The following is a 50,045-nucleotide window of genomic DNA, read 5'->3' on the forward strand; positions in this document are numbered from 1 at the left end:
CGACATAGTCGTCCATAAATACGCTGACCCTGGCTTTGATATCCTCTGCACCGACATCCCCGTAGGACACACAGGCATACAGGCATACCACTGCCCTTAAAACCAGCGTCCTAAAAAACAGGAAAAAATTACGTACTATCATGATCTTGGCCTATGCTCTATTGTAGTAGAGGCTAAACTGTTTCTATTGAGTGCCTATTGCCTGTTAAGGCTGAAACCGGGCTCTCAATAGGGGTAGTACTCCCCGTTGTTATCTGGCTATAGCTATAGATAATTTGTTGGATATATCGATAGCCCACTATGTTCACCTGGAAAACCAACGTTTCACCGCGATGATGCTCGAAACAGGATCGTCGAAAAACTGTCGGTGGATGCGTATTTAGTGATTCATTGCAATAACTGTGCCCTTTGAGCCATTGACTGCATTGGGTTTCAAATTAGTAGTCAATTCTCAGGAGAATGGTATGGCAGGTGTAATGGAGAGCGTTAACCAGCGCACCCAGCTGGTGGGCCAAAACCGGCTGGAACTCTTGTTATTCAAGCTTGCAGGTGGCCAGGTTTACGGTATTAATGTGTTCAAGGTGAAGGAAGTTTTACAGTGCCCCAAACTCACCATGATGCCTCAATGTAATCCCGTGGTCAGGGGGATTGCCCATATCCGCGGCGGTACACTGTCGATTATGGATATGAGCCTGGCGACGGGTCAGGCCAGGTTGGAAGATATCGATAATTGTTTTGTCATTATCACTGAGTACAACACCGCCACCCAGGGCTTTTTGGTGCGAGGCGTTGAGCGCATTATCAATATGAACTGGGAAGATATTCACCCGCCACCCAAAGGTTCAGGCAAAGAGCATTACCTCACCGCAGTGACTGAGGTGGATGGCAAACTGGTAGAGATTATTGATGTAGAAAAAATCCTGTCGGAAGTGTCACCCATGGAAGAGGAAATTTCTGAGGAAATTCTCGAGGAAGAGGTCACCCAGTCAGCGCAATCAAAGCATGTATTAATTGTGGACGACTCGGCGATAGCACGTAAGCAGATCAAGCGCTGTGTTGAAACCGTAGGTGTTGAAACTACCTTGCTTAATGATGGCAGGCAGGCTCTGGATCATTTGTTGGAAATTACCGAGTCGGGGGAGAGTGCGGCGGAAAAATACCTGGTAATGATTTCCGATATCGAGATGCCTGAGATGGATGGTTATACGCTGACAGCTGCAGTAAGGAACGACCCTCGATTGGCTGACCTGCATGTGGTGTTGCATACTTCGCTCAGTGGCGTATTTAATCAGGCGATGGTGAAGAAGGTTGGGGCGGATAACTTCCTGGCTAAATTCAACCCGGACCAGCTGGCCACCATGGTGACAGATAGAATAAAAGCCGCCGATGGTGCAAGCTGATAACCTGTCAGTAATATACCGTTAAAATTAAAAGTTTGCCGCTGTTAACAACAGCGGCATTGAGTAGTTGTAGTATTTTCGGAGTTTTCTATGTTACTAGCGTTTGGCCGTCGTATGTCTGCCTTATTCGAGGTTGCCAATGGTTGCTAGTTCACCTGTTGATTATCAAGTGTTTCGGGATTTCCTTGAGGATGCCTGCGGTATTTTGCTGGGTGAAAACAAGCAGTATTTAGTTTCCAGCCGTTTAAATGCGTTAATGGTCGAGCACAATATTGAAACCTTACGTGAGCTGGTTAAGCGTATAAGTCAGATCACTAATCGCAAACTTAAAGAGGCGGTCATTGATGCCATGACCACCAATGAAACCTTATGGTTTCGCGATAGCCACCCCTTTGACATCTTTAAAAATAAATTGTTGCCTGAGTTTCAGCAAGGGCGCAATGGCTCTATGCGGGTTTGGTGTGCCGCCTGTTCTTCAGGTCAGGAACCCTATTCGCTGGCTATGATGACAGAAGAGTATCGCAGTTCCAAAATGGGAAGTTTAAAGAGCCCCGTTGAAATAGTGGCTACCGACTTATCCGCTTCCATGTTGGAGCAATGTAAGCGGGGTGAATATGACAGCCTGTCCCTGGGGCGTGGTTTAAGTCAGGATCGCCTTAAGCGTTTCTTTGATAAAGCCGATGGCGATGTCTGGAGGGTGAAGCCAGAGTTGCGTAAGCCTATTCGTTTTCAAGCCCGAAACCTGATGGACAGTTTTTCCACCATGGGTAAATTCGATGTGGTGTTCTGCCGCAACGTACTGATTTATTTTTCTGCCGAGCTGAAGCTGGATATTTTACGCCGTATTCATACCAGCTTACGCCCCGGTGGCTACTTGATTCTCGGTGCCTCTGAAGGTTTATCCGGGGTAAAAGAGTATTACGAAATGGTGCAGTGCCATCCCGGTATTATCTACCGCGCGATATAACCCCATAACCGTCATTCCCGCGAAGGCGGGAATCCAGTGATCTGGATGCAGTCTGGGTTCCCGCCTTCGCGGGAATGACGTTGCTTCGTGGTTATTGCCGCCCCTTGCCACATCCCCTTAAAAAGCGGAAACCGCTTGCCGTTATCTTCCCGACCAAAAAATTAACTCCTTAACTATCAACAGCTTATAACTCTGGCATACCCCTTGCTATAACTTAGCTGAGATTCTAATTAATCCGTTTCAGGTTAGGTAAAGATGGCAATCAGTTTTGACAGTGCATTAGGTATTCATGAAAAGGCCCTGCATGTTCGCGCCAAGCGAGCAGAAGTATTGGCCAATAACCTGACCCATGCCAACACGCCCGGATTTAAAGCCCGTGATATTGATTTTAAAAGCATCCTTAGAGGCCAGATGAGTGCCAGTAGCACCAACATGGCTGCGACCAATAGCCGCCACTTTGGTGCCGGCGCCAGCGATATGGTTAATCCTGAGTTGCTATATCGTACGCCACTACAGCCTTCGCTGGATGGCAATACCGTTGAAGAGCAGGTTGAGATGAGCCGCTTTGCTCAAAATACCATGGATTTTCAAGCCAGTTTCCAATTTCTAAATGGCAAGTTCAAAGGGTTGAGAAATGCCATTAAAGGAGATGTTTAATGTCACTGAATAGTGTTTTCGATATTGCTGGCATGGGAATGTCAGCACAAAGTATTCGGCTGAACACCACGGCCAGTAACCTGGCCAATGCGCAGGCCGCAGACAGTAATGCCAGCCAGGTATACCGCGCTCGCCACCCGGTTTTTGAAACCATGCGCCGGGATATGATCAACAACGATTATATGTCGATGAACCCCATGGCCAGTGATTCGGCAATGGGTGTGCGTGTCAGTGGCATTGTCGAGTCCGATGAGCCGTTGGAGCGCAGGTATGAGCCCAACCACTTAAAAGCCGACAAAGATGGCTATGTGTATTACCCCAACGTCAATATGGTGGAAGAGATGGCAGATATGATTTCTGCGTCGCGCTCTTTCCAGATCAATGTTGAAGTGATGAACTCCGCTAAAACCATGATGCAGAGAGTGTTAACGCTGGGGCAGTAAGCTTGCCCAGAGTAATAAATTTTTAAACCTTATTTGATGTAGACAAAAACGGATCATAACGATGACAGACTCAATTAGCACCGGCCTACTTAGCGATATTTCCGTCCGTGAAAAGTATGGCTCCACTACCGTCGGCAAAGAAAAACAAGAGCTGGGGCAAGATGTTTTTCTTGAGTTGATGGTGACGCAAATGCAAAACCAAAACCCACTGGACCCGCAGGAAAACAGCGAATTTGTTGCGCAGCTGGCGCAGTTCAGTTCGGTTGAAGGTCTGGATAAATTAAACAATACGATGAATGACTTCGTCGGTTCGTTCCAGTCGAATCAGGCGCTACAGGCATCGGCCATGGTGGGGCGTTTCGTCAAAGTTGATTCTGAGACTTCCTATCTGGGTAATGACGGCTTAATCGCCGGTACCATTGATTTAACCCAGAGTACCAATGATCTAAAAGTTAAAGTTTTTAACTCGGACGGAGAACAAGTAGCCGAAGAAATGATGGGTAAAAATACCGCGGGTGAAATACCCTTTGCCTGGGACGGTGCTGATGGCGCAGGCAATCAATTACCAGCCGGTTTTTACACCTTTGAAGTAACGGCCAACTACGGTGGTAATCCAGTTCGATTAAATACCGCATTAAGCCATAACGTGGATAGCGTGAGTGTTGGGGCCAATGGCACCATCAGCTTAAATATTGCCGGTGCTGGCACTAAATCCATGTCAGAAATCAGAGAAATTTTGTAGCTTGCCGCCAACGGGTGGCAGGCTGAATTTATTACATAGCTAAAAAAAAAGGGGTAACACCATGACTTTTAATACCGCACTCAGTGGACTCCGTGCCGCTAACACGGATTTGGAAGTAACCGGTAATAATATTGCTAACGCTAGTACTACAGGTTTTAAACGCTCCCGTGCAGAGTTTGGTGATGTATATGCCAACTCTCTAGTGGGTAGTGGTAATAATAGCGCCGGTAGTGGTGTGTTGGTTAACGCGATTGCGCAGCAATTTGACCAGGGTAATGTGTCTTTTACTGACAACAGCCTGGATTTAGCCATTAACGGTACAGGCTTTTTTATTCTGTCGGATACGTCGGGTGCCACAACCTTTACTCGTGCAGGTTACTTTGGTTTGGATGAGTCTGGTTATATCACCAACAACGGTGGCTCTCGTTTGCAGGGCTTTTTGCCTACCGGGTCTGGTACAGGTGTTGGTGGTACCCCGGATGATTTACAAGTGCAGGTGGGTGATTTGCCACCGGCGGCGACAGAGCAAGTGGATTTATTATTTAACCTGGATGCCCGGGGCTCTACTCCTATCGTGTCTCCGTTTGATCCAAATGATGCCGATACATTTAACAGCTCAACCTCTCTGACAATCTTTGATAGTCGCGGTCAGTCGCATGTGCTTTCAACCTACTATGTAAAGTCTCCCTCCGATAATGTTTGGAATATGTATAGCTATATTCCCGATGAAAATGGTACTTTGCAAAATGTACTGGGTACTGGTGCCATTGATGCAACCGATGTGGCTGATGCCGCTGCCGCCAATGTTAATGCCCAGGCAGCGGCGATATTTATGACGACTTTGCAGGGCAGCGCACAAGACGCCGTAGCTAGTATTGCCGGTGGTGAAGATACTATTCTGTCTACAATTATGATAGATACAAGAGCCGTCCTGGTTAATGCCAGGGACACTGCAACCACCACCAATTCTTCTGCTGAATTTCAGGCCGCTATTGATTCCCTTGATAACGCCGCAGCACAAGCTTCGGGTGCTGCTTATGGATTACCAGTCAGCACCAGCGAGGCGCAGGATATATTAGACATTCTTAATGCCACTACAATTGCGCTGTCCGCGACAGCTGTATCCACAGCGGACTCGATCAATACAGCCACAGTTGCTGGCTTTAATGTACCGTATTTCGAATTGTCTTTTGATACAGGCGGTACCTTGCAAAGCTCGGACCCGGCAGTATTAAATATCGATAACTGGAACCCGGAGGGCGCTAACCAATCATCCTCCGATGGTTCAACAGCCACAACGTCCGATTTCCTGGTGGACATTGGTGCCTCTACCCAGTTCGGTAGTGACTTTGCTGTAGCCAACGTTGATCAGGATGGTTTTGCCACGGGCCAGCTAAGTGGTCTGGAAATCAATAGTACCGGTGAAGTTTTTGCCCGTTACACTAATGGCGAAGCGCTGATATTGGGACAGGTCGCTATGGCATCCTTCGCCAATGAACAGGGCTTAAGCCCGCAGGGTGATACCTCTTGGGCCCAGTCTTTTGAATCCGGTGAGCCGGTATTCGGCGCGCCACTAACCAGCACACTGGGTGCCATTCAATCTGGCGCATTGGAAGAATCCAATGTGGATTTATCCGAAGAACTGGTACGTTTGATTATTGCCCAGCGTAACTTTCAGGCCAATGCGAAAACCATCGAAACGGCTGATACTGTGACTCAGGCCATTATCAATATTCGATAATGCCGTGGCCCAGTAGATAGCCAAAGCCGCGACAGGATTCGCGGCTTTTTTTTATTTCCCCCAAACTTGGCACCCATCTTGCAATTTCTCTATTAAACAGAAAAAGCCTTTAAAAATAGGCTTTTACAGCCAAAAGCGGCAAACAAATTCCACCCCTATTGCCATGCGGCAAGGGTGATTAAAGCGGAGAAAAGTATGGACAAGGCGGTGTATATAGCAATGGCCAGTGGCCAGAATATTATGTCTGCCCAGGCAATACGCGCTAACAATCTGGCCAATGCCAATACCAACGGCTTTCAGGCGGACTTTGCCCAGGCCCGTTCCATGGGGGTGTATTACGGTGAAGGTCTAAGTACCCGTGCTTACTCTCGTGCAGAGAGTCCGGGTACGGATTTTCAGCGTGGCTCACTTAATGAAACAGGACGCGATTTGGATATGGCCGTAGAGGGAGATGGTTGGATTGCGGTAAGGGCGCCTGATGGTACTGAAGCTTTTACCCGTGCGGGTTCATTAAAACTCGACCCCAATGGCCAGTTATTAACCGGTAACAACCTGCCGGTACTTGGTAATGGTGGCCCCATTGCGTTGCCTCCCTCCGATAAGGTAACCCTGGGTGCCGATGGCACGATTACGATCCAGCCCGCAGGTCAGTCAGTAGAAGTGTTAGCTACGGTTGACCGTATCAAACTGGTTAAGCCGGAGTACGCAGAACTGGTCAAAGGTAAAGATGGCCTGATCCGTCGTCGCGATGGGCAAGAGCAAGCACCTGACGCTTCAATTCGTCTTCAGTCCGGTTTTCTTGAAACCAGTAATGTAAATGCGGTGGATGAATTGACCAGCATTATGGCGTTGGCAAGACAGTTTGAAGTCAACGTCAAGATGATGAAAATGATCGAAGAAAATTCCAGTGCTGCTGCCCAGGTATTGCGCGCACAGTAGGTATTAAATAATTAAACATTGAATAATTAAACAATGAATAATTAAACAATGAAAAAGTCTAACAGAGGTTAGTTATGAATCAGTCATTATGGATTAGTAAAACCGGATTAAGTGCCCAAGACACGCGCCTGGCGACCATATCTAATAACCTGGCCAATGCAGCAACGGTAGGTTTTAAGCGCGACGATGTCGTATTTGAAGATTTGCTGTATCAAATTCGTCGCCAGCCTGGTGCCCAGTCTTCTCAAAATACTCAATTGCCATCGGGTTTACAGGTTGGTACTGGTGTGCGCGTTATCGGCACACAAAAGGAATTTTCTGCAGGCAGCATGCAAATAACTGACAAGCCCTTGGATATGGCCATTGTCGGTAGAGGCTTTTTTGAAATACTGCTACCGGACGGCAGCGCGGCTTATACCCGTAATGGCCAATTCCAGATTAATGCTGATGGCGCTATTGTAACGGCCCGTGGTTTGGAATTGCAGCCGAGTATTACCGTACCAGAAGACGCACAAACTATTTCTATCAGCTCTGACGGTATTGTTGAGGCGTCTATTGCTGGCCAGCCAAGCCCCCAGACCTTAGGCACCTTAACAGTCACTAATTTTGTTAACCCAACTGGTTTACAGGCGATTGGTTCTAACCTGTTTACTGAAACGGCGGCTAGCGGTACACCGAATACTGGCCTTCCTGGTAATCAGGGGTTGGGCAGCATAGAGCAGGGTTCTTTGGAAAATTCCAATGTGGATGTAGTAGAAGAGCTGGTGAGTATGATTACTACCCAGCGAACTTACGAGATGAATTCAAAAGTGATCTCGACAGCTGATCAAATGCTGCAATACATCTCACAGAACCTGTAATTATACGAAACAGCATAGGTATCGAATGATGAGCGTTTTATTTCGACAGTTTTGTTTTACAGGCTTAGCCCTATTGCTTTCGGCTTGCACCATTGGGCCGGAGCCATTACCTGATGATCCCGCTTATGCGCCGGTGATTCCTGCCATCACTGAAATACCACAGCCTAACCGTGGCGGTATTTATCGTCCGGACTTTTCCGTGGCGCTGTTTGAAGACCGCCGCGCTAATCGGGTAGGGGATATTATTTCCGTTATTCTGAGCGAGAGAACCCAGTCGAGTAAAACGGCCGATACAGAAATCACCAAAGAAAGTGCAACCTCATTTGATGCCGGTACGGTATTAGGGGTGGCACCTTCCCTGGGAGATTACAACTTGCAGACAGAGATAAACCAGGACCGTGAATTAATTGGTGAGTCTTCAAGTGATCAAAGCAACAGCTTAAGCGGCAGCATTGCTGTTACCGTTTCAGAAATATTACCTAACGGTTTAATGGTAGTGCGTGGTGAAAAATGGATGACGTTTAATCGCGGAGAAGAATTTATACGTATTCGCGGTTTGATTCGTCCCGAAGATGTGCAGCCAGATAACACGATTCTCTCTACCCGCCTGGCAGATGCAAGAATTACCTATAGCGGTACTGGCGACCTGGCCGATTCCAACAAGCAGGGTTGGGGTTCACGTTTCTTTAATAGCGAATACTGGCCGTTTTAAACTATTTTGGGTGTAAAGATGATGTTATCTAAATTGCGTAATCATAAAAGTCCGTTGGCCAAAAGTTTGATAGCCATTGTGCTTATGTGGACAACAGTACTGTCAGTACAGGCTGAGCGTTTAAAAGATATTGCAGATATTGCCGGTGTGCGTGACAACCCGCTTATAGGCTATGGCCTGGTTGTCGGTTTGGACGGCACCGGTGACCAGACAACCCAGACACCTTTCACCACCCAGTCCTTCCGTTCCATGTTACAGCAGTTGGGTATACAGCTACCTGAAGGCGAATCTTTCCAGCTAAAAAATGTAGCCGCGGTGACTGTTCATGCCACATTACCTCCTTTTGCCAAGCCCGGACAAACTATTGATGTGCAGGTTTCATCAATAGGTAATTCGAAAAGTTTACGTGGCGGCAGCTTATTGTTATCACCCTTAAAAGGTGCTGACGGCCAGGTTTATGCTATTGCGCAAGGTGAGTTAGTTGTTGGTGGTTTTGGTGCAGAGGGTGCCGATGGTTCCAGTGTAACAGTGAATATTCCCAGTGCGGGGCGTATTCCTAATGGCGCTATTGTGGAACGAATGATAGCCAATAGTTTTTCCAGTGGTACGCACCTAACGTTTAACTTAAACCGCGCTGACTTTACTACTGCTCGTCGGGTTGCCGAGAGCATTAATGAGTTGTTAGGCCCTGATATTGCCCGTGCTTCTGATGCGGCTTCTATTCATGTTACGGCCCCCAGAGATCCTAACCAGCGCGTGTCATTTATGTCACTACTGGAAAACGTTGAGGTCAACCCAGGTAAAGCCCCGGCAAGAATTATTATCAATTCACGTACTGGCACCATCGTAGTCGGCGAGCATGTTCGAGTGCGGGCCGGAGCGGTTACCCACGGTAGCTTAACCGTGACAATTACCAGCACCCCACAGATAAGTCAGCCGAATGCTTTTGCTGGCGGCCAAACTGTCGTAGTACCACAGTCAGAAGTGAGCGTGTCTGAGGAGACCCGCCGTATGTTTGCCTTTGAAGCAACCACCACACTTGATGAACTGGTTAGAGCCGTTAACGAAGTCGGTGCAGCTCCCGGTGATTTAATGGCAATTTTAGAAGCATTAAAACAAGCCGGCGCCCTACAAGCTGACCTGATTGTAATCTAGCGAATAGTTGACGAATAGTTGACGAGTAGTTGAAATGATTAACACAACCACCACAAATGCCAACGTCGGCGCGGATTCATACACCGACCTGGCCAACCTGAATTCTATCACCGCATTAGGTCGTAAGGATAAAGACCAGGCGCTGGAAAAAATTGCCGAGCAATTTGAATCCATGATGGTGCGGATGATGATGAAGAGCATGCGTTCTGCCAATAGTGTTTTTGCTGAAGGAAATTTTCTATCCAGCAAAGAAGGCGATATGTACCAGGATATGTTTGACGACCAAATGGCTTTATCCCTTTCCCAAGGTAGAGGTATGGGTATTGCCGAAGTGATGGTACGTCAACTTAAACAACGCTATGGCAATGAAGAAAAATCAACAGCAGCGGGTAGCGTTCAGGAGTATCTGGATAAGCGTAATAACTATACCGGGTTTATTCCCGGAGTTGAGTCTGCCAAAGCTGCCGTCAACCAAACGGCTGGGCAGTTAGCGGCTAAACCTAAATCTATGGCAATGGAGTTTGATGGCAGCAGCCAGTCCTTTATTCAGCAGGTCTATGCCATGGCTAAGCAAGCCGCTGAAAAATTAGGTATTCAACCCGAAGCGTTGATTGCCCAGGCTGGTCTTGAAACCGGTTGGGGTAAAAAAATCACCAGCATCGGTGATAAGAGCAGCTTTAACCTGTTCAATATTAAAGCCGACAAGCGTTGGCAGGGTGATAGCGTCACAGTGCAAACCCTGGAAGTGCGTCAAGGGATACCGACGAAAGAATACGCTACCTTTAGATCTTATGAATCACCAAAACAAAGCTTTGATGATTATGTAGCGTTTATTAACAGTAGCCCCCGCTATGAAAAAGCGCTGCAGGCGGATGATTCTGAATCATATATTCGCGCATTGGAAGAAGCCGGTTATGCGACTGACCCACAGTACAGCGAAAAGATTTTGCGCATACTCAATAGTTCAGAAATGAAGAGCGCAGTAAATAATGCGATGAATAGCCAGCCCGTAGCTATGGCTAGTCATTAAGGATTTTTATCCAGGTAAAATGTTATGTCATTATTAGGTATAGGAATTAGCGGTCTTGATATTAGCCAAACCTCATTGCGGGTAACGGGTAATAATATTGCTAATGCAGGTCTTCCCAGTTACAGCCGCCAGCGGGTTGAAGTGGCAACATTGCCCGAGCAATTGCGGGGTCCGGGTTTTGTCGGGGCTGGTGCTATTGTTAGTGATATCTCCCGCGTAGTAGATCAGTTTTTAATAAATCAAATTCAACTGGATACTGCCAGCTTTAATAATCTCAATATTTTTGCTACCAATATTGAGCAGTTAGACACTTTATTAGCGGATGATTTTAGTGGGCTTGGCCCCGCTATCGGTAATTTTTTCGCAGCGATTGAAGCTAGCGCTCAAGACCCTACTTCTGAACCTGCCAGGCAGGTTGTAGTCAGTGAGGCGGATAGTCTTGCGCAGCGGATCAACACTTTGAGTTCGCGGGTACTGCAACAGGCAGCCTCAGTTAATGATCAAATCACGTCATTGGCAACCCAGGTTTCGACGTTAGCCTCGGGTATTGCCGCACTTAATCTGTCTATCGAAGATCAAATCGCGCGCGGCGCGGGCGCCGAGCCCAATCAATTACTCGATCAACGTGATGAGTTATTGCGGGAACTGTCTGAGTTAGTCTCGGTAACCACGGTAAATAATGGTAATTCATTAAGTGTTTTTATCGGTAATGGCTTGCCGTTGGTGGTAGGGGCGAATGCGGCTCAGTTAGCTACTGAAGTCAGTCGTAGAGAAAGTGGCAATGTAGAAATTACCTTTGCGGATCAAAACGGCGTCAGCCAGGTAATTACAGATTTCGTATCCGGCGGTAAGCTGGGGGGCTTGGTAGAGTTTCGCGATGAAACAACGGTGGAAGTGATTAACTCACTGGGTCGTTTAGCAATAGGTATGGCGGAAGTACTGAATACCCAAAACTCCCTTGGCGTAGATCTTGACGGTAACCTGGGTGGTAATATTTTTCGCGGCATCAATGATGGCGATATTCCCGGTCAACGAGTGATCGTAGACCCCAATAACTCGGCACCTGACAGCCAGTCCATGGTGGTAAATGTCACTGATGTCAGCGAGTTAACCACCAGTGATTATATCCTGATTGTGACTGATCTCGATGGCGACACTACCGCCGACTACCAGGTGATTCGCAACAGTGATGGGGCTGAGGTGTATAGCGCCAGCGGTACCGGTACCGGAGAAGTCATTAACTTTGGCGATGGGTTTGAAATCGATATCGATGCCGCAACACCGGCCAACCTTGCCGTTGGCGACCGCTTTTATATTCGTCCTACCCGTTTCGGTGGTTTGGATATGGCGGTAGAAATTTCCCGTGTACAGGAACTTGCCTATGGTGTACCCATTGTCACCGATGCCAAAATCGGTAACACCGGCCAGGGTTTAATTTCTTCCGGCGAAATATTGGAGTTGGTGGATGACACCGCATTTAATTTTGGCCCGCCGGCGACATTGCCATTAACCAATTCCGTCTATTCATCCGCCGGCATGTTGGCCGGTGAGATATTAATCAGATTTACCACTCCCACAGACTATACTGTTTATGCAAATTCGGATGCGACGGCACCGGAAATTTTATTTTCCGGCACGATTATTCCGGGGCAGGCTAATAATCTGTTTGATAGTAATTCAGGTGATGCCAACTATATTGGTTTTCAGGCTGAGATTAATGGCTTCCCCGACGCTGGCGATGAATTTACCTTTAATTTTAATGCCAATGGTTCCTCCGATAACCGCAATGCTGTTGCTTTGGGGCAGGTGCGAACCAACAATATTCTCGATGGGGGTTCCACCAATTTTGAGAATGCTTACGGTAGTTTGATTGAAGAAATAGGAACAAAAACTGCTCAGTCCCAGATCAGTCGGGATGCGGCTCAATCATTATTATTTCAGTCCCAGGCTAACAGGGATTCCATGTCGGGGGTTAACCTGGACGAAGAGGCGGCCAACCTGATTAAGTTTGAACAGGCTTACAATGCCTCGGCACAAATCATTACTATTGCCCGGCAAATTTTCGATACCCTGTTGGGTATTCTGCGTTAATTAATAGACAAAGGCATTAACGATGGCAATTCGTTTTTCGTTTTTACAAGGGTTCAATCAAAGTGTGCAGGGCATTTTGCGTGTCCAGCAGCAGACCTATGAAACACAGCAACAGGTATCTTCCGGTCGTCGTATTGTTAGCCCCTCGGACGATCCGGTGGCCTCTGCGCGCATTATTCAAGTGAATCAGGAGCTGTCACAGGTCGGCCAGTATATTGATAATGCCGACTCCGTTGAGAATAGACTTAACCTGGCTGAAAACCAGGTCCAACAGGTTTCGACATTGCTATTTCGTATCCGTGAATTAACGATACAGGCAGGGGGGTTGGCCCTGACCCAGGGCGACCGCCAGGGTCTGGCGGCTGAGCTGGATACAAGACTGGATGAACTGTTTGATCTGGCTAATACACGGGATGTTAATGGTGAATATATTTTTGCGGGTTATCAGGGCGCGGTACAACCCTTTGTAAAAACCCAGGCCGGTGAATATATCTACCAGGGTGATGATGGACAACGGCTGGTGCAAATTGCCAGCTCTACGCAAATCCCTATCAGCGATAGTGGAAAGTCTATATTTATGGATATCCAATCGGCGAATAAGCTGATCGCAACCAGTGACGAGAGTAGCAATACCGGTAGTGCAACAGTTACGTCTTCCGATATTGATAGTGCGATTGACCCCGCCGATGGCCTGAACAATTATGAGCGCAATGCCTACCCGGATGATTATATTGTGGTCTATGACAGTGTTGCCGGCGGTTATAATATTTACGATCGAGCTGACCTGTTAGATAACGGTACCCTGGATACTGTGCTTAATACTGAAGGTATTATTCTGGATACGGGCAGCCCGATGACCATTGATGCCAATGCCATCGATTCCACGCCCGCAAGCCCTGATACAACGAATCTTGGTTGGTCTATCACACTATCAGGTACACCCGCTGATGGTGACCGTTTCTATGTAAATTCCACTGAAAAACAGGGACTATTAGATACAGTTGCTAAACTGTCCGAAGGACTAAAAAACTTAACGGATTCAGCAGCGGATGAGTTGATTCTGGATGATTTATTGGCAGATACACTGAATAACCTTACCTCGGCCGAAGACAATATGTCGAAAATCAAGGCTCAGATCGGTGCCAGGCAAAATACTCTGGACAGCGTTCGCTCGTTGCATGAGGGGGTTAAGCTTGTTAATGAGGAAGTACTATCGGAATTGCGCGATCTGGATTATGCTGAAGCCTTAAGTCGTTTAAGTCTTGAGACTTTTACTTTGGAGGCTGCACAGCAGAGCTTTGCCAAAATCAGTAATTTGTCATTGTTTAATTTTCTTCGTTAATCTATAGGTCGACTTAATAGGTCGACTTAATAGGTTGACTTAATAGGTTGACTCATTATTGCTCGCAAACCTTTGCTTATCGTTACATTCACAGATTAGGGACTATGCCAGCACCAGCCTATAAGAAAATACACGATGCTTATCAGCAAGGTAATGTGAGTTTAGCCAAAAAGCTGATCAAAAAATCTCTGCGAGACAATCCAGCGCCCGATGAAAAATTAAAGCTTGCTATTATCGGCTTCGGCAATGGGCAGTTTGAGATGGCGATGCCACTGTTTAAGCAGGCGGTCACAGAAAATCCCTCCCTGGCCAGTGAGGTGGGCGGATTTATTGAATACCCCTCATTGCAAGATCATTTCGATATTCGCGTTAATATTCTCGAGTTGGCTTTATCAGCCCAGCCCTCTAACCATGAGCTGGAAATAGCACTGGCATTAACCTATGAGTTAAATGAAGATTTCGAAACGGCGGAAAAATACTATTTAAGCGCCCTGGAACAGGCAAGCAACAAAGCTCGTGCCTTACAGGGTTTAACCAATATTTATTATAATCTTAACCGCTTTCACGATGCGGTGGCCTGTGGTCTGCTGGCAATAGAGGCCGACCCCAACAATGCGGGTGCCTACTACAATACCGCGCTGTCACAGCTAGGCCTGATGCGTTACCAGCTTGCGGTAGATTATCTTAAGCAAACGCTGGCCATAAAACCTGATCACTACGGTGCCAATGTTAATCTGGCACACTTGATGTTAAAGCTGGGTTTTTTTACTGCCGGCTGGTTACATAATGAGTGGCGCTGGTCAAAGCCTGATAATCTGGTGAAGCTTGAGCTACCTATTCCTGAGTGGAAAGGTGAAAACTTAAACGGGAAGACATTACTTTTATGGGCCGATCAGGGCTTTGGTGACCAGGTCATGTACGCTGGTTTATTTCAGCGACTTATTGATCAAGGTTGTCTGCTGAGTGTAGTAGGCGATGCACGGCTGAAAAACTTAATGAGTAATAGTCTGCCGTTGCAGGGTTTCTATAGTTATAACACTTCGGGCCAGAATATTGAGATCCCTGCCGTATTTGATTACCAACTATCGCAGGGCAGTCTGCCGCGGTATTTAATTCATGGTTTTGATGATTTCGGTGCGGGTGAGGCCTATCTTAAAGCTGATCCCAGCCTGGTTGATGTCTACCGGAAAAAATTACGCGAAGCCTATCCCAATAAAACATTAGTGGCTATTGGCTGGCGTGGTGGCGTTCGCCATACGCGCAAAAGCGCAAGAACTATTGGTTTGGATTTATGGCAGCCGCTGTTTAAAAGGGATGATATCGCTATCATTAATCTTCAGTATGATAGCGATCAGGATGAGCGTGACTTTATTCAGGCCAATGGTGGCTTTACGCCGGCATTCGATCTAAAAAATGATATGGACGATTTGGCCGCCTTTCTTGGTGCTATTGACCTATTTATATCTGCAGATAATTCTACGGTACACCTTGCCGGTGCGCTCGGTGTGGATGTGGTCAATATTGTGCCTTTTGCTGCTGAATGGCGCTGGTTTCTCGAGGCAGATAAGACCTACTGGTACCAGAGCATGCGTTTGATCAGGCAGCAACAGCCCGGTGAATGGCGTGACTGTTTAGCTTCTGCAGTGAAGTTATTGGCATAGGTTGTTTTTATGATACAGAAAAAAAGAGTCTTAATTCCCGGGCTTACTGATTATCCACCGGTGAAAGGTGGGGAGTTTGTCAGTTACCGTTTCGACCCCAGTGATTTATTAGCGCTTGATAGTGATAAGTTGCAATCTATTATTTCCCTGGGTGAAAGCAGTCAATGTGACTATGTAGTGATGTCTGATGCCATTAGCTTCGATATGGAATTAATAGCACGGTCGCTGATTGAAAAATCAGGCTTTGATGCTTTATGGGGATTGCAGTATTTACATAGCAATGGCCATATTGACCTGGCATTTCCGCAGGCGTTTTATGCGCAAGGTGGTGCCGAGATGGCTGTGTTAAGTTTTGATGGCCTGGCGGGTTTTGATCATATTGTTTCACTGGAAATATTACAGCGCTATCAAGCTGTGACTTCAACCATCTCTTTGGCCTCTTATCTCTACTTTATTTGGGCTGAATGTTTTGTGGCTAAATTACCATTAAACCTTTGGGTTAAAGATAGTTTGAGTGCCCTCAATGGCAGCGATGAGAAAGTGCTGGGGTTAATTTTTGAACAATTGAATACCCTGGCCAATTCACTATCTACAAAACATCGGCTAGAGATAAAGAATAAAAATCTATTAGCGGCAAAACAAGTATTTAAAAAAGAAGGTATTACTGTTAATGAGGAAAACCATTGGGGGTTTAATGATTTTCTGCCTTTTTATGGCTCGGTCGATTTTTTGTTATTAAATGACCAGACGATATCCCTGTCTACTTATGCGGATGATATTGTTGCCAGCTCAATTTTTTGGACAGGTCATTATGAGAAGGCCAGTAGCTGGTTGTGGTCCTGGTTGTTAACCAATAAAAGTTATGATTTCTGTCTGGATTTGGGTTCATATAATGGTTTCTACAGCCTGATAGCGGCCAGCTTGATGCCCGGCAAACCTGTACATGCCTTTGAGCCAAGGCATCAGCGTTATGGGCGCTGTGTGGTGAATCAACAAATAAACTTATGTAATAATTTAACGGTACACCCTTTGATTGCCGCTAATAATAATGGCCATCATGTGTTACAGGAACACTATCTTTTACCGGATAAGGCCGGCGAACCTCGCTCCAAAAAAGAGTTTCCGGCCTTTTCTATTTCTATTGCAGAGCAGTTTGCTGATCTCCTTTCTACTGATCATGGTTTGGTCAGATTGGCTCAGCCGGAATTTATGGTAGAGGCTTTGGAAGGCATGCGGCCTTTATTGTCAGCTAGAAAAATTGATCTTCTTATTAAAGTGAGTGCCAATGATAATGTTGCGGCAATCCACCGTTTGCTAACACAATTTGGTTATCACCTTTACACGATTGACGAGGAAAGTAGCCAGCTATCGACAGCATCAGAACTGATTGCTGGCGATACAATCTATAATCAAAATAAACTCTATGTCAGGGAACCGCTAAACCTTGAGTAAGGAATTTATATGGATTTTATTTGTGTAAAAGCCAAGCCGCGATATGGTGCGGCCTATGTTAACCGGCTTTACGATATGGTGGCCAGACACTATATGGGTGACTTCACTTTCTATTGCCTGACGGATGATGAGGCTGGTATTGATTCATCGATTATCTGCAAGCCCCTTAAATATGAATTGAATGGCTGGTGGAACAAAATACAGGTCTTTGAATTTTCTGCTGAGCATAATGCGCCGCTTTGCTTTTTAGATTTGGATACGGTCATAGTTGGCAATCTTAATTTTCTCGATGACTACTCAGGAGATTTTGCGGTGTTAACAGATTTTTGCCGCCTGCAAGGTTACCAGTCCTGTTTTATGTTATTTAATAATGGCTTTGGCAATGATGTCTGCCAACCTTTTTGGGATGATCCGCAAAAAGCTGTTAAGCAATGTGAGCCAGGTGTTGGTCCCACATGGGGAGATCAGCGTTGGTTAGAATTAACCGTTTCAAGTGCAGATATACTTCAGCGGTTGTGGCCAGATAGATTTATAAGTTTTAAGGTGGATGTCGCTCAGGAGATGATTATGCCCTTTGGGGCGTCTGTACTTTGCTTCCACGGGGAGCCTCGGCCTCACCATTTTTCTATGAGTTATTTGATGTAATTGATATTTATAGCAGAGAGGCCATTTATTTTGCTTTTAGCGTCACCGGGTTTGGCAGCGCCCGTGAATGAATGGTGACTTTGTGGTTAGGTCGTAGTGGTGGCATGGTGAAATTTTTTGCCCAGTTGCAAAAGTTTTCTTTAAATACATATCCGTCAGCTATAGGTAGTGGGAAGAAATGCTCGATTTCTTTTAACAAGTCAAAGGCTGCCGGTGAGTGAATGTCGCTACCCGATGCGGGTTCTTTTTTAACGATTAAGCCCAGCTCATAGTTATTTGAAAATCTGGCCTTGCTGCAATCAAAACCGGCTAGTATCAAGTTATAACAGAGTAAGAAGGGGGTCCAGCTGCTGATGTGGCCGCTGATCATTCGCTCTCTGGGATGTATCGGGGCAGAAATTGCCAACAAACCGCCGGGTTTGATGCACTTATAAATTTTATCGAGAAATAAACCGACATTGCGTTGGTGTTCGATTACGTGGGAGCACCATACCAGGTCAAACTGGCGATCAATCTCTGCAGTGGTAAAGTCACCGACGTAGTCAGCATCCTTATGCAGATCAACGGAATACACGTCTTTATTAAAATATCGAAAAAATCGTGCGTGCTCCCCGTCACCAGAGCCGACTTCAAGGACACTGTTAAATTGATTGTTATATTCCGACATCAATAACAGCATGGCATGAAACCCCCAATCCAGAGTAAATTCATCATGCTGTTGCAGAGAAGGGACTTCGGTACTTGTGTCAGGCATGTGGAACTATCCCGTATGATTTTTGTAGGCGTTGACAGCCTTTTTCCCTGTACTTCTTATGAGTCCATCCTTCATTAATTGCTTGCGAGCTGATTGGGCACAAACTTGTAACTCAGATTCACTATCGAGAAAGTTGGCTAGCCGCGGCTGGTAAAAAGAGGCGGTATCAGGCCCTACCGGGAATTGATTAAAATGCGAAGTGATTAGCAAGTGGCGCTCTACAGCCAGGTGGGCAATGGTTTCCCAGTCTTCCTGTTTGGCGGCATCTTCCATAGCGTTGGTACGCGCTTCGATGATCTCCCAGCTATGATCAATGCTGTTGGTATTCATTACAATCCCGTGAGTTATATTTAAGGACCTTAGTCCCTATCGCCATTAACTATTTTTGCGGTTGCGGCGAGTTGCTGGCTTAAAAAGTTGCCGGTGGAATTAAGTTGCGAGACTAAGATATCCAGCGCGGCAAACTGAGCTCTAAGGCGCTCTTCTATTTTTTCAAGGCGAAGGCCCAAATCCAGGCGCTCTTCTTCAATCTCTTTAAGTTCGGTGCTAAGAATTTCTTCTTTAATATCAATGGTGCCGCCCGACTCTAAAAATGAATCCAGCAGTGCATCCATTTTAGTGGCTATACCGTTGTCGCCGGTTAACAGGGTGGCAAGATCATCAAAGTTAGATGACACCGCATTATCAAGGTTAGCGGAGAAACTGTTATCGCTGTCTTCTTTTAAGCTGATGGTGCCATTCTGGTTAGTGCTAAAGCCGAGATACGATAAATTGTTGAAGTCCCCTGGGGCTTCCTCAACCGTACTGGTCATAATGCGGCGAAGTTGCTGCTCTATAATGCGCGCGCTGGAATCGTTACCCAGAATACCTCGGGTGCCTGTATCCGCGTCATAGTCGGTCAGGCTATTCATAACAATAATCAATTCGTTATAGCTGGCGGCAAAAGTGGTGATTTCTTTTTTCACCCCAGCCGTATCAATATCGACGGTGAGTGATGCGGTGGTGGTTTCATCTACCGCCAGGGCGGTGATAGATACATCGTTAATCACGCTATCGAAGACATTTGAAGAACTATAAGCGGTAAAGCCATCAACGGTAATCGCGGCATTGCTGGCCACTGTAATATCATCCATTTGGTTGAGACCGTTAATGCTGTTATCCGGGTCGCTGCCATCATAGAAAAAACGGGATAGGCCGTTGGCATCGGTATCATCGCCGTCATCAGTATCATCAACCGTGATGTTAATTTGCTTATCCTGGCCGCTGTTGTTTGCAGTGATGACTAACTCGGTGATGGTGCTGCCATCGGTGGTATCGGGGTCATCGACTGTTAACAGGCTAGCGGTAATACCTATATTGTCACTGGCATTGTTAATGGCATCGCGTATATCGGTCAGGCTATCAGTCAGGGCTACTTCAATATCAAAGCTGTCGCCGCCAACAAAGCCCAGCGATAAAGTACCTTCGCCTACGGTGGCGGCCGGGTCGGCAAAGCCGCCGTTGGTGGCTACTTTACTGGCGGTGGCTAAGGCTAATACTGAAATATCATAGCTGCCGAGTTCGGCGCTGGTTCCGGCGGTGGCGGTAAACGCATCAGTGTCAGCTGAGCTGGCTTTGCGGCTGGAATAAAAACTGCTGTCTTTGAGGTTGCTCAGTGATTCTTGAAAGGCAGCCAGAGTGCTTTTGACGCTACCATAGGCTGAGACGGTCGCTTGGGTTTCAGCCTCCTCTATGTTCAGGCGAGTGCTGGTAGGAGTTTCCTCAGCGGCAATAATATTGGTGATCAGGGACTCTAAATCCAGCCCTGAGCCCACGCCAACGGATGTTATTGTAGCCATGATTAATTACCCATATGCAAAGTGTGCAGGATTAGCCCATAGGTCGGAACTTTGACATTTAATAATGTTATCCAGAGTAAAGGCATATATCGTGCCATGATGGGTTACCTCTTACTGCACAGACCCTTATAGGGTGGCGGTTCCCGGGAGAGAAAAAAGGGAGGCAGAGCCTCCCTTGTTGTAGTTCTTAAGTAGTTCTTAAGTAGTTCTTAAGCCCGTTCCTTAAGGAAAAGGCTGGCGGTATGTTCCTCAATTGAGGCTGCCAATTTAATGGTTTCCTCCGCCGGTATTTGTCGAATCAACTCTTCTGTTTCAGAATTGTAGACTTGAATTACAATTGTTCCAGATTCTTCCTCAACACTAAATGACAGGGTTCGCTGTACATTTTGAACATAGTCATTCAGTTTGCTGATGGCTGATTGGAGCTCTTGCGGCTCAGGTGCTACAGCCTTCTGTTCAGGTTGTGCCGATTCGGCTTGCTCGGGGTTAGGCTTGGCAGCTTGCGCTGGTTTAGCTCCCTGAGCTTTTACCGTTGGCTGAAAACCACTTTTAACAATATTGTTAAGCATGGTTGTCACCTTCACATCAATTTTGGTAATTAAACCCCTTAAAGTTTTCACTTTAAGGGGCAATTTTACCCGTTCTTTAACTTACTGCAGCAGAGACAAAACCTGCTGTGGTAGTGAGTTAGCCTGTGACAGCACCGAGATACCTGCTTGTTGCAAGATCTGGTTACGAGTCAGGGCCGCTGTTTCCTGGGCAAAATCTGCATCCTGTACACGAGACCTTGCAGCCGCTACGTTCTCGGAGATACTGGTCAAGTTAGAGATGGTTGATTCCAGGCGGTTTTGAATCGCACCCAAATCGGCTCGGCCATCATCGATAGTCTGGATTGAGGCATCCAGCGTTTCAATGGCTGACTGTGCACCTGCTGCCGTACTGATGTCGATAGCACTTACACGGTTGGCCGCTTCCAGGGTTTCAACGGTTGCCGCTGTCAGGGTACCTGAACCATCAGTTAGGCTACCACCGCCCGATGTACCAGTGACGGTAACCGTTGGGCTGGATGAATCAGCTACAGCGCTGGTGAAGTCCAGGTAACCGGTAACGATATTACTGATGCTACCACCACCCGTAGCCAGGTCGTTAGATTCAGTATCAGCGTTAGCGGTATCCAGGCGCACAATCTCAGCGGATACACCACCAGAAGTTGCTTGAGTAACATCCAGGTTAAGAGTGATGTTGTCGCCTTCGGCGTCAACAAAAGTTAATAAACCAGCAGTAGAGGTATCTTCATAAGTGATACCTGCAGAGGCAAGCTCGGAAGCAGCAGAACCGGCCAAAATGGCAGCTTCAAGTGCTGCTACAATGTCACCCGAAGAGTCGCCAGATGCAACTGTATAGGCTACCGAAGTTCCGCTATTAACACTTAGGGTTACAACATCGCCAGCTACACCGGCACTGGCTACAGTGCTGAAGTTACCCACAGCAGCTTTAGTCTCGGCGCTAACACCAGAAATGGCGCTGGTGCCTGAATAGCCGGCAGCCAGGTCACGGGCTGAGTCGCCATCACTAAGGCTTACTTGCTCACCGTCAATACTGATGGAGTTGTTACTGGCATCAAAACCGCCTGAAGCCACAGTGTAAAGGTCAGAGAAACCTGTTGGAGTAGATGCAGCAGCAGCGGCATTGGCACTGAGTGAGAAACCGCTAAGCCCCAAATTTTCAGCCGCAAAACTTTGGCTTAAATCAACAGCGATAGTTTCGTTAGCTTGCGCACCCACCTGGAAGCTTTGAGCACCAAAAGAACCATCAAGGATCTTTTGGGTACCAAATCGAGTGGTATCCGCAATACGGGTTAATTCTTCCTGAAGCTGAATAACCTCTTTGTTCAGGTTAGTACGGTCAGCATCAGAGTTAGAGCCGTTAGCAGACTGGATGGCCAGTTCCCGCATACGCTGCAGGATGTTGGTACTTTCGTTCAACGCCCCTTCAGCTACCTGCGATATAGAGATACCATCGTTAGCATTACGAGCAGCCTGGTTAAGACCTCGGATCTGGGAAGTAAAACGGTCGACGATCGCTAAACCAGCCGCGTCATCCTTCGCAGAGTTGATACGTAGACCTGAGGAAAGGCGCTGTAGCGAGGTCTGTAAAGCCCCCTGCGACTTATCCAGATTACGCTGAGCGTTCAGGGACGCAACATTCGTGTTAATTACCTGTGGCATTAATAGTTCTCCTTGGCTCTTTAGAAGGCTTGTGCCTGTGGGAGCGTTGGTTGTGGTGTAGAAGTCAGACCAATCTATCGTCTTCAGGGGAAGCTATCGGCGCACTTTTTTTTATCTTTAGCTTTTTATATAGAACTTGTAGTTATCGAAAGGAAGGCTTTTTGCCGAAATGGTTTTAAGCATATTGTTCTATATATGTACAATATAATCAGTGGCTTGCGACTTGCAGATATTATAAAAAAGCTTGAATTTGCGCTAAAGGAATTGCATGGTTGACCGATAGCTTAAGGAGTAGCGATATTTCAAATTGTAGTTATTCAAGTTGTAGTTATTCAAATTGTAGTTATTCAAATTGTAGTTCAACGAAACAGGATTTTCTGCCATGTTAAATAAAGGTTTAGCTCAGTATCAGCAGATCAATACCGGTTCAGGCGTTGAAGATGCTTCCCCCCACCGTTTAATTCAAATGCTAATGGAAGGTGTTTTACAGCGTCTTGCTGAAGCCAAAGGTGCGATTCAGCGCGGCTCAGCGGCGGCTAAAGGCGAGGCTATTGGTAAGGCGGTCACTATTATTAGTGGTTTGCGTGATAGCCTGAATAAAGAGGTGGGCGGTGAGATAGCTGATAACCTCGATGACCTTTACGATTATATGCAGCGCCGTTTGTTGGAAGCTAATCTTGACGACAGCGAAGATATGATTGATGAGGTGATGACTTTGATGCGTACTATCAAGTCCGGCTGGGATGGCATTGCAGATGATGCGGTCGATTAATCCCGGGCGAAAAGAGTCTTTATTATGTTTGAATGGCCGGTTTACCGGCCATTTTTTTTCAAAACCTACCTATAAAACCAGTTATAAACCTGATTCCAAATCTGGGCTGCTTGATTAGATAAGTAATTGTACCTAGTGACTTTATGTTTACTGGTATCGTAAGCTAGCCTCAGCTACTGTTAACATATAAGATATTTTTTATGGCGCACCTGGGCCTCGCCTCTTTACTGGGCGGTTTTAAATTTTAATAAAGAATAATTAAGCAAACATACTGCAGTACATTAACGAGGTTGTTAGTTTGACTGAAAACCCCGATCCTATTGTTTCTTCTTCGGATTTACCTATTGTCCTGGTGGTTGAAGATAATCCGGTTGAGCGTCAACTAGCCAGTAAGATTTTACGCAACGCCAATTTTGAGGTGATTGCGGTGGACTGTGGTGAGGCAGTCCTCGACGCGGTGGTTAATTATCAGCCGGATATTATTTTACTGGATGCATTGTTGCCGGATATTGACGGCTTTGATGTCTGCCAACACCTTCGCGCCCATCCCCAGGGAGTTTATATCCCCGTGATTATGCTCACGGGACTGCATGATGTTAGTTCCATTAATCGTGCCTATGAAGCCGGTGCCACCGACTTTTTTACCAAGCCGATTAATCACTCCCTGTTAGTTCACCGAATTAAATACTTGCTGCGTGCCCGCCTGATTATGGATCAGCTGCGGATGAGTAAGCAGTCCCTGGCCAGTGCCCAACAAGTGGCGAAGATGGGGCATTGGGAGCTGCATGTAGAAAAGAACCGCTTTCAGGTATCTGAAGAAATGTTACGCCTGTACCGGTTGGATGGTGCGCGCGATGACGCTAGCATTGCGGTGTTTCTGCAGCGCTGCCACCCCGATGATCGCCAGCATTTGGAAGACTCCCTTAAGGCTTCAGTCCGTGATCTGTGTGAGGCCAGGGTAGAGCACCGTATTGTGTTTGACGATGGTACTGAACGTTATCTGGAAGTGCATACCACGGTAATGCAGGTCGAAGGCGATGGCAGCACCCATATTTTGGGTATCAGCATTGATGTTACCGAGCGCAAAGAGTCTGAACGTGAGATTTTGCGGTTGGCCTATTGTGATCGTTTGACGGGTTTGCCTAACCGCTCTTTACTGGAAAATTTTTTAGAGCAGGCGATACCTCGCTCCCACCTTCATGGGGGTGCAATGGCTATTTTGGGTATCGATCTGGATTTATTTAACCGGATTAATAACTCGATGGGTCACAGTGCTGGTGATGCCGTATTGCAGCAGTTGACCCAGCGCCTCAATAATCTGGTTAGCTGTGCTGATGTCTCTCTATATTTAGAGCGTTTATCGCTATCGATGGACTCGGTACTTGATAATGTTGCTACCAATATGGTGTCACGCCTGGCGGCGGATACCTTTATAATCGCCATGACCGGTGCCGACCAAAACAGTGGTGAGGTTGAGCGTTTTGCCGAGCGGGTCAAAGCCAGTTTCCAGCAGCCTTTTCTCTACCGTGGGCAGGAGTTGTTTGTTACCGCCAGTATCGGTATTGCCTACTCCGAGTTAGCTAGCAGTCCGCCGGAGAGCTTATTGCAAAAGGCTGACGTGGCCATGCATGAGGCCAAGACGCAAGGCCGCAATGAAATTCGGGAATATTCCGGTGACCTTGTTACCAAAGTTTCCAGCCATTTATCGATTCAAAATGATTTAAGAAAAGCGCTGCAAAATGGCGAGTTCCAGCTATTTTACCAGCCAAAAATTTCCACCAGGGACTTCTCTGTCAAAGGCTTTGAAGCTTTGATTCGTTGGGTTCACCCGGTCAAAGGCCTGGTGCCCCCCGATCAGTTTATTACCGTGGCCGAAGATACCGGGCAAATTGTCGATATTGGCCGCTGGGTGGTTGAAACTGCCTGTAAGCAAAATAAACAGTGGCTGGATGAAGGCTTGGTCAATGTGCGAGTCGCGGTGAATGTCTCGGCCAGGCAGTTTAAAGAAGGCAATCTTTTTGAAGTGATTGAGAGCGCCTTGGCCAGTGCCGGCTTAAAGGAAGAAAACCTGGAGCTGGAAATGACCGAAGGGGTGTTGATGTCCGACCCCAATACCAGTGATATTTTGTCTGAGTTACGTGCCAGGGGGGTTGCTATTTCCCTGGATGACTTTGGTACTGGTTATTCCTCCCTGAGCTATATCACTCGCTTCCCGATTGACACCATCAAGATTGACCGCTGTTTTGTGCAGGATATTACCCTCGACTCCGAAAAGGCTGCTATTGTGTCAGCCGTTTCCAATCTCTCACATGGCCTGAATTTTAATGTGGTGGCTGAGGGTGTTGAAACAGCGGCTGAGCTGGATGTGATTCGCCAGCTTCGTTGCGATGAAGTGCAGGGCTATTACTACTGCCAACCGATGGCTGCCCAGGATATCACTGAGTGGTTGCGCAACCGGGATACTGGGCTTTATCTCACTAGTGTTAAGTAAAGACTAGAGTTCAATCAATACTAGCGCCAAATAAATACCTTCCTGACTTATTTACTGTTTGTTTATTAGCCATTAATTTGACCCGTCAAATTAATTGGCGTATTTATGCCCTTTTACATGTTAAAGTACCGCCCAGTCAAAAAGCTGACAATTTTAACAAGGGTTTTTGCTGAAAAGGTTAAGGGTTTATGTGGGAAGACAATAATATTATCGTTATTGACGATAATGAGCAGCGTCGACACGATGCGCAGGTAATTTTGGACTTTTTAGGGGAGAACCCGGTCACTTTTTCCTGTCGGCAATGGACAGATGTCTGCAAAAGCGCCGAGGCCCAGGAAAATACCCGCCAGATTAAGGCGCTGGTATTTGGTGAGAACGGTGGCTCCCCATTAGAGCAGCGTTTGGAAGAAGCCCAGCAGTGGGACCGTTCCTGCCCGATCATCCTCACTGGTGAGCAGCAGCTTGAACAAGTGGCAAATATCGACTTGCAGCACATGGTCATAGCCCAGTTAGAATTCCCCCCCAGCTATAACAAGTTTATCGATTCCCTGCACCGTGCCCAAGTGTACAGGGAGCAGTACGATATTAACGCTGGCCGTGTGCAGCAGCGCGATGTGCAGTTATTTCGCAGCCTGGTAGGCACCAGCCGTGAAATCCAGAAAGTTCGTGAGATGATGGCCCAGGTGGCCGATAAAGATGTGACAGTATTGATCACAGGTGAGTCAGGCACCGGTAAAGAAGTGGTAGCCCGCACACTGCATTACAATTCCCACCGTCGCAATATGCCGTTTGTCCCGGTCAACTGTGGCGCTATCCCTCGGGAATTACTTGAGAGTGAGCTTTTTGGTCATGAGAAGGGCGCCTTTACCGGAGCTGTAACCGCCAGGGCAGGGCGTTTTGAAATGGCCCAGGGCGGCACCTTATTTCTCGATGAAATCGGTGATATGCCGCTGGATATGCAAGTCAAAATCCTGCGCGTATTACAGGAGCGTTGCTTCGAGCGTATTGGCGGCAATAAAACCATTCAAACTGATGTTCGTATCATCACCGCCACCCACCGTAATCTTGAAGATATGATTCGCAATGGTGGCTTCCGCGAAGATTTGTATTACCGGCTTAATGTTTTCCCTATTGAAATGCCGCCGCTGCGTGAACGCGTTGAAGATATTCCGCTATTGCTTAATGAGCTGGTCACTCGGCTGGAAAACGAGAAACGCGGCTCTATCCGCTTTAACTCCGCAGCCATTATGTCCTTGTGTCGCCATGAATGGGCAGGCAATGTTCGGGAGCTGGCCAACCTGGTTGAACGCATGGCGATTCTCCACCCCTATGGTGTCGTGGGCGTACAGGAATTACCGAAGAAATTCCGCCATGTGGATGAAGCCGATGAAGATTTGATAATCCCCGAGTCAGCCCGCGCTGACGGTATGCCAGCCGTAGCCACCATGGATAGCACGGCTCTATTACCCGTTAATGGTATCGACTTGAAAGAATACCTGACCAACCTTGAACGCAGCCTGATACAACAAGCGCTGGATGACAGTGTAGGCGTTGTTGCCCGAGCGGCGGAAAAACTGAAAATACGCCGGACTACGTTGGTTGAAAAAATGCGTAAGTATGAATTGCAGCGCAAGTAATTATTAAAGAACCCTCATCCGCCCAGAACCGTCATTCCCGCCCAGAACCGTCATCCGCCCAGGACCGTCATTCCCGTCCAGAACCGTCATTCCCGCGAAGGCGGGAATCCAGCCTGCATGCTTATGCTGTTATTTCCGCCAAAGCGGAAATCTACAGCACTAGATTCCCGCCTTCGCGGGAATGACGTCTTTTTTGGGTTAAGCTCTCACTCCTCCCCCGAAACATTCACCAGCCAATTCCTTGACAAACCCCCACCACCAATCACCTAACTCTATGTTTATAAAGCCCTTTTAAAACCGGCATGGTGTTTGCAATAACTCTCAAAAGATCCATTTTCGTCAAATTTCTGCTGAGAGAAAAAGAGTATGGCACCTCCTGCTGTAGAAAGTAGCCAGCCTGTCGCTGCAAATACGACAGTAGACATAACGCCTGCGGGTGAAAGTGTGCAGCCTATACGCAGCCGTGAAGAACTGATGTCGGCTTTTGAAGTCTTCAACAATGTCTCTGCCCAGCTGGCGGAAACTTACCAGGAAATGGAAGAGCGGGTGGGCTCGCTTAACCAGGAGTTGCATCAGGTTGCTGAACAACGTCTGCAAGAACTCAGGGAAAAAGAAAGAGTCAGTAACCGGCTGGAAAGCCTGCTGCACTTGCTGCCGGCAGGCGTTGTGGTATTGGATAGCAAAGGAGTGGTGACCTCCTGCAATCCAGCCGCCGAAGATTTTTTGGGTGAGCCTTTACTGGGCGAAGTATGGCGCGATGTGATCCGTAGATCCTTTGCCCCGCAAGTAGATGATGGCCACGAAATTTCCTTAAAAGATGGCCGCCGTATCAGTATGGTTACCCGCTCCATGCAGGGTGAACCGGGTCAGCTTATTTTGCTGACTGATTTAACCGAAACTCGTGAACTGCAGCGCCGCCTTGACCGTCATCGCCGCCTGTCTGAAATGGGCAGAATGATGTCTTCATTGGCCCATCAAATTCGCACACCACTTTCCGCTGCCATGCTTTACGCCGGCCACCTTTGTGACTCCGATCTAACGCAAGAGCAGAGCCAGCGTTTTTCAGAAAAAATTCTCTCCCGTCTTAATCATTTGGATCAGCAAGTAAAAGATATGCTGATTTTTGTCAAAGGCGATGTAAAGCTGACCGATACTATTGGTATTACTGAACTACTTAACCAACTGGAAGCAGCTATGGAAGTGTCTATTGAAAGCAGCCATTCCAGTTATAACATATCTAACGATTGCGCTGAGGCGATAATTCAATGTAACCGCGACAGCATGGTAGGTGCCTTAATGAACTTGATCAACAACGCTATCCAATCAGTGGGCAGTGGTGTTGAAATTAGTATTAAAGTGAACAACCTGGACAGTGAACATATACAAATTATTATTGCGGATAACGGCCCCGGTATTGAGTCCTCAGTACTGAAAAATTTAAAAGAGCCTTTCTTTACCACTAAATCACAGGGTACGGGTTTAGGCTTGACTGTGGTTAAAGCGGTTGCCCTGGCACACCATGGAGAGTTCGAGCTTTCTTCCAGGGCGGGCAAAGGCACAACAGCGGTGTTAACCCTGCCGATTTTCGATAGTACTAACAAAACGATTGTGCTTGACCAATACGCCAATAATGACGGAGTTACCTCATGAGTCATTCGCCGATTAAGTTAAACGCTACGGTTTTGGTGGTTGAAGATGACCGCGATTTAAGAGAAGCGTTAGTTGATACTTTAGAGATTGCAGGTTGCACAGTAGTACAAGCTGACTGTGCTGAAAAAGCGTTAGAGATTATTCCCGGTCAGGCCCTGGATATGGTGGTGTCAGATATCAACATGGGGGCAATGGATGGTCTGGGTTTATTAAAAGAAATTCGTCGTCAGTATCCGCAATTGCCCGTTTTATTAGTTACCGCCTACGGTAGCGTTAGCGCCTCGGTAGAAGCTATTCGCAATGGTGCAGTTGATTATTTGGTTAAACCCTTTAAACCACAATTATTAGTAGAAACCGTTAGCCGTTATGTCGGTGTAGCCAGTGTTAATGCCGATGACCAACCCGTTGCAGTTGAACCCTCCAGTTTACAACTATTACAGTTGGCAAAGCGTGTGGCAGAAACCGAATCAACGGTATTAATTTGTGGTGAATCAGGAACCGGCAAGGAAGTTCTGGCTCGCTATGTTCACCAGCAATCAACCCGTGCCCAGCAGCCCTTTGTGGCGATTAACTGCGCCGCTATTCCTGAAAATATGCTGGAAGGTATGTTGTTTGGTCATGAGAAGGGCGCTTTTACCGGAGCCTATAGCAGTGCGCCCGGTAAGTTTGAGCAGGCCAATGGCGGTACCTTGCTATTAGATGAAATTTCAGAAATGGATATCGGTTTGCAGGCAAAAATTTTGCGGGTGATTCAAGAGCGAGAAGTGGAACGTTTGGGTGGACGTAAAACTATCGAACTGGATGTCAGGATTATTGCCACCACCAATAGGCAGTTGGCTGAAGAGGTGCAGGCCGGTCGCTTCCGCGAGGATTTATATTATCGCCTAAGTGTATTCCCATTACAGTGGTTACCTTTAAGGGAGCGCCCGCAGGATATCGAGCCACTGGCGCAAAAACTATTAAAGATGCATACCACCAAAATGGGCCGTACGCCGGTAGATCTTGATCATACTGCGGTACATGCATTAACTAGCCATACCTGGCCCGGTAATGTGCGCGAGTTGGATAATGTGATGCAGCGTGCATTGATTATGCAACCCGGTACAGTGATTTCTGATTTTCATTTACGCTTGGATCCGTTTAATGGCCAGCCTATTAATTTAGCGATAAGCCCGGAACCTGCTGAAGACCTGCTGGCCAATAGCCGTGTGCTGGAAGATGATCTTCAGCGCCGTGAGTTTGAAATTATTGTGGACACCCTAAAGAGTGAAGGTGGTTCCCGTAAGAATACGGCAGAAAAATTAGGCATTAGCCCAAGAACCTTGCGCTATAAATTAGCCAAGATGCGGGATATAGGGATTAGTTTAGAGGAAACTCTGCAGGGCGCCTAAACCCCCTCGTCGTTGCCGCCTTCACGGGAATGACGACGGGTTATGCAGCGTAGCTGTTAATCCAGCGCGAGAAATCCTGAGCGTGGCAAGAACCTTGGTGGCAGAAATACTGCTCCCAAAAATGTCCCAGCCCCTCACTATCGTTCGCCTCAGGCAGCTGATGCTCCGACTGCAAATAAATAACCCAGGCAATTGCAGTGCTATAAGCCAGATTGGTTTTTAGCTCTTGATCAGGATCTTTTAAAAATTGATGCTGGCTGGCAAGGCCGCGAACTTTACTGGCCAGGTTAGGATGAAAAGCCAGATATTTATCCCAGACTATACGGTGCTGTGCAGAAGTAATTTGATAAATACCAATACCCTGGCTTTGACTTTCACAGTGCTGGTAAAAAGGGTCAAAATCAGACTCCTGGGCGGCGGTACCTAAGAGTAGCTTCTCGGCTGCCAAAGAGCGCACGCCTAAATAATCGAGAGTAGGTTTGATGACATGTTCAGTTAAATCTACAGCGTTAATAGTCATTATAAAACGTAAACCCTTACAGCCAGTTCTTGTTATTAATAGGCGCAGGTTCAGGGTTTGCCCCTATGTTCTGCTTACTAAATCATAACCCTCTATTTAGACGCTATTTTGATCAAATTCCAGTTTTTTACCGTTTTTTTATAGTTTTATGACAGCTTTTTCAGCTTAATTGTGGGTTTGTTTGATAACTCATTGAAAAATAACAACTAAATAATAATATTTTTTATAATTGTGAATCTTTGACCGATTTCTCTATTGGTCACAGTGTCAGGCCATGGTACAAACGTTTATTCGATGTTTTATAGCGGCAAAGCCTTGCGTTTAGTGGGGTTTTAAAGGCAGTTAAGCCTTTGTATTAAAAGGATAATATGATGAACTGGCCAAACCACCCAGCACTGTCGTTGATAGCGTTTACACTGCTGTCATTGTTGTCGATGTATTTTGTGCGCGTTCATGCCCATCAGCTGATTGCCCGTATTGCCCGCCTGCTCCATAGCCAACTTCGTCTACTTTCCCGCGCTTGCCTTCATTCAGCACAACGAATACGTCTGCGTAACCATGAGGTGACCAAGGCACTGGTCGAGTCATTGATGGAGCGCCAGCTAGAGCGACGCTTTATGCGCATTGAAAAACTGGTGGAGCGAGACCTTGCCAACTACCAGCAGTTATCGGCAGAAATTAATCGGCAGCTGGTAACCATTGATGAAGATTATGCCGCCAGTGCCAATGTTCCTGAAGTATCGCCGGAGTGGGTAACGGCCGTTGAAGCTATTGCCAACCTGCAAAGAGATGATCGCAATACTGAGGTGATGGCCAAAATACTGGATGATATGCATCAAACTGTAAAACAGCATCAGCGTGATGCTTTACGGGAGCACCGCTGGACCATTTCTGCCCGCCATAAAGTACTCTCAAAATTACAGCCCCAGTGGCGCAAGCTCAGTAAATTACTGCAACATATTGATAATAATATCGAAGTGCTGCGCCTGCGTTTGCGCCAGGTTGACCAGCATATGGGGCAGTTTGAAATGCTTACCGCCGGTTCCGGCCAGGGCATAATGTCTTCCATGCTGATGCGTTTTATTTCTTCATTGTTTTTTGTGTCGGTCGGTATTGGCGCGGCATGGATTAACTGGCAGTTAATTAACCAGCCCCTGCAGGAGCTATTGCCGGCAAGGGAGTTGGAGGGTGTTTCCCTGGCCGCCGTTGTGGCCGGTTTGCATATCGGCATTACTATTCTTGCTGCCACGCTGATTTCTGAAAGCTTGCGTATTACTCATTTGTTTCCACTGGTGGCTGCTATGACCCGTCGTGGTCGCCAGACGATGATGGTAATTGGCGCGAGTTTATTATTGGCTTTGATCTCGGTAGAAATTATGGCCTTGTTGGCTGCGCCCATTGCCAATACTGTTATCCAGATGACCGGAGTCTCACAGGTTTTATTAGTGGTGATTGGTTTGGTAATGCCGTTGGTGTTATCGATGGTGATGCTACCCATGGAGTATATGTTGCACACCATTAGGCCGGTATTCGGCAGTGGGCTACAAGTACTCTGTCATATCTCAGCCCTGCTACTGCGACTTGCCGCATCACTGGTATTGCAAGCTGGGGCATTGCTGATCAATATGTATGACTTGCTAATATTTTTACCGCTTAGAGTTGAGCGGGAATTAATGCTGCGGGCTCAGCGGAATAACGCATCGTCCCAGGGTGAACAAAAAGACAACCCCGCTGATGTAGAAGCCTTAAATGTAACCACCGTGAAATTTGGCTCTGGCAATCAGGAGCAACGCCACTAACTCACGGCATTGCTAATCATATAGCGATCAATAATCGTTAAAAATCCATCCTTATCGACACGGCCTTTATCACCGGTGACATACCAACGCTGGCCATCAATATGACGAATCACGGCATCGGTTTTCTCCGGTAAATTTAAATAGCCCTGCATAATTTGTGAACCGCCGATAATAATCATACCTTCTTCGCCCGTGGCCAATTCCAGTTCGCTGTCCGGGTCAATAATTTTAAAACTGGTGCCGGGCAGGGGCATACCCACGGAACCTGTTTTGCCGCCGACCTGGATCTCCCAATAATCTGTATCAAGGGCATCGGGTAAATTAATGCTGACGATGGGGGTGGTTTCTGTGGCGCCATAACCTTCGTAAATCGTTTTATTAAATTTCAGCTGGAAACTTTCGCGTACCTGGTCATTCAGTTTTTCTGCGCCAGCTATCACAATACGCAAGCTGCTGAGCATCAAAGGATGAACTTTTCGGTTTTTGGTATACAGACGCAGGAAGGTAGAGGTGCTGCAAATAATCGTCGCTTTATAATGGGCCACTGCCTTGCCGATATTAGCTACATCGGTAGGGTCTGGATGACATACCACCGGCAGTCCTTCTATCAGTGGCATAAATTGCGTGACCGTTAAACCAAAGGCATGAAATAAAGGTAGTGAGGCCATCACTACATCGCTGTCCTGAGTGTTTAATACATCGGATGTCTGTTTTAAATTGGCCATAATATTACGATGGCTCAACATAACGCCTTTGGGCTCGCCTTCGCTGCCGCTGGAGAATAATATGGCTGCGGTTTGGTTAGCGTTAATATGCCGCGAATACAGCCAGCGTAAAACGGTAGCGGGCATGAGTCTTACCGTGAGCCATAAGCGTAACAACTCATGCTTGCTGATGCTGCTTTTCAGGTCTTCCAGATAAATGGTATTTGCGCTTTCCAGCAATTCATCAAAACGGATATCCCGCTTAGCTAGCTTTTCTAAAAATAATCGGGAAGTGTAGATGGTTTTAATATCTGCCTGGGCTACTGCCGATTGCAGGGTGCTTTCACTGGCGGAATAGTTGAGGTTGACAAGTGTTTTACCGGCTAACAGTCCCGCCATATTGGCCAGCATGCCACCGACGCTGGTGGGTAATAACAGGCCGATTGTTTGCTCGGGGCTATTCACCTTGATACGTTTCGAGAAGGCAATACTGGTACATAATGTCTGGGTGGCTGATAGCGGTTCGGACTGGGTATCGGCTATGGCCATCTCGCTGCCAACCCGTTTTACCGTATTGATCCAGGCGTGGGGTAATGACGGTAACTCGTTGACATGTTGCTGCCAGGCTTCCATGGATAAATCGAAGACGCGGCGTTTAAGGACATCAACGCCTGTGTTTTTTGGCAGTGGGCTACCAAAAGCAACAATCAACTCTCTAAAGCGCCCCTTACTGCGAATGGTTTTTAATTTTTGTGAGGAATGAGAAAACTGGCTGCCCCACAAGCCCCGCAAATAAAACGGGATAATCACAATATCATTGCTGACTTTTTTACAGGCCAGTTCATAACCTCGGCGAAACTCCCCCAAATGACCGGTACGGCTAATACCGCCTTCGGGAAATAGACAGACAACCTCACCCTTATCCAGCAGCGAGGCGACGGCTTTTAATGAGCTGTGGCCACCGGCAGTGGGGTCAATCGGAATACAGCCCCCCAGTTTAAAAAAGCCCTTGAGATACCAGCGCTCATAAATATCTTTTAGCATCACAAAGCGGATAGGGCGGGGGCTGGCTATTTGAATAATGGCCCAGTCTATCCAGCTGATATGGTTGCCCAGCAGTAAAACACCGCCCTGTGAGGGGATATTGCGTACGCCTTGCACATCAATTTTATAGCGGCGGTTCAACACTCCGTTAATTAAAAAACGCACCAGGCTTTGTGGTAGTTGGTAGATGGTATAGATACCACCCACCACTGCCACGATGGCAATCAGGGTCAGTAAGAACCGGCTATCCAAACCTGCAATAGCAAACAATACGGTAATCACCAAAAAACTTAACATGCTGATATTTTGAATCAGGTTATTACCGGCGATAACCGTGCCTAGTTCTTTTTCATTGGCGGTAAACTGGATCAAGGCATTAAGCGGCACAATAAATAAACCGCCCATCACGCCAATAAACAGAAAGTTGGCGAAATGGCCGGTGGTAGAGCTGATTTGTGGCAGCAATAGCAAGCCGATGCCAATACCAGCTGCGCCGATGGGGATTAGCCCGGTTTCTATATGTCCTTTGGACCATTTGCCTGCGAGTGTTGACCCAATAGCAATACCTAACCCTGAGCAAGCCATAATGCCCTGTATAATAATAGTGTTAGTAATGGCTAGTGTTTCTTTGGCAAAGGCGGGGAAGGCCGCCAGCATTACTTGACCCACTGACCAGAAGATAGCAATACCGATAACAGACAATCGGATAACCCGGTTGCGGGTGACAGGCTTGATATTGTCGATCATGGCACTGGGGTTGAAAAAATCCCTGGCCTGTAACCCTTTGGCATTTCGACTTTGCTCCAGTAAGGGCAGGCGGTAAGCCATCACCAGTTCGACAATACTGTTTGCCACTAACAACCAGCCGATAGCAGCCACCGCCATGAGTCCATTGCCAGTATCACTGCCTGCAGGAAACAGCGTTTCAAAAATAACTGAAAATACAAAAGTGCCAAATAATATGGCGCAGATGGTGGCTGCCTGCACCAAGCCATTACCCTCAGCCAGGTGCTGTTTGCCAAACAGGGTTTTGATATAGCCATATTTTGCCGGCGAATAAATAGCGGACTGAATAGCTAATAAAAAGGTCAGTGCAAAGGCGGGCCAAAACCAACCCATGTAATAACACCAGGTAATGCCCAGCGTAATAACGACGGCTGCCCAGGCAGACAGGCGCATAACTACTTCTTTAGCATAGCGGTCAGAGATAATGCCCGCGGGGTTAAACAGCAGAATAAAGGGCAGCAGGATTAAGCTGTTGATAATCGCGGCATAGATAATTTGGGTATTGCCGTCATAGACTTTAAAAATGGTGTTCTGGATGGTGATTTTATGCCCAAGGTCTACAAAGGCATTAAGAAATACAACGGTCAGGTAGGCTGTTGCTCCGGGGATTGAAAGCAGCTTTTTCATAGTTGCCCTTATTGTTAGTTGCTCTTGATAGTGGACGCTAAATCAATAGTTTAGAGGAGAAACGGCCTGATTGCTTGATGTATTGCTGTTGTATAGGAGGGGGTTTATGAAGTGCGATAAGACTTTCCTGCTATACCCCGCCACTCGTCATTCCCGCGCAGGCGGGGATCCAGACTGTATGCTTAATGCTGTTATTTCCGCTAAAGCGGAAATAACAGCGCTGGATTCCCGCCTGCGCGGGAATGACGGGAATGACGGTTATGACGTTTAGTGGGAGGTTACGAGCTGGTCATATCCTCAATCTGCGTTGCTAGCAGATGACCCCATTGGCGGAACGCCTGAAAGGCATCGCTCCAATATCTTACACTGCTGACGCGGGTCATAGTGTTAACCCCGGAGCCTGTTAACCCCGTTGTTTTTTTACCGCTGCTTTGAAGTAATAACTCACCGCTTTCACCATCGATTAAGTCCAGCTTGATGACCATACGGCTGCTTTCATGAGTCGCGGCTTTATGGGGTAGGATTTCATCGTTTTTAATGGCGGCGTAAAGATACAGATCCGTGACGGTAGCTTTTAGGATAATCACATCTGCCCCGGCTTCTTCGCTTAGCTTCCAGCCAAACCTCTCGCCCCAGGCTGCGCTTAAGCCTTTGCTGAATTGTTGATTAAATAAGGCCAGCTCCCGCTCATCAAATTCAAATACGGATTTTTTGCGGTTCAGGGAATCGTAGCGGCGGCTATCATCATAGCTAACCGTTACCGGTTCAATCTTAAGCTGGCGATATTGGCTAAAGTCGGTACCGCTGCGGATGGCGAGTTGGTCAAAGGTGCTGTGGTTTAGAGTTGTTAGACCCTGCTTATTGACGGGGCCTCGTTCGGCGATTTGGCTGCAGGCTGCTATTAGAGTGACCAAGGTGATAGCAATTGTGGTGTGAAAGAGTGTTTTCATGGGGTATCTCCTTGTGCACATGAGTCAACTTATTGAGACGGGTAGTTAGTGCTAAGGTTCCCAACTTCTTGTGTAACAAAGGGCTAACGAAAAAGAGCCTAGGAAATAGAGGCGTCTTTTAACAGGGCCAAATCGCTGCTGAATTGTTGGGCTAGTTGATCCAGGCTGGTGGCATGGCCAAATAAATAACCCTGTACGATATCGCACCCCAGGGATTTTAAATAGCTGTGCTGGTCTTGATTCTCCACACCCTCGGCAATGATGGACATTTTTAAGCCCTTGGCCATAGACACAATCGCATTCACGATACAGGCATCATCCTCTGAGTTTTTGATTTCGCTGATAAAACTGCGATCAATTTTCAGGGTGTTTACCGGGAAGTTTTGCAGATAACTCAAGGATGAATAGCCTGTGCCAAAGTCATCTATGGCTAAGTTAATGCCTTCGTTGGCAAGGCGTATCAGTTTTTCTTTGACGTCTTTGGAGTCGTTCATCAAAATATTTTCAGTGATTTCCAGCTCTAATAAAGACGGTGGATATTGCTCTTCTTTCAGTGTTGTTAGTATGTCATCAACAAAGGTATCTTTTTCAATCATCACCGGTGACAGGTTGACTGCCAGCCTTAGCTCCGGCATGCCGTTTTTATGATAATGGCTGATTTCGCGGCAGGCTTTGCGCAGGGTGTGTTTATCAATTTCTATAATCAGGCGGCAATCTTCCGCAATATGAATAAACTCAATCGGTGACAGGCGGCCAAGGCTTGGGTGGTTCCAGCGGATGAGTGCTTCCACGCCATAAATTTTTTGCGTGGCGGTATCCACTTGTGGTTGATAGCAAATTTCAAATTCATCCTCATCAATAGCCCGACGCATATCCTGCTCTAGCATTAGGCGCTCAGTGGAGGCGTTGTGCATTTCTTTATTAAATAACTGGTAGCCATCCTTGCCTGTCTTTTTCACTCGGTACATGGCGATATCAGCGTTTTTAATCAGTGCATCCATATCATCACCGGATTCCGGGTATATCGCTATACCGACACTTGCGCCAATAAAAACTTCCCGTGCCCCCAGCTGAAAGGGCTTTTTAATATCAACAAGAATTTTTTCAGCGATATGCACAGCGGCATCCGCGTTTTTAACCTCTGGTAATAACAGGGTAAATTCATCACCACCAAAGCGGGACAGAGTGTCTCCTTTGCGGATACAGGCTTGCAATCTTTGTGCGACCGATTGTAATAAGCGGTCGCCCATGGTGTGACCCAGCGAGTCATTAATAATTTTAAAGCGATCGAGATCAATAAACATCACCGCCAATTCGGTGTTATTCCGCTGTGCCTGAGTAATGGCTACGCTAAGACGGTCTTTAAATAAGGCGCGGTTGGGCAGCCGAGTTAATAAGTCATGATAGGCCTGGAAGTTAATAAAAGCTTCGGCCTCCATTCTATCAGTGATATCCCTTGCGGTGCCGTAAATACGGTAGCGCTGGTTGGTATTGAGTTTGCCGTTATCATCTTCTTCGATAGGGTAGAGGGATAGCTCAAAATGCCGGATGGAACGGCTGTTAGTATTTGCCTTTAGTACCGTTTCAATCGTTTGAATACCGGAGGTGTTGACGGAGTTTTCAAAAAAATAATTAATTTTTTCGAGTTCGTCCTCCTCGATAATTGAGGTGATATGTTGGCCCGTTAAACTGCCCTTGGGGTAGCCTAGCAAGGCTTCAATTTTGTAGTTAAGAAAGCTGAAGTGCCCTTTGTTATCCAGAATGAAAATAATATCCGGAGAGTTGTTAACGATAAAGCGATGTAGTCGCTCTGACTGGTTAAGGCGCGACTGCATCAGGTGATTGGATTTTTCTAATAACTTTTTGCGTATCGCATTATTAACTGTAGCGGTTAGCTCTTCAGGTACATAGGGTTTTTTGAGGTAATCATAGGCACCATGGCGCAGGGCTTTACTGACATCGTCCATGGATGTTTCACCACTTACTACGATGGTCATGGTGTTGATATTATTTTGTGACATAAAGTTCATCACATCATGTCCGGTGACATCGGGCATTTTCAGGTCGAGCAAAATCAGGTCGAACTGTTCGCTGGAGAGGCGGTTAATGGCATTTTGGCCGCCCAGTGCAGTTTCTACTTGATAATCATAGAGTCTTAACAGGCTGCTTAAACTGTCAAGCATACGAGGGTCGTCATCGGCTAACAGGATGCGGGCTTCGCCGCTATTGTTATTATTGACTTCGGCAGTACTCATAATTATGTCTTCGGCCCGACTTAGTTGGGCAGTAAAATTTGAAACTGTGTACCGCTGTCAGGGTTGCTGCGGCAAACAATAGAACCGTCCATGTCGTCGATTAATTTTTTCACAATACTTAATCCCAGACCGGAATGCCCCTGGCCTTTGGTGGAATCTACAGGGCTAAATAAATTTTTCTTCACTTCAGGCGCAATACCCGGGCCATTGTCTTCAATATTGATGGCGGCAAAGTCGCGGCCACTAAAACTGACAGAAGCTTCGCTGCTAAGAGTAATTTTTCCGCCGGGCTGCAATGCTTCTACGGCATTTTTTAGCAGGTTGGTCAGTATTTGTTTTAAGTGTTCCGGGTTGCCAGTAGTGTCACCCAGGGAGCTATCAAGGTGTTTTTCAAGGCTAATATTTTTAGTGACGCAAATAGAGTCTTCAAAAATATGGGCGGTGGTTTCAATGATCTGATTGATATTGACGCTGGTATCGCTCTCGGCGATTTCCCCTGGGTCTTTGAGTCGCAGTAAAATATTACCTACGCGGTCCATTTCTTCCTTAATCAGTTCCAGCCCTTCATTGGCATCATGCTCATCTCCCAGCTTGATTTTCAGCATCTCTAAATAGTTGCGAATGATACTCAGCGGATTACTGGCTTCATGCACTGCTTCGCGGATATGCTGCTGGTATTGCGAGCTGGTGGGGCCTTCTTGCTCAATGAGTTCAAAGCGGTGTTGATTGTCGGCAATAGCCCCGGCAATTTCCTGGCAAATTTGCCGGGCCAGGTTTGAGCGCTGTTCGAGTTCGCTGAGCTTTTGTTGGGTACAGGCAAATACCAGTACACCAACGGCCTTGTTATCTTCGGGGGTGCTTTGAGTCAGAGGCCAGCACACCAGAATATCGGATTGGCAATAGCGCAGCATTTGGCGGTCGATAACAGTCAGGGTACTTGTCTGTGTTGATGATTGTTGGCTGTTATTCAAAAAGGCATCGCTTATTAGGCTGCGACCGGCTTCCAGCGGGATTTCAAAATTTAATGCCTGGTTGGGGGCCTGTGGTTGCTGGCCAGAGGTCTGGGAGCAGAGCTTTTGGCTTTCGTCATCTAGCAGGAATAATACGCTGCCAGAAATCCCCAGGGTCAGGAATAAGGATCGCTGGGCGGCTTCTTGTAAGCCATCCTGGCTGCGTGCTTGCCATAGCGCGGCGTTAAGCTGGGCAAGCTCACCGAGCTCTCCCAGACGTTCGCCCAGTTGTTGGTGCGCCTGCTGGTAGCGCTGCCCAGTGACCTCAGTATCGGCAATATCAATGCCAAGGCTATTGGCAATGGCATCAACATCGCTGTTAACGCGGTTAAATAATTCCCGTGTGAGTGACTCGTTCAGTCCAAACAGATTATCGGCTGTGGCCAGGGCCTGATCGTCAATCTCGTCTGCTGTGCTGAGTTGGCTGGCCAGGTTAACGATCTTAACCAGATGATGGGCATCCAGAATTAGCTGGTCAGCTTCGTGGTGATAGCGCACCGCGTCAGCCATAAATCCGGATATACCCCAGTTATCAATCAGGTCCGCACCAATCTCGCAGTGAGTGGCATCAAATTGCTGCTGCTCAGCCGCTAGCAGTTGCTGGTCATTGTTTACGGTGGCGAGCATGGCGAGATATTGCTGCTCGTTACTGGTCAGTGTCACCAGTTGCCCGACATCGGCTAGCAAACCACAAAGGTAGGCTTCATCAGGGGCTGCATAGCTAGTTAGCGTGGCTAATACCTGGGCAAAGTTGGCGGTGATTAGGGAGCGGCGCCAGAAGCGTTTGAGGAATTGCTGGTGCTGCTGGTTGAAGTGACCAAAAAATTGTTTGATGCATGCGGTGATAACAATGGTTTTAACCACATCGGTGCCGAGAAAGAGTAGAGCGCGTTCAATGCTTTCGCAATTTTTGGCTCCGTAATAGCTGGAGTTGGCAACGGCAACCAGGTTGGTTGCGATACCCGCATCGTGGCGAATAATATCGGCAATGCGTTGGTAGTCAGCGTTGTCTTTTTGTACCGCATCGAGAATTTGTACCAAGACTTGAGGCAAGCTTGGAAGTTGGTCTATTGCTGTTTTTGTTACCACTTAAATGCCTTCGGCTTAAATCGCTTTGTTATTGTTGGTGAAGCACTAACAATAAGGGTGTATTTGGGTTGTTTATATGAAACCCGGAATAACAATTCTAATGCCATGATTATAGCCAAGGGCTAGCATACTAGCCACCGTTTGATTAAAAATTGCTCAGTACCTATTATACGATTAAATAACTGAAAAGAAGATGGTAAAAAGCCCCGCTGTTGAAGTGATTATTTGGTAGTATGCGACGTTTAGCTGAGAGATTGGGAGTTGGGAGTTAGTGCAAAAAGCACAGTCCACCAAGGATAGTAAAGCAGATCTACCCCGGGTTATTGCAATAAGCAGTGGCAAAGGCGGGGTGGGCAAGTCCAGTATTGCTGTCAATCTGGGCATTTCCCTGGCGAAGACCGGGGCCAAGGTCTGTCTGCTGGATGCCGATACCGGTTTGGCCAATGCCAATATTCTACTGGGCATCGCCCCTGAATATAGTATTGAGCATGTTTTATACGGGGCCAGAGATATTGATGAAATCATGCTCGACGGCCCCCATGGACTTAAAATTATTCCCGGTGCTAACGGTATTAGTGAGTGTGTTAGCCTGCACCCCCGTCAGCAGTTACGCCTGACCCGTGAGCTGGCCCGCATTGAAGGCGAGTTTGATTATTTATTGATTGATACGGCGGCAGGTATAGCGGATACCACACTGGATTTTGTCAGTGCCGCGCACCATACCCTGATCGTTATCACCCCTGAGCCAACTTCCTTAACTGACGCTTTTTCCCTGATTAAACTGCTTAAGCGCCGTCGGCCATCGGCCCATTACCAGGTGGTGGTAAATATGTGCAGCAGCGCCAGCCAGGCCAAGGAGGTATTTCATCGGTTTGGGGCGGCGGTTGAGAAGTATATTGGTGTCAACTGCCACTATCTGGGTCTGGTACTGCGTGACGAGAGTATGCGGGCGGCTGTAGTGTTGCAGAACCCGGTAGCGATGTTTCCGGATGATGATCCCTCCAGTCGCAGCTTTATGAAACTGTCAGACAGTTTGATTGCAGTGACAAAAACCGTGCCGGCCAATGGCTCATTTAGTGCTTTCTGGCATCGCCAGTATCGAGTGCAGCGCAATGATGACGAGAAGGGAAAAGCAAAAGCCACCGGCTCCAGCCTGGCTGATCCTGTGTCGGCAGAAGCTGGGGCAGAAGCTGGGGCAGAGGCTGGGGAAGAGGCTGGGCAAAAGGTCAGGGATAACAAAACCCGGGACAGCGATTATTTATCCGAATTACGGTCACGGCTATTGCTACTGATCGAGCAGGGGCATGCCGATGAGGTATCGGTTGCCAGCTTGTTGCAGGAAGGCCTGGAGGCCTTTATCAAAAGGCACGATAAGTCCCCGATTGATCTACGCAATATTGTTGAATTATTGGTGTCATCACCAGACCGCGATGATCAGTTGGTCCGGGATGTTGCCGAGCGGGTTAAGCCCTGGGCTGGTTTGAGTAATACCCCGCCAATGGATGATTTGTCGGTTAAGGATTTGCCTGAGTTTGATGATAAGCCCGATAGCTCAGCCCTGGTAGAATCCGCCAAGCCTACCTTTGAAATTATTAGTGAAGTTAAGAGCGTGCTCCCTGTGGTCAGTGACCTATTACAGATGGATGGCAACAATGCCCCTGCTTCAGGGCTTGTCCGAAATCATCGCTATGATAGCCAGCGGTTTGGTTCCCAGGATAGCCTGTTGTCGGTACTACAAAATAATAGCGGTGAACCCATTGCAGACCTGCTTGAGTCATTTAAACTGTAGTTGGTGTCGGTGTAGTGGTGTCGGTGTAGTCAGCGTTTATTGAATCATTGAGGGATAGTACGTGCGCCGTAATTTCGGGAGGTTGGAACGCAAGTCAGGTCAACTGACTCATCGACGTTTGGAAAACCTCAGCAGCACAGTCAACGAGCTGTTTCAAAAAGCGGTTCAAAATGAGCAGATCTTCAGGCGCTACCAACAGTTTGAATTGAAGTTGCTGGACCATAGCGGTTTTGATGAATTACTGGATTTGCTACTGCGCAATGCGGTTGATCACTTCCAGCTTGATAATGTCGAACTCTGGCTCTATGACCCGCAAGATACCCTGATGGAATTATTACCGGATAACTACCAGTCGCTACCTGAATTACACCTTTACTCCACTGCCAGTCGTTTAGAACAGCTGTATGGTAAGCAGCCTGCTGTGCGTCTGGTGACTACTGGTGATGGCAAGCCGCTACCGGTATTTGAGGATGAGCATCTGCGCTCTGCGGCACTCATTCCGTTGGTGCGTCATGGTGTGCTAGTAGGAAGCTTGCATTTTGGTTCTCGCGGCCACCAACGCTTTACCCTGGATAAGTCCACTGACTTTATTGATCATCTTGCCTCTATTGTTTCAGTCTGTTTTGAGAACGCTGTTAACCTCGAACGACTGCATCGCCTCAGCATGTACGATACGTTGACCAAGGTAAAAAACCGTCGGGCATTTCACCAGGCGCTGGACAAAGAGGTATCCAGGGCGGGTCGTAATGGTGACCCCTTAAGCTTGCTGTTTGTTGACCTGGATTATTTCAAGCAAATCAATGATACCTATGGCCACCCTATGGGTGACAAGGTACTGAAAGAAGTAGCGCAGTATATCAATGAAATGTTGCGCAAAACCGACCATGTCTGTCGCTATGGTGGTGAAGAGTTTGCCCTGATTTTGCCCAGTTGTGGTCAGCAACGGGGGATGGAAATTGCCGAAAGAATTCGCCAGCAGATTAGCGAATTGATGATTGAAAATGATGAAGCCGACGAAGAGAGTTGCAGGGAAGTCAGTGTGACTTTATCGATGGGCGTTTGCTGCTGGTTACCTATGGATGATTATGAAGACGGCTCAGAGGAAGATATTGCAAAAGAATTAATCGCCTGCTCAGACCAGGGCGTTTATTTATCCAAGGCTGCAGGGCGTAACTGCATTCGCTATGTTGATTTGGCTGAACCTGAGTGAAAGAGGTTTAGTCCTTTAAAAGCTCGTTAGATAGCACATCATCATAAAGAGAATTACCTTTCATCACTTTTTCCTCATTCGCCCAGCCAATAAAATCCTTATTGCGGCAGCTCTCAGAACAGAAAGGGCGGTTTTCATTATTGCTGTTCCATACAACAGGCGTTTTACAATGTGGGCAAGGGATAGATTTGAGTGTTTTACTGGTCATGTTTTTTTGTCTCAGCCAATGTTAAGTAATGTTGGTGCAGAGTATTGGCCTGTTGTTGTAAATGGTTCAGGCCTTGATTATTTTCAATAATATCATCGGCTTTTTCCAGCCGTTGCTGGCGTGACATCTGGCTGGCAATAATTCGTTTGACCTGTTCCGGGTCGTTATTATCCCGTTGTGTCGTACGCGCTATTTGTACTTCTTCAGGAGCATCCACAACCAGTATTCTATCGCAGATAGCGCTTTGCCCAATTTCAAGTAATAGCGGGGAAACAAAAATCGCATAGGGGCTTTGAGTTTTGGCGAGCTGATAGGAAATTTCTTCGGCGATTAGCGGATGGAGCAGGGATTCCAGCCATTGCTTATCATCGGGGTTAGAGAAGATCTTTTGCCGAAGTGCCGCTCGGTCCAGAGATTGATCGGCAAGTAATATGTCATCCCCAAAGTGCTCAGCGATTTTTACCAGCGCCGGCTGCCCCGGCTCAACAACGGTACGAGAGGCAATATCAGCATCGACAATATCAATGCCCAGTGATTGCAGGTGGTCTGATACTGCGGTTTTACCGCTACCAATACCACCGGTAAGGCCAACAATAAACATAAACTTTCCAATAGCGAAAAGCTTATTTTATCGTGAATTGGCCTGGAGGTTTAGTGTTTATTTAATACCGGAAAAACTGAGGTAAGCGGCAATGATTTGATCGCCCCAAAGAAAGGCGATCCAGCCGGCAACTGCCAGGTAAGGGCCAAAGGGAAGTGCAGTATTTCGCCCTTTTTTATTGAGCAGCAAAATAATACTGCCGATAACTGCGCCCATCAGGGACGACAGTAAAATAATGACCAGCAGATATTGCCAGCCCATCCAGGCGCCCAGGGCTGCCAGCAACTTAAAGTCACCATAGCCCATACCTTCTTTACCGGTGATTATCTTAAATGACCAGTAAACCGACCAGAGGCTGAGGTAGCCGCCAATAGCACCCCATACCGCATCGTATAGTGGAACAAATAGGCCAAAGCTATTAACAAGCAGGCCAGCCCAAAGCAGGGGTAGGGTTATTTGGTCGGGAAGTAACTGGGTGTTGGCATCAATCATTGTCAGGCAGATTAGGCACCAGGTAAAAAACAGGGCCATTAATAGTTGCGGTGATGCGCCTAGCTGCCAGGCTAGCACCCCTGACAAAATACCGGTGGCGATTTCAATAATGGGGTAGCGGATGGATATGGCGGTTTTACAGTTGGCGCATTGGCCTTTTAGTAATAAATAACTAATAACGGGTATATTTTGCCAGGGCTTTATTGGGGCATTACAACTAGGGCAATGAGAGTTGGGATAGGATAAAGAAAAGGTTTTTTGAGTATCCGGTTTGTTGTCATCAATATCCAGAATCAAGCGGCACTCGCTCTTCCATGCCTGTTCCATCATTAGTGGCAGGCGATAGATCACCACATTAAGAAAACTGCCGACTAACAGGCCGACAATAATACTCAAGGCAATGGTTACTGCAGGCCAGGCCTGTAAGAGTTCGATTATGGTCATAAGTGAGTTGTCTTAAACTGCTGCACCCATCATAAAGATCGGTAGATACATGGCAATCATCAGGCCGCCTACCACTATACCAAGAAAGCTCATAATGACGGGTTCAAGCAGGGCGGTTAGATTGTCGACTGAGTTATCCACGGCTTCTTCGTAATGGATAGCGACTTTTTCTAACATATCATCCAGTGCGCCGGATTGTTCACCAATGGATACCATCTGTAGCAGCATATTGGGGAATAAATCGGTAGCCTTGATTGAGGAGTAGAGTTGCTGCCCCGTCATTACATCTTCGCGTATTTTTTTGATCGCATCCCGGTAAATAATATTGCCAGCGGTACCAGCAACTGCCTCCAGTGCATCAACTAGCGGGACACCCGCTGAAAAAGTGGTGGCCAGGGTGCGGGAAAAACGAGCGATAATGGAATGGAAAACAATATCACCCACTACAGGCGCCTTTAATAGGGCCTTGTCAGTAGCCAGTGCCACAGCAGGGGAGCGTTTGACCGCCTCTTTAAAAAGAAAAATAGCGGCAATTGCCGCTACGACGATAATAAGCCACCACTCCTGTACCCATTCAGACAAGGCAACGACCATTTGAGTAAACGCTGGCAATTCAGAACCAAAACCTTCAAACGATACTGCAAATTGAGGAATAACTTTAACCAACAAAATACCGGTTACGATGGTGGCAACCGCTAAAACAGCGATGGGGTAAGTCATGGCCTTTTTAATTTTGGCTTTTAAGGCTTCTGATTTTTCTTTATAGGTAGCTACTCGGTCCAGCATGATTTCCAGCGTACCGGACTGCTCGCCCGAGGCAATCAGGTTACAGTAAAGTTCATCAAATTGATTAGGGTGCTTGCTGATGGATGCCGCAAAACCAGAACCTGAGGCAACATCATTTTTAATGGTGGTAACCAATTCGGCCATGCTTGGGTTATCCAGGCCTTCGGCGACAATATCAAAGCTCTGTACCAGAGGTACACCGGCCTTCATCATAGTGGCCAGTTGGCGGGTAAAGATAGAGATGTCCGCTGGTTTGATTGGCTTCTTGGTAGAGAAAAGCGGCTTTGGCTTCTTTTTGATAGTCTTTGGTGTAATCCCCTGCTTGCGCAGCTGGACTTTGACCACAGCCTGGTTGAGAGCACTACTTTCGCCTTTGGTAGTTCGTCCTTGTTTATCGACACCTTGCCAGATATAGATGCTGGTTTTTGCTGATGCTGTTGCCATAACTTAATCCTTCGTTACCCGGTTAACCTCTTCGAGGCTGATTAATCCTTGGGCTGCTTTCATTAATGCTGATCTACGCAGGTCATTAAAGCCTTCTTCGCGGGCTTTATCGCCAATTTCTATAGAGTTACCACCTTCCATAATAATACGAGAGATTTCATCGGTGATGCGAACCACTTCATAAATTCCCACTCGCCCTTTACTGCCGTTGCTGCATTTGTCGCAACCAACCGGTTGCATTATGGTGGCTTCCTCCAGGTCTTGTTCGGTAAAGCCTTCGGCTAATAAAGTTTCTTTCGGTATATCGATAGGTTCTTTACAGTCATTACACAGGCGGCGCGCAAGCCGCTGGGCAATGATTAAACTAACAGAGGTCGCTACGTTAAAGGCGGGCACCCCCATATTCATAAGTCGGGTAATGGTTTCAGCGGCACTGTTAGTGTGTAGTGTCGACATCACCATGTGGCCAGTTTGGGCCGCTTTAATCGATATTTCAGCGGTTTCAAGGTCACGAATCTCACCCACCATAATCACATCCGGATCCTGGCGAAGGAAAGAGCGAAGCGCTTCCGCAAAAGTCAGGCCGACTTTAGGGTTTACATGGCACTGGTTAATACCTTCCAGATTGATTTCAACCGGGTCTTCGGCGGTTGAAATATTTACTTCAGGCTCATTCAGGATATTCAGGCCGGTATATAGGGAAACGGTTTTACCACTACCGGTTGGCCCTGTTACCAGTATCATGCCCTGGGGTTGTTTCAGGGCATGCATATACATTTCTTTCTGGATGGGTTCATAGCCGAGGGCATCAATACCCATTTGCGCACTGCTGGGGTCGAGAATACGCAGTACAATTTTTTCACCAAATAAGGTGGGCAGGGTGTTCACACGAAAATCGATAGCCCGCTTTTTGGATAGCTTCATCTTGATACGGCCATCCTGGGGTAAACGTCGTTCCGAGATATCCATTTGTGACATTACTTTTAACCGTGCAGCTAACCTGCCGGCCAGAGTCATTGGTGGGCGGGTTACTTCAGTTAAAATACCATCAGTACGAAATCTTACACGGTAGCTTTTCTCATAAGGCTCAAAATGTATATCGGATGCCCCTGATTTAATGGCATCAACCAGGACTTTATTAACAAACCGTACAATCGGTGTTTCATCAATGTCGCCGCCCTGATCGGTATCACCGCTATCGCGGTCTTCGTCAACGGCTTCGATATCAAGGTCATCCAGCCCGTCTTCTAAATCATCAAAGCCACTCAATGGTTCATCATTGGCTTCGATATATTGACTTATGGCCTCGTTGAGTAGCTTCTCATCAACCAGTACGGCGTCAGTATTGATGCCCGTATGAAATTTAATCTCATCAAGCGCCCTGAGATTGGTGGGATCTGAAACAGCAATAAAAAGTTTATTGCCACGGCGATATAGCGGTAATGTGTGATGTTGCTGAATTAGTTTGATATCAACTAATTCTTTTGGGGCCATCTCCATATTAAAGGAGGCGAGATCAAATAGTGGTGCGCCAAATTCGTCGGAGGCGGCTTCGGCAATGGCATTGCTATCACTTAAGTTGTTTTCAACCAAGTAGCTAACAAAAGACTGTTTGTTATTTCTAGCTTCCTGAAAAGCGTTCCGGGCAATTTCTTCTGCAATCAGCTGGTCTTTAACTAATCGCCTGGCGAGACCACTAAGGGCAATAGGAGGGGCTGAATTCATAGTGTGTTTGGTGGCCAGTTGAAGTAATTAGAATGCCAGGTAAATACCTGAACTCATCAGGTTAAAAGTATAGTCATTAAGTGAGCTAACAGTAGTCTGTTACATCAATTAAGCGCAATATACACCAACGACATCACAGTATGTGTGATCTATGAACAGCTCTATAGGGTTGGTTAAGGCTTAAGTTATTCATTAACTGACAAAATTGTCACTTTTTGTCCTGCCTGGTAATGTTTGATGTGCGTCACAGCTTGATACTAAGGCTACTATAAATGAATAAAATTTCCAGTGTTGCCTTGTAATCCCTTCATTTTCAACTAATTTTTAAAACTGTTCCCGCTGATAAATACAAGTTGGCACACAGTTTGTATTGCTCTTGGTACATGACCAGATATTTATCTTACTGGTCAATCAAATGAATCAATTGATACCAGTAATTATTTGATCAACTCTTGGAGAGATATTATGAAAACAGCACAACAAGGATTTACCCTAATCGAACTGATGATCGTTATAGCGATTATTGGTATTTTGGCAGCGACTGCATTGCCGGCTTATCAGGATTATACTATCAGAGCGAAGATGGCTGAGGTTATTGGTGTTGCTGCATCGGCTAAAACTTCTGTATCTGAATTCTATGTAACAATTGGTGAGATGGCGGCCGATGCTGGTGAGGCTGGTGTAAACACTAATGCTGATCAAAGTACTTACCTGTCTGGTATTGCATATGGTAGTACTACTAATGAGGCAACTTTAACTTACACTCTGACCAATTTGGGTGACCCTGACACTAAAACTGTTGTCTTCACAGGTACTGGTAGTGCTAATGGCATACAGTGGACTTGTACTGATGGTGATGTTGCGGCCAAGTACTTGCCGGCTAACTGTCGCTAATAGATAGTAGGTGTTCAGAGAGAAAAGTTTATGAGTTGTTCAAGAAAGATTTGAACAATTTTGAAAATAG

At 46.9% G+C, this 50,045-nt stretch carries 42 protein-coding genes (1 of these 42 only partly in view); 26 read left to right on the forward strand and 16 right to left on the reverse strand.

The window, feature by feature from the left end; genetic code table 11:
- Window positions 1-142 carry the beginning of a flagellar basal body P-ring formation chaperone FlgA gene (gene flgA / locus P8H32_RS05435; RefSeq protein ID WP_301088649.1) on the reverse strand. It extends 587 nt beyond the left edge of the window, so only the first 142 of its 729 coding nucleotides appear in the window; its start codon is at window positions 140-142; its stop codon lies off the left edge, out of view.
- A gap of 322 nt (window positions 143-464) precedes the next feature.
- On the opposite strand from flgA, the gene P8H32_RS05440 reads away from it, so the two are divergent.
- The 16 genes from P8H32_RS05440 (at window position 465) to P8H32_RS05515 (ending at window position 17,837) form a co-directional block, all read left to right on the forward strand.
- The gene (locus tag P8H32_RS05440) at window positions 465-1,400 is read left to right on the forward strand and encodes a chemotaxis protein CheV (protein WP_301088650.1); all 936 of its coding nucleotides are present in this window, start codon (window positions 465-467) and stop codon (window positions 1,398-1,400) included.
- Window positions 1,401-1,539: 139 nt separating this feature from the next.
- Entirely contained in the window at window positions 1,540-2,367 is an 828-nt protein-coding gene (locus tag P8H32_RS05445; RefSeq protein WP_297291797.1) for a protein-glutamate O-methyltransferase CheR, read from the forward strand.
- Window positions 2,368-2,622: 255 nt separating this feature from the next.
- Entirely contained in the window at window positions 2,623-3,024 is a 402-nt protein-coding gene (flgB, locus tag P8H32_RS05450) for a flagellar basal body rod protein FlgB (protein ID WP_297291796.1), read from the forward strand.
- A complete protein-coding gene (gene flgC, locus P8H32_RS05455; protein ID WP_297291795.1) occupies window positions 3,024-3,467 on the forward strand; it encodes a flagellar basal body rod protein FlgC in 444 nt (147 codons plus the stop codon). The genes flgB and flgC overlap by 1 nt, the downstream gene beginning before the upstream one ends.
- A gap of 61 nt (window positions 3,468-3,528) precedes the next feature.
- Window positions 3,529-4,209, forward strand: coding sequence for a flagellar hook assembly protein FlgD (locus P8H32_RS05460; RefSeq protein ID WP_297291794.1), 681 nt, complete (start codon window positions 3,529-3,531; stop codon window positions 4,207-4,209).
- A 61-nt stretch (window positions 4,210-4,270) separates the two neighbouring features.
- Window positions 4,271-5,950: a flagellar hook protein FlgE gene (locus P8H32_RS05465; protein WP_297291793.1), complete on the forward strand. Its 1,680-nt coding sequence runs from the start codon at window positions 4,271-4,273 to the stop codon at window positions 5,948-5,950.
- Window positions 5,951-6,145: 195 nt separating this feature from the next.
- The gene (gene flgF / locus P8H32_RS05470) at window positions 6,146-6,889 is read left to right on the forward strand and encodes a flagellar basal-body rod protein FlgF (RefSeq protein ID WP_297291792.1); all 744 of its coding nucleotides are present in this window, start codon (window positions 6,146-6,148) and stop codon (window positions 6,887-6,889) included.
- Window positions 6,890-6,963: 74 nt separating this feature from the next.
- Window positions 6,964-7,749, forward strand: a complete 786-nt coding sequence (gene flgG / locus P8H32_RS05475) for a flagellar basal-body rod protein FlgG (RefSeq protein WP_297291791.1) — start codon at window positions 6,964-6,966, stop codon at window positions 7,747-7,749.
- Between the two features lie 25 nt (window positions 7,750-7,774).
- Window positions 7,775-8,461, forward strand: coding sequence for a flagellar basal body L-ring protein FlgH (flgH, locus tag P8H32_RS05480; protein WP_297291790.1), 687 nt, complete (start codon window positions 7,775-7,777; stop codon window positions 8,459-8,461).
- Window positions 8,462-8,545: 84 nt separating this feature from the next.
- Window positions 8,546-9,616, forward strand: a complete 1,071-nt coding sequence (locus tag P8H32_RS05485; protein ID WP_297291805.1) for a flagellar basal body P-ring protein FlgI — start codon at window positions 8,546-8,548, stop codon at window positions 9,614-9,616.
- Window positions 9,617-9,650: 34 nt separating this feature from the next.
- Entirely contained in the window at window positions 9,651-10,646 is a 996-nt protein-coding gene (gene flgJ, locus P8H32_RS05490) for a flagellar assembly peptidoglycan hydrolase FlgJ (protein WP_301088652.1), read from the forward strand.
- 24 nt (window positions 10,647-10,670) lie between these two features.
- Window positions 10,671-12,737, forward strand: a complete 2,067-nt coding sequence (flgK, locus tag P8H32_RS05495; protein ID WP_301088654.1) for a flagellar hook-associated protein FlgK — start codon at window positions 10,671-10,673, stop codon at window positions 12,735-12,737.
- 22 nt (window positions 12,738-12,759) lie between these two features.
- Window positions 12,760-14,079, forward strand: a complete 1,320-nt coding sequence (gene flgL / locus P8H32_RS05500; RefSeq protein ID WP_297291532.1) for a flagellar hook-associated protein FlgL — start codon at window positions 12,760-12,762, stop codon at window positions 14,077-14,079.
- Between the two features lie 104 nt (window positions 14,080-14,183).
- Complete coding sequence (locus P8H32_RS05505; protein ID WP_297291533.1) at window positions 14,184-15,740, forward strand: tetratricopeptide repeat protein; 1,557 nt, start codon at window positions 14,184-14,186, stop codon at window positions 15,738-15,740.
- Window positions 15,741-15,749: 9 nt separating this feature from the next.
- A complete protein-coding gene (locus tag P8H32_RS05510; protein ID WP_301088656.1) occupies window positions 15,750-17,192 on the forward strand; it encodes a hypothetical protein in 1,443 nt (480 codons plus the stop codon).
- Window positions 17,193-17,201: 9 nt separating this feature from the next.
- Window positions 17,202-17,837: a hypothetical protein gene (locus tag P8H32_RS05515; protein ID WP_301088657.1), complete on the forward strand. Its 636-nt coding sequence runs from the start codon at window positions 17,202-17,204 to the stop codon at window positions 17,835-17,837.
- Between the two features lie 25 nt (window positions 17,838-17,862).
- On the opposite strand, the gene P8H32_RS05520 is transcribed toward P8H32_RS05515, so the two are convergent.
- The 5 genes from P8H32_RS05520 to P8H32_RS05540 form a co-directional block, all read right to left on the reverse strand.
- Complete coding sequence (locus tag P8H32_RS05520; RefSeq protein WP_297291536.1) at window positions 17,863-18,591, reverse strand: bifunctional 2-polyprenyl-6-hydroxyphenol methylase/3-demethylubiquinol 3-O-methyltransferase UbiG; 729 nt, start codon at window positions 18,589-18,591, stop codon at window positions 17,863-17,865.
- Window positions 18,592-18,597: 6 nt separating this feature from the next.
- Window positions 18,598-18,921 carry a flagellar protein FliT gene (locus tag P8H32_RS05525; protein WP_297291537.1) on the reverse strand — a complete coding sequence of 108 codons (324 nt, stop codon included), beginning with the start codon at window positions 18,919-18,921 and terminating at the stop codon, window positions 18,598-18,600.
- Between the two features lie 29 nt (window positions 18,922-18,950).
- Window positions 18,951-20,429, reverse strand: coding sequence for a flagellar filament capping protein FliD (gene fliD, locus P8H32_RS05530; RefSeq protein ID WP_301088659.1), 1,479 nt, complete (start codon window positions 20,427-20,429; stop codon window positions 18,951-18,953).
- Window positions 20,430-20,638: 209 nt separating this feature from the next.
- A complete protein-coding gene (locus P8H32_RS05535) occupies window positions 20,639-20,998 on the reverse strand; it encodes a flagellar protein FlaG (RefSeq protein ID WP_297291539.1) in 360 nt (119 codons plus the stop codon).
- Window positions 20,999-21,079: 81 nt separating this feature from the next.
- Window positions 21,080-22,657, reverse strand: a complete 1,578-nt coding sequence (locus tag P8H32_RS05540) for a flagellin (protein WP_297291540.1) — start codon at window positions 22,655-22,657, stop codon at window positions 21,080-21,082.
- Window positions 22,658-23,039: 382 nt separating this feature from the next.
- On the opposite strand from P8H32_RS05540, the gene fliS reads away from it, so the two are divergent.
- The 5 genes from fliS to P8H32_RS05565 all read left to right on the forward strand — a co-directional run bounded on the left by fliS (window position 23,040) and on the right by P8H32_RS05565 (window position 30,598).
- Window positions 23,040-23,429 carry a flagellar export chaperone FliS gene (gene fliS / locus P8H32_RS05545; RefSeq protein ID WP_297291541.1) on the forward strand — a complete coding sequence of 130 codons (390 nt, stop codon included), beginning with the start codon at window positions 23,040-23,042 and terminating at the stop codon, window positions 23,427-23,429.
- Between the two features lie 298 nt (window positions 23,430-23,727).
- The gene (locus tag P8H32_RS05550) at window positions 23,728-25,920 is read left to right on the forward strand and encodes an EAL domain-containing protein (protein ID WP_301088660.1); all 2,193 of its coding nucleotides are present in this window, start codon (window positions 23,728-23,730) and stop codon (window positions 25,918-25,920) included.
- Between the two features lie 188 nt (window positions 25,921-26,108).
- Window positions 26,109-27,557, forward strand: a complete 1,449-nt coding sequence (locus P8H32_RS05555) for a sigma-54 dependent transcriptional regulator (protein ID WP_297291543.1) — start codon at window positions 26,109-26,111, stop codon at window positions 27,555-27,557.
- 366 nt (window positions 27,558-27,923) lie between these two features.
- A complete protein-coding gene (locus P8H32_RS05560) occupies window positions 27,924-29,207 on the forward strand; it encodes an ATP-binding protein (protein ID WP_301088662.1) in 1,284 nt (427 codons plus the stop codon).
- A complete protein-coding gene (locus tag P8H32_RS05565) occupies window positions 29,204-30,598 on the forward strand; it encodes a sigma-54 dependent transcriptional regulator (protein ID WP_301088663.1) in 1,395 nt (464 codons plus the stop codon). Before P8H32_RS05560 ends, P8H32_RS05565 begins: the two co-directional genes overlap by 4 nt.
- Window positions 30,599-30,638: 40 nt before the next feature.
- Here P8H32_RS05565 and P8H32_RS05570 read toward each other — a convergent pair whose 3' ends face one another.
- On the reverse strand, window positions 30,639-31,118 hold the full coding sequence (locus P8H32_RS05570) for a hypothetical protein (RefSeq protein WP_297291546.1): 480 nt from the start codon (window positions 31,116-31,118) through the stop codon (window positions 30,639-30,641).
- A gap of 368 nt (window positions 31,119-31,486) precedes the next feature.
- Here P8H32_RS05570 and P8H32_RS05575 point away from each other — a divergent pair, with 368 nt between their 5' ends.
- Window positions 31,487-32,917, forward strand: a complete 1,431-nt coding sequence (locus P8H32_RS05575; RefSeq protein WP_301088665.1) for a hypothetical protein — start codon at window positions 31,487-31,489, stop codon at window positions 32,915-32,917.
- Here the strand turns inward: P8H32_RS05575 and P8H32_RS05580 are convergent.
- Window positions 32,914-36,078 carry an acyl-[ACP]--phospholipid O-acyltransferase gene (locus tag P8H32_RS05580; protein ID WP_297293034.1) on the reverse strand — a complete coding sequence of 1,055 codons (3,165 nt, stop codon included), beginning with the start codon at window positions 36,076-36,078 and terminating at the stop codon, window positions 32,914-32,916. The genes P8H32_RS05575 and P8H32_RS05580 overlap by 4 nt on opposite strands.
- Window positions 36,079-36,184: 106 nt before the next feature.
- Here P8H32_RS05580 and P8H32_RS05585 point away from each other — a divergent pair, with 106 nt between their 5' ends.
- A complete protein-coding gene (locus P8H32_RS05585; RefSeq protein WP_301088666.1) occupies window positions 36,185-36,349 on the forward strand; it encodes a hypothetical protein in 165 nt (54 codons plus the stop codon).
- 7 nt (window positions 36,350-36,356) lie between these two features.
- Here P8H32_RS05585 and P8H32_RS05590 read toward each other — a convergent pair whose 3' ends face one another.
- The 3 genes from P8H32_RS05590 to P8H32_RS05600 all read right to left on the reverse strand — a co-directional run bounded on the left by P8H32_RS05590 (window position 36,357) and on the right by P8H32_RS05600 (window position 41,382).
- Window positions 36,357-37,028 (reverse strand): DUF3313 family protein, encoded by a 672-nt coding sequence (locus P8H32_RS05590; RefSeq protein ID WP_297291390.1) that lies wholly within the window; start codon window positions 37,026-37,028, stop codon window positions 36,357-36,359.
- Window positions 37,029-37,126: 98 nt separating this feature from the next.
- Window positions 37,127-39,283 carry an EAL domain-containing protein gene (locus P8H32_RS05595; protein ID WP_297291389.1) on the reverse strand — a complete coding sequence of 719 codons (2,157 nt, stop codon included), beginning with the start codon at window positions 39,281-39,283 and terminating at the stop codon, window positions 37,127-37,129.
- Window positions 39,284-39,303: 20 nt separating this feature from the next.
- On the reverse strand, window positions 39,304-41,382 hold the full coding sequence (locus P8H32_RS05600) for an HDOD domain-containing protein (protein WP_301088668.1): 2,079 nt from the start codon (window positions 41,380-41,382) through the stop codon (window positions 39,304-39,306).
- A gap of 271 nt (window positions 41,383-41,653) precedes the next feature.
- Between P8H32_RS05600 and P8H32_RS05605 the strand changes: the two genes are divergently transcribed.
- Both P8H32_RS05605 and P8H32_RS05610 read left to right on the forward strand, forming a co-directional pair.
- A complete protein-coding gene (locus P8H32_RS05605) occupies window positions 41,654-43,171 on the forward strand; it encodes a MinD/ParA family protein (RefSeq protein WP_301088670.1) in 1,518 nt (505 codons plus the stop codon).
- 61 nt (window positions 43,172-43,232) lie between these two features.
- Entirely contained in the window at window positions 43,233-44,381 is a 1,149-nt protein-coding gene (locus P8H32_RS05610; protein WP_301088671.1) for a sensor domain-containing diguanylate cyclase, read from the forward strand.
- Between the two features lie 7 nt (window positions 44,382-44,388).
- On the opposite strand, the gene P8H32_RS05615 is transcribed toward P8H32_RS05610, so the two are convergent.
- From P8H32_RS05615 to pilB, 5 genes are read right to left on the reverse strand one after another with little or no spacing between them, the layout of a single operon-like run.
- Window positions 44,389-44,589 carry a DNA gyrase inhibitor YacG gene (locus P8H32_RS05615; RefSeq protein ID WP_297292054.1) on the reverse strand — a complete coding sequence of 67 codons (201 nt, stop codon included), beginning with the start codon at window positions 44,587-44,589 and terminating at the stop codon, window positions 44,389-44,391.
- The gene (gene coaE / locus P8H32_RS05620) at window positions 44,579-45,190 is read right to left on the reverse strand and encodes a dephospho-CoA kinase (protein ID WP_301088673.1); all 612 of its coding nucleotides are present in this window, start codon (window positions 45,188-45,190) and stop codon (window positions 44,579-44,581) included. Before coaE ends, P8H32_RS05615 begins: the two co-directional genes overlap by 11 nt.
- 57 nt (window positions 45,191-45,247) lie before the next feature.
- Window positions 45,248-46,126 (reverse strand): A24 family peptidase, encoded by an 879-nt coding sequence (locus P8H32_RS05625; protein WP_301088674.1) that lies wholly within the window; start codon window positions 46,124-46,126, stop codon window positions 45,248-45,250.
- Window positions 46,127-46,138: 12 nt separating this feature from the next.
- A complete protein-coding gene (locus P8H32_RS05630) occupies window positions 46,139-47,356 on the reverse strand; it encodes a type II secretion system F family protein (protein WP_297292057.1) in 1,218 nt (405 codons plus the stop codon).
- A gap of 3 nt (window positions 47,357-47,359) precedes the next feature.
- Window positions 47,360-49,081: a type IV-A pilus assembly ATPase PilB gene (gene pilB / locus P8H32_RS05635; protein WP_297292058.1), complete on the reverse strand. Its 1,722-nt coding sequence runs from the start codon at window positions 49,079-49,081 to the stop codon at window positions 47,360-47,362.
- 465 nt (window positions 49,082-49,546) lie between these two features.
- Here pilB and P8H32_RS05640 point away from each other — a divergent pair, with 465 nt between their 5' ends.
- Window positions 49,547-49,975, forward strand: coding sequence for a pilin (locus tag P8H32_RS05640; RefSeq protein ID WP_301088676.1), 429 nt, complete (start codon window positions 49,547-49,549; stop codon window positions 49,973-49,975).
- The last annotated feature ends 70 nt before the right edge of the window (window positions 49,976-50,045 follow it).

The organism is Oceanicoccus sp., assembly GCF_029238675.1.
In the GTDB taxonomy this organism is placed as follows: domain Bacteria; phylum Pseudomonadota; class Gammaproteobacteria; order Pseudomonadales; family Dasaniaceae; genus Oceanicoccus.

Excerpts from the sequence above, each read along its gene's own strand:
- P8H32_RS05630 (WP_297292057.1), bottom strand. The coding sequence starts at position 47,356 with ATGGCAACAGCATCAGCAAAAACCAGCATCTATATCTGGCAAGGTGTC.
- flgG (WP_297291791.1), top strand. The coding sequence starts at position 6,964 with ATGAATCAGTCATTATGGATTAGTAAAACCGGATTAAGTGCCCAAGAC.
- P8H32_RS05535 (WP_297291539.1), bottom strand. The coding sequence starts at position 20,998 with ATGCTTAACAATATTGTTAAAAGTGGTTTTCAGCCAACGGTAAAAGCT.
- P8H32_RS05460 (WP_297291794.1), top strand. The coding sequence starts at position 3,529 with ATGACAGACTCAATTAGCACCGGCCTACTTAGCGATATTTCCGTCCGT.
- flgL (WP_297291532.1), top strand. The coding sequence starts at position 12,760 with ATGGCAATTCGTTTTTCGTTTTTACAAGGGTTCAATCAAAGTGTGCAG.
- fliD (WP_301088659.1), bottom strand. The coding sequence starts at position 20,429 with ATGGCTACAATAACATCCGTTGGCGTGGGCTCAGGGCTGGATTTAGAG.
- P8H32_RS05585 (WP_301088666.1), top strand. The coding sequence starts at position 36,185 with ATGAAGTGCGATAAGACTTTCCTGCTATACCCCGCCACTCGTCATTCC.
- P8H32_RS05595 (WP_297291389.1), bottom strand. The coding sequence starts at position 39,283 with ATGAGTACTGCCGAAGTCAATAATAACAATAGCGGCGAAGCCCGCATC.
- flgB (WP_297291796.1), top strand. The coding sequence starts at position 2,623 with ATGGCAATCAGTTTTGACAGTGCATTAGGTATTCATGAAAAGGCCCTG.
- P8H32_RS05555 (WP_297291543.1), top strand. The coding sequence starts at position 26,109 with ATGTGGGAAGACAATAATATTATCGTTATTGACGATAATGAGCAGCGT.
- P8H32_RS05440 (WP_301088650.1), top strand. The coding sequence starts at position 465 with ATGGCAGGTGTAATGGAGAGCGTTAACCAGCGCACCCAGCTGGTGGGC.
- P8H32_RS05485 (WP_297291805.1), top strand. The coding sequence starts at position 8,546 with ATGTGGACAACAGTACTGTCAGTACAGGCTGAGCGTTTAAAAGATATT.
- P8H32_RS05520 (WP_297291536.1), bottom strand. The coding sequence starts at position 18,591 with ATGCCTGACACAAGTACCGAAGTCCCTTCTCTGCAACAGCATGATGAA.
- P8H32_RS05510 (WP_301088656.1), top strand. The coding sequence starts at position 15,750 with ATGATACAGAAAAAAAGAGTCTTAATTCCCGGGCTTACTGATTATCCA.
- P8H32_RS05625 (WP_301088674.1), bottom strand. The coding sequence starts at position 46,126 with ATGACCATAATCGAACTCTTACAGGCCTGGCCTGCAGTAACCATTGCC.
- P8H32_RS05570 (WP_297291546.1), bottom strand. The coding sequence starts at position 31,118 with ATGACTATTAACGCTGTAGATTTAACTGAACATGTCATCAAACCTACT.
- P8H32_RS05560 (WP_301088662.1), top strand. The coding sequence starts at position 27,924 with ATGGCACCTCCTGCTGTAGAAAGTAGCCAGCCTGTCGCTGCAAATACG.
- P8H32_RS05540 (WP_297291540.1), bottom strand. The coding sequence starts at position 22,657 with ATGCCACAGGTAATTAACACGAATGTTGCGTCCCTGAACGCTCAGCGT.
- pilB (WP_297292058.1), bottom strand. The coding sequence starts at position 49,081 with ATGAATTCAGCCCCTCCTATTGCCCTTAGTGGTCTCGCCAGGCGATTA.
- P8H32_RS05515 (WP_301088657.1), top strand. The coding sequence starts at position 17,202 with ATGGATTTTATTTGTGTAAAAGCCAAGCCGCGATATGGTGCGGCCTAT.
- P8H32_RS05580 (WP_297293034.1), bottom strand. The coding sequence starts at position 36,078 with ATGAAAAAGCTGCTTTCAATCCCCGGAGCAACAGCCTACCTGACCGTT.
- P8H32_RS05505 (WP_297291533.1), top strand. The coding sequence starts at position 14,184 with ATGCCAGCACCAGCCTATAAGAAAATACACGATGCTTATCAGCAAGGT.
- P8H32_RS05590 (WP_297291390.1), bottom strand. The coding sequence starts at position 37,028 with ATGAAAACACTCTTTCACACCACAATTGCTATCACCTTGGTCACTCTA.
- P8H32_RS05615 (WP_297292054.1), bottom strand. The coding sequence starts at position 44,589 with ATGACCAGTAAAACACTCAAATCTATCCCTTGCCCACATTGTAAAACG.
- P8H32_RS05565 (WP_301088663.1), top strand. The coding sequence starts at position 29,204 with ATGAGTCATTCGCCGATTAAGTTAAACGCTACGGTTTTGGTGGTTGAA.
- flgJ (WP_301088652.1), top strand. The coding sequence starts at position 9,651 with ATGATTAACACAACCACCACAAATGCCAACGTCGGCGCGGATTCATAC.
- coaE (WP_301088673.1), bottom strand. The coding sequence starts at position 45,190 with ATGTTTATTGTTGGCCTTACCGGTGGTATTGGTAGCGGTAAAACCGCA.
- flgF (WP_297291792.1), top strand. The coding sequence starts at position 6,146 with ATGGACAAGGCGGTGTATATAGCAATGGCCAGTGGCCAGAATATTATG.
- P8H32_RS05640 (WP_301088676.1), top strand. The coding sequence starts at position 49,547 with ATGAAAACAGCACAACAAGGATTTACCCTAATCGAACTGATGATCGTT.
- P8H32_RS05525 (WP_297291537.1), bottom strand. The coding sequence starts at position 18,921 with ATGAATACCAACAGCATTGATCATAGCTGGGAGATCATCGAAGCGCGT.
- P8H32_RS05465 (WP_297291793.1), top strand. The coding sequence starts at position 4,271 with ATGACTTTTAATACCGCACTCAGTGGACTCCGTGCCGCTAACACGGAT.
- flgH (WP_297291790.1), top strand. The coding sequence starts at position 7,775 with ATGATGAGCGTTTTATTTCGACAGTTTTGTTTTACAGGCTTAGCCCTA.
- fliS (WP_297291541.1), top strand. The coding sequence starts at position 23,040 with ATGTTAAATAAAGGTTTAGCTCAGTATCAGCAGATCAATACCGGTTCA.
- flgK (WP_301088654.1), top strand. The coding sequence starts at position 10,671 with ATGTCATTATTAGGTATAGGAATTAGCGGTCTTGATATTAGCCAAACC.
- flgC (WP_297291795.1), top strand. The coding sequence starts at position 3,024 with ATGTCACTGAATAGTGTTTTCGATATTGCTGGCATGGGAATGTCAGCA.
- P8H32_RS05575 (WP_301088665.1), top strand. The coding sequence starts at position 31,487 with ATGATGAACTGGCCAAACCACCCAGCACTGTCGTTGATAGCGTTTACA.
- P8H32_RS05445 (WP_297291797.1), top strand. The coding sequence starts at position 1,540 with ATGGTTGCTAGTTCACCTGTTGATTATCAAGTGTTTCGGGATTTCCTT.